Consider the following 57,671-nt stretch of genomic DNA (forward strand, 5'->3'; position numbering starts at 1 on the left):
ATGGGTACATGTTTTTGATCAAACTCTGTGTAGGTTCCATGTTTGGCTCCCATATTTTTTCCTCCGGCTAAAACCAAAGGACAGTTATTTGCATTGTGTGTAGAACTACAAGCACTACCATACAATACCATTGTATTGTCTAACAAAGGACCATATTCATCAGTAGTTGTTTTTAAACGCTCAATAAAATAAGCAAATTGTTTGGCCAACCATTGATCGTATTTTCCCCATTCTTCCCAATGACCAGCAGTTTTATCATGAGACATGCTGTGGTGTCCTGGCAATCCTAAAGTAAATTTTGGAAAACTATCTCCAAAGCCCATTCCATCTTCACGAGCCATCATATAGGTCATCACTCTAGTCGCATCTGTTTGCAAACCAATAACCATTAAATCTAAGGTTGCTTTTATATACGCTTCTGGATCTTGTGGACTTACATCTAGGTTTAAATGATCCGAATCAAACTTTTTTAAAGGAATGTCTAACCATTTTTCATTTCTAACCACTTGCTCTTCTACTCTATTTAAAGAGGTTAAATATTCATCCATCTTAGCTTTGTCGTGCGCACCCAATTTTCTGTTTAGACTCTTGCTGTCCTCTAAAATTAAATCCACCAACTTTTTTCCTTGCTGCAAAGATTTTCTTCTTTGAGCTGTAGTTCCTCCTCCGTTGGGAGAAAAATAACGTTCAAAAATTTCTCTTTGTCTGTGTTCTGATGGAATTGCTTTTCCTGAAGAATCAAAAGACAAGGTAGAAGCTCTAGATTTATATCCTACTCCACCATCTGTAGACAATACCAAAGAAGGAAAACGCGTATTCTTAGCCAAATGTCTTGCTGCCACCTGATCTACAGAAACACTGTTTTTATAAGCCCCCCTTAAATCTCCTCCCGTTAACCAAGTATCGCCTGCAATATGCCCTAAAACACTTCTACTAAAAGGATGACTCAATCCTCCTAAAATAGAAATATCTTTTCTATGAGGCTCTAATGAAGAAAGTGTGTTGGTAAACTTATAATTTGCTCCTTTCCCTGTAGGAAACCAATTCCATTTGTTAAAATATTCACTCTCTTTAGGAGGCATTGCCACTCCGTTAGGAACGTACAAATAACATAATCTTTTAGGAATATCTACTTTACTAGGAGCATCTAAAACAGATAAAGAACTCATTCCCATACATTCTAAGTATGGTAACATACATGCAACTCCCAAGCCTTTTACAAAGCTTCTTCTATCCATGTGCCAAGATTTTTTACTCATAACCTTAATTTTTTATGTTCTACATTTTTTTAGAAAAAGACGGACTTAAAACAATTTCTTTGATGATGGTTTGAAACTTATAATCGTCTTCTCTTACTTTTTTAACAATATTATCAATCTCCTTATCATCGGCAAAAGTGACATTCCTCCCCAAAGCATAGGCAAACAAATGCTTGACTACCGACCTTGTAAAATCTTCACTTTTTTGTGCAATGATGTATTTTTTAATTCCTCGAATTCCTTCAACCTCTGTACCGTCTGGCAATATAGATTTGGAATCAATCAGTTTGCCTTTGGCTTTACTCTGAAAACGACCTACTGCATCAAAATTCTCGAACACCACTCCATAAGGATCTATTTTTTGGTGACAACTTATACAAGATGGTTTGTTTCTATGCAATTCCAATTGCTCTTTTAACGTTAACTTGTCAAAACCTGGAGTATCCGGATCAATTTCTGGAACATTGGGTGGTGGTGGTGGTGCAGGATCGCCTAATATTTTTTCTTTTAACCAAACCGCTCTTTTTATAGGGTGAGCTTGTTCTCCATCGGAATGACCGTTTAAAAACGCTCCTTGAGACAACAATCCTCCTCGGTTTAAATCTTGAGCAACTGCCACAGGTCTAAACTCATTTCCTTTTACACCTTTTACTCCATAAAACTCTGCTAAATTCTGATTCAACATTGCAAAGTCTGAATCTATAAAGTTTAAGATACTTTTGTTTTCTTTTAAAATATAGTTTAAAAACTGGTATGTTTCATTACTCATATCCTCTTTTACAAAGCGTGTATAATCTGCATATTGCTGCACACTTGTATTCATTCCCTTATGTCTATCTATACGTAACCACTCAGAAGCAAATGAGCGAATCATTCTCATTACTTTTTTATCATTGACCATAGATGCTATAAGCTTTGGCAACTCTTTTCTAAATTTTCCACTAGCTACCGCAGCAACCAAAGCTTGGTCTGGAGGTGAATTCCATAAAAAATAGGAAAGCTTAGAAGCCAAATAATAATCAGATTTTTTTTGATCTATATTAGGATTGTTTTGATCTAATATGTACAAGAAATTAGGCGAACAAAGTACAGCTACCAAAGTTTCTTTTACTCCAGTTTCATAACGAGCATGATCCTTTTTTATAGATTGCCAAAAACTCATATAACGGTTTACTTCTTTCTCGTCTACAGATCGTCTAAAAGCTCTTTCCATAAATTTTGTAAGTACCTCTTTGGTATAACTCTCTTTGTTATCCTTGTTAGGAGAGTCAAAGAAAATAGCGGTGTGACTTTTAGGTGGCCAAACAGGATGATAGGGCATTTCTAACTCTATATTCTTTACCAACAATACAGGTCCTGTTTCTTGAGTATCTTTCACCAAATAGTCATTCCAAAAACCAATATGCATCATGTTAGAAAACTCTCCAGTATCATTAGGATTGTACACTGGTACTGGTAAATCTTCAAAATAGCCTTTAAACTCTAATTTTTGAGAACCTCCAAAAGGTGTTGTTACTTTTTTAGAAACATCATAGTTTAAATAATCTTGACCATCATCTGTTCTAGCTCCCGCAAATGTTCTAATAGATGGAAAATCATTTTTATACTTTTCCATATTCAGCTTAACCTTTCCTCTAATTCCTCTCAAAATAGGATCGCCTTCTTTAATAGGAGTTAGAATTACATTGTACATTCCCACAAAAAAAGATCTTTGTACAAGTCCTAAGTGTTTTCCTTTTTTTAGATATATCAAACCTATTGGAGTTACTGTAGTCTCTTTGTTTTCTTGCATTACACCTTCTTTAAACAAATAAGAAATTTTTTGTCCTCCTGTTCCTAGCAAACCTAAGCTAATAGACCTTTTTTCATCTTTATTTACATACGGATGTACCACATCTATCTGATAGTATCCTTCTTTTTTTACGTTGTATTTAAATTTTGCATTTACCCACTTAGTTATGTCTTTAGCCTGAATAAGGGTTTTGTCTTGATTAAGAATTAAATTTCTCCCCTTTTTAAGGTCTATATCTTTTGCTTGAATCACAATAGATTCTTCGGTTTTGGCTCTTGGTTTTTGATTTTTTAAAGGAAAAATCATTTCACTATGTTCATCAATATATCCTTTTGATGCTTCCATTCTAAAAACAAAACTTCCTTCTCCTCTAAAATAATTTTTTACGACCATTTTTACATTGGGTGATGGTCCTTGCCAAGATTTTGGAGGTAGTTCTTTGTGAGGTTTGGCAGAATGCATTAGCAGTCCTTCTTTTACTACACTATGCCTATCTGGATCCGATCCCCTAAAATCAAAACCTATTTTATTTTTAATGGTATCGTAGTTATTGGTGTTCTTATACCCTTCATCACCCACAGCAACCTCTACTAAAAAGTCTTTTTTATTCATTGCTACAGACTGAAATCCACCAAATTCTGCTCCAGGTTTTCCTGCTCCAATTCCTTTTCCAAAAGTGACTTTGTATTTGGTAGATTTTGGTTTATCACCTAATACAATTGCTTTGTTTAACGCTTCTCTTGCTATTTTTTGATAATAATCTATGTGTAAAGGAGATATTTGTAATACTTCTCCGTTGTTGCTAAATCCCATTTTAGATTTTCCATCATCTGGCAATACGTATCCAAAATTAATAGGCAATCCTAACAATTCATTTAACGTATAAGTGTATTGTTTTTTAGTTAACCTACGCATGACTCCATTATTTGCCACTTGTTTGGCATCCGATGCTTTGGCTAAAGAAGAGGTCATCCAATCTACAATAAGTTTACGTTCAAACTGATTGGGTTGTTTTTTCTTTTTAGGAGGCATTTCCCCTTTGTTAATTTCATCTAAGGCAGAGTTCCATTTTTCTGCATCGTGACCTTTGATCATGTCCCAATTTAAATTGTCCAAACGCATGTTTCCTTTTTGCCTTTTTTGATTGTGACATTGGTAACAGTATTTCTGAAAAATGGGCTGAATATTTTTTCTGTAATGTGCTTCTTCTTTAGACAACCTTTTTGTAGATGTGTTCTTTGCTAAAACTTTAACCTTTTTCTCTTTTTTAATTTTCTCCTTATTTTCTACAACAGTAGGTTGTTCTGTTTTTTCTTGTTTAAAGGAGTTCTGAATCCATTTGATAATTAGATTTCTTTGTACTTCTGTTAAAGGTTCTTTTTCTTCTGGAGGCATGTTCTGTTCGGTAACTTCGTACAAAATATCATCCCAAACTTTAGCTCCGTGCGGAGTGGTTATGTCCCAGTTTAAATTGTCTAATCGTAAATCTCCTTTTTGTTTATTGGCATTGTGGCACTCATAACATCTTTGATCTAGAATGGGTTGTATTTTTTCTACAAACTCTTTTATATTGGCCGGTACAGAGTCCTTTTTTTCTTCTACTACTTTTGTATATAAACTTTCTTTTTGGGTTTCTTTAATTCCTAAAACTGCTTTTAAATTGTTAGGCATATCTTTGGTTAAATAGCCATCACCATGTGTTAAAGAACCTCCAAAATGTCCTGCTACAGACAAAACAACCACATTGATTGCTAACAAAAATTTATAAACGTTTATAAACTTAGGCTTGTACGTATATAGCCAATAATGCAAAACTAACAACCAGACACACAAAACTGCTGTTACAAACCCCAACCACTTGTGGTAATTTAAAATAGTCTTGTTATAACCTCCTGTAGATGCTAACAAAAAACCTGCAACCACAGTTGGAATTACTGTAATTACCGAAAACCAAAGCAAAGGTTGTGCTAGGTTTTCTAAACTTAATTTTGGATTGATAACTTGAAAAACCTCTACCACAAATAAGGCCAACAAAGCACCTATGGGCAAGTGTAAAAACAACGGATGAAAATTACCGATAAAGGCTCCCCATTCTAGATTAGAATTTTCTGGAATAAAAATTAATGCCGATATACATATAGTAAAAATGATGGCAGCTATAAGTCTTAATTTCATTTTTTGTTGATTTCTATGATTTTAGTAAACTGTTGATTTTTTAAACCAATTCAAATTTAACCATCATATCATCAAAAAAAGAGGGGTATATTCCTTAAAAAAGGGGGAATACAGATTAATTACTTATAAAAACATAGATTACACTACTGTTCTCTAAGTTTATTCTTTTTAAACTGTAAAGGAGTTAGGCCGTTTTTCTTTTTAAACAAACCTCTAAAATACTTGCTATCATTATAGCCTAGGAGATACGTAATTTCATTAAAAGAGTAATCTGAATTTAACAAAAACTCTTCTGCTTTTTTAATTTTTACAGTCGTGATTAATTCATTTACCGACTGCCCTGTGTAGTCTAAAACTTTTTTATACAACACACTTTTAGACATATTCATTCTTTGAGTAAGTAATTCTATATCTAATTTTTTATCTATAAACTCCTCTTCTATCACCTCCATTATTTTATTGATAAATATTTTTTGAGGAGTCTCTTTGTTCTCTGCTTTTGGAGTTAGACTTATTTCTCTGTCAAATTTTTCTTTGGCCTGTTCTAACAGTTTTAAATGATTTTTAATTTTTAACAACAAACTATCAACATTTAATGGTTTAGAAATATAATCATTGGCTCCAATAGCCAAAGATTCTAATTCCATTCCACTAAAAGCCGTAATTACAATTACAGGAATGTGAGACGTTCTAAGATCTCCTTTTAAAACATCACACAATTCAGCACCATTCATATCAGGCATTTTTAAATCCGTAAGAATTAAATCAGGCTTTTTGTCTATGGCCATTTCTTGCCCAATTTTTCCGTTATTAGCTGTGTAAATCTTATAAAAAGGTTGCAGTTCGTACACAATATATTCTCTTAAATCATTGTCATCTTCTACCAGCAAAATAGAATGTTCTTTATCTTCTTTTACAACATTCTTCTCTTTGTTTTTTTCTTTCTGTTTTGCATTTTCTTCTTCTACAGGCAGTGCAATACAGATTTTGGTACCTTTGTTGTATTCGCTTTCTACATTTACACTACCATCATGAGCCTCTATGTATTCTTTTACAATAGACAAACCTATTCCCTGTCCAACATTTTTAGTATCTGTCTGATAGAATCGTTTAAAAATTCTATTTAGCTTGTCTTTTCTAATTCCAAAACCTGTATCTTCTACACAAATATCTACAATCTTAGTAGTGTCATCAAACACAACTCCTAAGGTAATGTTTCCGTTTTTAGGAGTATTTTTAAAGGCATTGGATAATAAATTATACAGTACTCTTTCTATTTTTTCCTTGTCAAAAAAGACAATTAATTCCTGTAACTCCGTTTTTAAAATTAAGTTGATTTGTTTCTGAGAAGTTTCAAAATTAAAACTATCAATAATGTTATTTAAAAAGGAAATGAGCTCTATTCTTTGAATATTTAAGGTTAAATCTCCACTTTGTATGGTACTAAAATTTAATACTTGATTGATCAAATTAATCAATCTATTGGTGTTTTTAGAAGCTGTTTCTAACAAATATTTCTTTTCTTCTTCGGATATTTCCTGACCCAACATTTTCTCGATAGGCCTACTAATCATTGTTAACGGAGTTTTTAAATCGTGAGAAACATCTGTAAAAAATTTTATTTTCTCTTGATCCGTTTCTCTCAACTTCTTTTCTATCCCTAACTGAATATCAAACTCTTTTTTCAATCGGAATCGTATCAATAAGAAACGAATGATTAAAACAACCAACAACACCAAAACAGAAACAAACCACCACGATTTCCAAAAAGGTGGAGTCATGTATATGTCGATTTTCTTAATCTCTGAATTCCAAACACCGTCCTCATTACTGCATTGCAACTGAAGAGAATGATTACCGTGAGAAATATTATCTATTGCAAAAGTTGAATGTCTTGCTGGACTCTCTGTCCATTTTTTATTATCTAACCTATAGCGGTATTTTACTCCATTTGGCGAATTGTAATTAGGAACAGAAACCGTAAGGATTATATAGTTTTCATAATGCTTTAAGTCTTTTAAATCTTTGATGCTTTTTCCGTTTACTCCGTTAATCTCTACATCTTCTACATACATAGAATAGGTGTACAAACTTTTATGAAGGTTCTTTGGATTGAACTTTATAAACCCTTTACTCACTCCAAAATACATCCTCTTATCTTGAGCGTACGTAGAATAACAATTCACAATTTTGTTGGCTGCATCACCAAATCCTTTGTAATAAGAGGTGATTTTTTGATTTTTAACATCCAATCTATTCAATCCTAAATTGGTACCAATCCACAAAAACCTATTGTTTTCTGCTAAAACGGTAGACACATAATTATGTGATAGTCCATCCTTGGTCGTATAATTCTTCTTAACAAAATACTCTTTTTTGTTTTTGTCATACCCTAACTTACTTAGTCCTCTAGAAGTTGCGGCCCATACATTGTTTTTACCCAAGTAGATGGATTGAACTGTATTACTCCCCAGTTTTTTAGAACGGTTGATGTTTTTTACATCTATCACTTGATGATTTTCATCTAAATTAAATTGAAAAATTCCTTTATTAATAGCACTTGCTAATATGGCATTGTGTTCCTCATCATATACCAGATAGTTTACATTACTCCATTTTAAAACAGGTAAAAATTCAGAGGTATTTTCTTGAATGTTAACTCTTGCAACTCCTTTATGATTTCCAATCCAAAACAAATTTTCTTTGGTTCTAATCCCCGTATTTAAATACCTAAGTCCAATTTGATCTTTAGAAACTATTTTAACAACATTAAAGTCTTTCTTTTGTTCATTGTATTTAAACTCATAACCTTCTCTTCTGGTAAACACATAAAATAGAGAGTCGTTATATTTCTGAACTGATTTTATATCTATTTTGGGCAAGTATTCTTTAACCTCTTTCGTTTCAAAATTCTTTCTAGTCAACCCACTCGTTCCTGCCAACCACTTGGCTCCTGTAAAATCCTGAAAAATAAACTTCTTTGATTTTTCGCTATAGACTTGCTTAAAGTTTAAGTTGTACGCATCATGATCTCCGTAATTTAACTTAATTAAATCATTGTTAGAAACCACCAACCATGCATTGTTCTGCTTGTCTATAAAAGTTTCTCTACCATTCTGAATGGTTTTATGTAATGGAATTCTGTCTAAAACTACCTTGTCTAAGTCTAAGTCAATTTCGTAAATATTGGTAAAAGAAGTAACCAATATTTTATTCCTCAACTCATCATATTCCATCCACTTAATTCCATTCACCAATGTTTTAATGGTAGTCCATTGATCTTTTTTTGTGTTGTAAACATAAATTTTTTTGGAATTGTCGCCTATCCAAACATTATTAGCAGCATCTACAGTAATGCTTGTTGCATTGGCAGGCACTTTTATTGTTCGTAAGAGTTTTTCTTTCTTAGCATCAAACATAATCATGTGGCTAGACATTACAAACCACACAAAATTCTTTCTATAATAACCTAATCTAGTATTTCTTACGTTACTTATTTTAATAGGTTTTATATCCTCTAAGTCTATGTTTTTTAAAGAAAAATAATGTGGTGTATTATGGCCAATAAAGAGCTTATCTTCGCACAAAGTCATGCTATTTACTTCAGAAAAAATCTTGTCTTTTTTAAAGTGAATTTCTTGTAATTCTTTTGTTTCAATGGTATAACAATACAGTCTATTATCTTTGGTGTCTAACCAAATTCTACCAAAATTATCAAACTCAAACTTTTTAATTCTTCTTAAAGGAAAATCAGGGTTTTGGTCTATAAAAGCATGATGCTCGTACTTATATCCATCAAAACGATACAAACCATCTTCGGATACAAACCAAATAAAACCTTGTTTATCTTGTCTTACTCTTGAAATATCTGTGGTAGGTAAATCGGTGGTTTCAAACAAAGAAATAGCCTCTATTTTTTGAGCACTAACCTCTACAACAGATAGCATCTCAAACAAACAGATGATTACCAAAGCAATCAAGTTACTTTTCTTCAATTTAGATTTTAGATTATTTTCAATAAATTTTATCACCTTGACAAATATAACATACTGTTGCTTAGTTTTGTTATACATTTCTCATCAAAAGATAAAATAAATTTAGATTTTGTAACAAATTATGACATACCCCCTAAATTTCGCACTACAATCACCCCATAAAAAAAGAGCTAGGAAAAAATCCTAGCTCCAAAAAATATAAACATCAATAAACTGTTACTTTTTAATTCCTTTGTTTCTTTTAATTTTCACCTTACTAGAATTTTTCTTTTGTTCAATTGTTAATGGCCATGTAAAGTTTTTAAACTTGTTTTTTTCTATTACCACATCTTCACAATAATCTAAAGAAATAGACGGTAGTTTACTTCCTATTGGATATTTATCATCACTTAACGTAATGCTGTTTCCTTTTAAATACAAACCTTTTACCGATTTTGCATGTACAAACAATCCGTTAAAACTTTTAAATGTATTATTAACAATACTAATATTTTGATGGTATTTTTTAGCTCCCAAACGTTGAGTGGGTAAAAACATTGGAGAAATATATAAAGGATATCCTTCTCCAGATCCATAACCAATGTTTTCAAAGGTATTGTTTTTAATAGTAATGTCTTTAACTGCACCAGACTCGTACCAAGCTTTATTATCTCCTTCAATTAAAATACCATGCATTTGCGAAGAAAAATAGTTGTTTTCTACCACTACTTTTCCTTTTGTTGTAATTAACGCTGCTCTAGCTCTGTTATTTCTGATTGTATTATTTGCTAAATACAAATCTGGATTCCACGTTAAATTCTCCACAGACAAAGGTCCAGAAGGTATGTTTTCAGGAACATTTGCAACAGTTAATAAAAATCTTTTTTCGTTTAAAATTTTTGTTTTGGTTACCACCGTTTCGTAAAAAGGTAAAACAGTTTCTCTAGACAACAAGGCTACTTTATCTCCTGGTTCAGAAAAAATAATCCCCGCTTGTTGTACATGACTAATCTCGCACAAGAAAGTGTTATTTCCCATGTATTTTTCAATTTTAACATAGGCACCATGTACATTAATTCCGTCATCCATCATATGCTCTAACAAAGAGTTTTCCATTTTAATAACTCCTTTACATCCTAAAAAGTGAGTTGCATCTGCTCTAGTTGCAAAATGTCTATCATCACGAGAAGTTACTGTAAATTTATGAACGGTTATATTTTCACATCTTTCCGCAATTAGAGCCATTCCTCCTGCTGCATATACAGTTACATTATCTATAAAACTATCTTTAGAATTAGCTAAATGTATAGCCTGTGCAAATCTATTCCCTCCTGGACTTGGTCCATAGGTTGCAAAAATAGTTCCTACAGGTGGTGTTACTTTTGTATAATTTGTAAACTTAGCTGTTTTGCTATTAAGTTTTTTAATTTGTGATTTATGAGTTGATTTTAAGAAATAATCTTTAGTACTCCAAATAGGTGATTTTGTTTTAGGATCAAAAGCTATATTTTGACCAATAACATCTTGCCAATCGTAATGATTGAAAAGAATTTCGTTGTCTTTTACCTCAAAACCAAACTTTCCGTTATTTACTTCTACAACAAACGAGTTTTCTTTGCTATTGTTTTCAATTACTTTTAGTTCGTTTACAAAAGAGTGCTCCCAATCTATTTTAAAATTCTTTAAAGTAGTATTCTTGCCTCCTTCTATAACTACAGGACATATTTTTCCATGAAAATTAAAAGTGGATCCATTACCGTCTATTGTAAAATCTTGAAATTCAAAAATTGGAAAAGCAATACGTTTTAAACTATTATCATGGTTAGTTACTGCTCTGTATTGTTCAAAAGCATTCTCTGGATAAAATTCGTATTTTCCTTTTGGAAAAAACAAAGTCACTCCTTTTTGTCCTTTTAAAGATGCTATTAATTCATTTACCTCCAACGCTACATCTTTCCCTGGTTTAATTCCATATTCTGAAACGTTTATAACTTGAGCATTTACATACGTTACAAACAACAAAAATAGGGAACAAACAATCTTTAATTTTTTCATCAACTATTCTATTATAATTATTTTCCACAAACCTACTTGAGAATCTTAAATCTTACGTCTCTGTAAGTACAACTAAGTTTCTTCTTCGTACATTTCTAGACTACAAAAAGCTAAATTTCTACTCTTATGAGTTTTTTTGGATCAATTTATTTACTTGTTCCTTTATTTTCTTGTTATCATCCTTAGCTAAATCCATATACTTATTTAAATCTTTGGCTAGCTTTACAATTACTTTTTCATATTTTTTATCATCTATAAAGTTGACCAACTCATCCGGGTCTGCTTCAATATCAAACAACCAAGGTTTTCCACTATACATTACACTTAATTTGTATCTGCTAGTAATAGCAGCATAGTATCCTAAACGAGAAAAAGTAACATCATCCCAATTAGCAGGTAGCTTGTTTTGAAATAACGGAGTAATATCTCTACCAGCAACTTTAGGGCAATCAATATCTAACAAACTTAAAAATGTTGGCATCCAGTCTGTATTGTTTGCTGCTAAATTAACTACTTTTTTTCTTGGAATTAAAGGGTTTTTATTGTTCTGTCCTTGTGCTAACACAAATGGAATTTTAGCAGATGCTTCGTGAATAGTTCCTTTGTTTACACGTCCGTGTTCTCCTAATAAATCTCCATGATCTGATGAGAACATTACAATTGTATTTTCAAAAATTCCTTCATCTTTTAATTTCTGAATGATGCGACCTACATTTTCATCTACAATTTTTACCATTCCCAAATATTGTTGAATACTCTTTTTTAACTTTTCTTCATCATTGGTTTTGTTATCTGGACTTTGCCATTTAGGTAATTTTGCTTTGTTTTCAAAAGCATATTTGTACGTTTTAGGTAATTCTACTTTTATATTATTGTATAAAGTATCATATGGAGTTCTTGCTATATCTGGTGTGTGTGGATCTGGAATACTTACCACATAAAAGAAAGGTTTATTTTTATTATCCGCTATAAACTCAACAGCTCTGTCTCCCAACCAATCTGTTGTAAATTTTACGTTTTTAGATTTTTTATCTTGATAGATAGGTTGACCATATTTGTCTTTACCTAATAATTTAGGATTTTTGGCTGCATAATAAGGATTTCCATTAGCATCCATTCCTTTAAACTTATCATGTCCTCCGTTAAACATAAATCTTTTGTCTTGGAATCCATAATTATCAGAAGGAACTCCTGTTGGATATGGAGACCACCATTCATCATGGTCTTTATTACCATCTGCAGACCTACTTTCTGCCAAATGCCATTTTCCAGAATACCCTGTCATATACCCTGCTCCTGTTAACACATCTGCAATAGTGGTTACATCAGGTTTTAAATATTTACCATCTCCTTTTTTATTAGAATTGTTAGGTATTCCTAAAGTCATAGGATACATTCCTGTAAACATAGAGGCTCTAGAAGCTGTACAAACCGCAGCACTACAGTACATTCTATTAAAAATAGTTCCATTTTCTGCCAAAGCATCAATATTGGGAGTTTTTATAACAGCATCTTTTCCCCACTGCAATGCTTGCTCAGGAGTTAATTGATCTCTGTAACAACTTAGAGTTCTAAAATTATGTTCGTCTGTAATAATCCAAATTACATTTGTTTTTTTTGTTTGCTGAGCATAACTCTTAACTCCTGTAAATCCAATCATCATACATAATTGAACTACATATAAAAGATTCCTTTTTATCATAATTGTTTTTCCTTTCATTAAAAAAGAGCTTCCCTGTACTAACCAAATACAAATGGGAAGCTCTTAACCTTTTAATAATAACTTATTATAAAAGTAAAAAGATGAAAAAGTTTTAATGTCGCAGAAAATTTTTATTAAGTCTTTCTGAGTACATATATCATGTTCTAATTAATTGATTAATATCTCATCAATAAGAACACCTTTATTCTCTATAGTTTCTAAAACAATTGTATTGGCTCCTCTTTCTAATTGAATAGGCAGTTTTACTTTGTTCCAAAAGTTACCTGTGTTGCGAGTGTTTCTTAAAAACAATTTGTTTTGAACTACTTTGCCATTAACAATTACTTTAATGTATGTTCCTGGAGCATTGTTGTATTTACCGCTGTAACGTATAAACAAATCAGCCTCTCCGGCTCCTCCATCATTTTCTTGATACCATTCTAAACTTGCTCCAACTACATTATCTAGTTTTACATAACCTTTACCTCTTACCAAAGTCTTTTTTTCTATAACTTTTCCTTTGATAATTTTGGCATCTTCGGCTTGTTCTCCTGCAATTACACGTTCTCCAGTATTTTTGTTCCAAGTAAATCCTAATTTCTTAGAAAACCTTTCTTCTAAAACCTGAACATTTTTTCCGTTTAAAACAATTAATGCTTTTACCGTGGTTTCTAAAGGAACTTCAAAACTGTTGGTATATAAGTTTGATTTTCTTGTAGGAGTTGTTCCATCCGTAGTATAATAAATTTGAATATCTGTTTTTGGTTTTTTACCTCTTAACACCAATACGTCCGTGTCTATACTTACTTTATTAGAGGTAATTTGTTTTTTTTCTCCCAAAATACAACTTGCTAACAAAGCTATATCTCCATTTGCATTGGTAGATTCTATAAAAGCTCTTGTTAATCCGTAAAAGGCTATTCTATTGTCTGGCCCCACATGTTGTTCTACATCTACAGGACTTCCGTTTCCTAAAGCTTTAATTTTTCCTGCTCCAATTACATTAAAATAGGTTCTATTTTCTCCGTAAGGATAAAATTCTCCTTTAGCATCTGTAGTAGTTACACGTACTTGTACAATGTCATTATTTTTATTTTCCAAAGATTCTCCATCTACCGATAATTTTATTTGACTAGGAACATCAGCAGTTCTAATAACTTTTTCTGTTATTTGTTTTCCATTTTTATATCCTACCGCTTTTAAAGTTCCTGGCTGCCACTTTACCATCCATTGGCATTGCATTTTTAACCATTCTTTATCTGGTTTTTGTTTTCCTAAAGATTTATCATTAAAAAACAATTCAACCTCATCGCAATTTGAGTATACCCATACTGGAATTTCAGTATCTAGAGCAACTTTAGGATGTGTCCAATGCGGTAAAATATGTACCATTGGTTTAGTTGTCCACTGACTTTGATACAAATAATACAAATCTTTTTCAAAATTTGATAAATCTATTGCTCCTCCCATAAAAGCTTTAAAAGGCCAACCTCCGTGTACATATCCAGCTTCTCCAATATAATCGTGACCTGTCCAACGGAAAGAACCGGCATATGCTGGAATATCTCTTATTTGAGCAATATTTAAACGAGATGATACTCGTACCATGGCATTATCATAACTAGAATTAAATATTTGCTTGTGATTGGTTCTGTTTAATTCATCTATCCAATCATGTGTAAACACTTCTTTTTCTGTTAAATCTGGTAATGCGTAAGGTTTTTGTTTTTTACTAGGATATCCATCTCTAAACCAAGTTTTGGTTCTGTAATACCCTCTTACTTGCCAAGTATGTGTGTTTTCTGTACCAATAAAAACTTTACCGTTTTGCTCTTCTTCTATATGATCAAAAAATCCTTTTTTCTCACTATGCCCATTCACTCCCAAAACATCCATATATTCTGAACCTGAATGTCCTGAAGTTACCGGACGAGTATTATCTAATTCATGACAAGTTTTTACTAGTTCTGCACCAATTTCTCCTTTGGTTTCGTTTCCAACACTATAAATAATAACCGATGGGTGATTTCTATCTCTTTTGACCCAATCTGTTAAATCTTGCTTCCACCATTTATCAAAAAATCTACCTCCATAATCTTCTGGAGCTTTTTCCATCCATCCATCAAAAATTTCATCCATTACCAACATTCCTAATTCATCACAGATATCGTAAAAAATTGGCGTTTGAGGATTGTGTGAAGTTCTAATAGCATTAACCCCCATATCTTTTAATTGCTGAATTCTATAACGAATAATTTTATCGGGAACTGCGGCTCCTAAAGGCCCTGCATCTTGATGATTACAAACTCCTTGTAATTTTACATTTTTTCCGTTGATCCAAATTCCAGACTCTGCTACCCATTTTACGTCTCTAACTCCAAACTTTGTTTTTACAATATCTACCACTTTTCCCTTTACCAATACTTCTGATACTAACGTATACAAATAAGGTGCTCCTGGATTCCATAGCTTAGGATTTTCAATTTTTAATTGATGATCGATAGTATTTTGAACTCCATTTACTGCTTTTAATTTTTCTGAAGTAGTTACAACTTTAACTCCTTGTGCGTTTACAATAGAAGTTCTTAAAGTAGCTCTTACTTTTTTAGAATCTCCTGTATTATTTATATCCGTAGTTACTAAAACTTTGTTTCCTTCGGTTCTTACAAAAACACCATCTCTAGCTATATTTACTTTGTTTTTTACATCAATCCAAGTATGAGAATAGATTCCACTCCCTGTATACCATCTTGCTGATGGTTGCTTGTCATTATCTACTCTTACCGCAAAAGTAATTTTATCAGATTTTTGAGCAATTTCACTAATATCATACGCAAAAGAAATCCATCCATAAGGTCTATTTCCCAGTTTAATTCCATTTGCCCAAACTGTACTATTCATAAAAACTCCTTCAAAAGCAATTTCTACTTGTTTTTCTTTCCATTCTTTAGGAACCGTAATGGTTTTTCTATACCAACCAAAACCTGCAGGTAAATATCCACATTTATCTCCCATAGGATTGCTTTCATCATATTCCCCCTCAATACTCCAATCGTGAGGTAAATTCAGTGTTTTCCAATCTGTATCCTTATAATTAATTTGCTCAGCACCTGTTACGTCTTGCTGTACAAATTTCCAATCTTTATCAAAATTGATATGCTGTTGGCTGTATACAGAAATAGCAAACAACAAAATAATTAACTTATAAAACTTCATCTGTTAGGTTGATTGTTAAAATTTAAAGATGCTACTTTCACTTCTAGCATCCATCATTATTTGTTGAATTTTAGCCACAACTTCTGGATGCTCTTTTGCTACATTTGTTGTTTCAAATTCATCCTTTTCTAAATTGTACAATTCTATTTTGGCCTTTGGATTGTTAATTGCTTTGTAAATCACCCCTTTCCATTTTCCTAAACGAACCGCTTTACGACCACCTTTAATATTAAATTCCCAATACAAATATTCATGTTCTTTTTGATTGTTTTGATTTAACAAAGTAGGTAAAAAAGAAATTCCATCACTCTGCTTTGGTGTTTCTACTCCAACAATATCTGCAAGCGTTGGCATTACATCCCAAAAAGCAGAAACATGATTGGTTACCACTCCTTCTTTAATTTTTCCAGGCCAAGAAGCTACAAAAGGTGCACGAATTCCACCTTCATACAAATCTCTTTTAATACCTCTTAAACCTGCTGTACTGTTAAAGTATGCTGGGTTGGCTCCACCGGCATCATGCGCACCATTGTCACTTGTAAACATAATAATGGTATTATCTTCTAATCCTAACTCTTTTACTTTTGCTACAATTTGCCCTACGTATACATCCATTCTATCTACCATAGATGCAAAAACAGCAAAAGGTATTTCTTGTGTACAATATTTATACTCTACAATGTTAGGTCCGTAATCCGATGAATAAGGATGATCCTTGTATGGAACCTCATCAAACTTGCCTATGTATTTTTGTAAAATAGAATCTTTGGGTGATATCAATTCGGCATGTGGCAATACAAAAGGGACATAAGCAAAGAATGGTTTTTCTTTGTTATCCTCTATAAATTCTAATGTTTTTTCCTGAATTTTATCTTGCGCATAAATCACTGTATTTGTCCAATCGTTTCCTTTTAAAGAATCAACTCCCTGATTATGATTTAAATAAGGTGGGTAATACCTGTGTGCTAATTTTTGATCGTTATAACCATAAAATTCATCAAACCCTTGTTTATTAGGATCTCCCTCTCCAAAACCTAAGCCCCATTTCCCAAACATTCCAGTAGTATATCCTACTTGTTTTAACATTTCGGCAATAGTAATAGAACTTGCTGGTAAAGGAATTTGACCTCCATGCGCAACATCTTCTTTGTTTCCTCTAATGGGTGTGTGGCCAGTGTGTTGACCTGTTATTAAAGAAGATCTTGACGGAGCACAAACAGCAGATCCGCTATAGTGTTGTGTAAATTTAATTCCATTTGTTGCCAAAGCATCAATATTGGGCGTTTTAAACCTTTTTTGACCATAAGTACTTAAATCTCCTATTCCTAAATCATCCGCTAAAATATAGATGATATTGGGCTTTTTATGAATTGTTGTTTCTGTTCTTGTTTTGGCTTTGCAAGCTCCTAGCAATAATACAATTGCAAAATATTTAAGTTTACTCATTATTAAATAAAATTATTTTATAAGGACGAAGTTCTAAAAATAGCATACCATAAATGTCACCTAGCGTTTATACTTTGTTCTTGTTAGTAACTAAAAGCACTATTTTTACACATGCAAGCACTTAGTAAATATAAACAAAGAAAAAACCCTGAGAACATCTCAGGGTTTTACAATCACTTATTTTGATAATCTCTATTAATTATGAATCACTAAAAAAAAAGATTAATATGTTATATCTATAAACTTTAAAGAACCGGCTAACACCTTTGTATTGACCTTTCCTTTAACAATACTTATCTTTTCTTTTGATAAAATATCGACTGCATTCTTTGGGAATTTTCCATTAAATGTAATTTCTACAGCTCTATCTTTAGGCTCTATATACCCTGGATCTACCAAAATTACACGAACGTGAGTATTATCAATTCTAACAGCACTCCAAGAAGCTCCTTTAACCACAATTGGTAACTTAGACTTTCCTTTTGTCACAATTTCTTTAAACTCATCCATATATGTTTTTGCAGCCACTAATTCTCCGTTAGAAACTCCTTTAGAACCATTACTAACGCTATAAGGAATTTTACTCTTCTTCAATTCTTTTGCATATTCTATTGGAGCAATTGGTACCATTCCATTTGGCATTACAGGCATGTAATTTAACCATCTATAATCTACCCCTAAAGCAATTTTAGAATAATCATGTTCTGGAATACTGGTTCCAGCCCAATGCATTTGCGTTACAGAAAACACATCTTTATCATCCGTTCTCTTGTACTGTTTCATTGAGTGATGATTATCTATTGTATGAATTAAATCTGCATCTACCTCTTTAATCAAATGCCAAGAACCAATAGACAAAATATCTTCTTTTTCTACCACGGGTAATACTCCAGACTTCATCAATCCAAATAAAATATTTAGTCCTGGCTCTTCCGTAAAACTATTATCTGCAACCACTCCATGTTTTGCTCCATAAGCAGCCATCATTACTCCTTGTCTTAAGTAAGGTGAAATAGATTTTTGCCCACCTGGACTTAAGGGTCTCCAACTTGTTGGGTTGTCATCAATCAAACGCATGGCAAAATCATCAACATAACCCGCTACAAACATACCTACTCTTCCCGCTAAATTTACATCTTGAGTTCTGTTACTTGTATCTTCTGATGCTGGAGCAAGAATGTCGTTGTATTTGTTAGAAAAAAACAACTCTTGCCATAGAGGCAACTTGTTGGTTAATCCCCAAAAAGTATTCTTATATCTAAAATAAAGCTTTGCTCTGTTTTTATTCTTTCGGATGGCTTTTGCCAATCTAGGAACATACGCTCTAACAAAGTGTTGTACTCTAGGATCGTTTACATTATCCATTTCTGCATATACAAACCCTCTACAAGTTGTAGGTGCTGCTTCTAAAATTTGCTCTAAAGTTTCTATCTGAATGTAAAAAGGATCGTTACCGTGACCCGCCCAAAAGGTGAAATATTGTCCCTTTTTTTCATATTCTTTGGCCATATTTACAATAGCCTCTCTAGAGTCTTTGTATTTTCCTCTTTTGTCTTTCTTTAAAGCTGTTTTTCCTATTTTAGCAACTAAAGGAGCTCTATCTGTACTTTCTTTTGGAGCTCTTTGAATAACAAATTCAACTTCATTTCCTTTTAACTTTTGAACCTTAGCATTTATTTTTTTTCCTGTAACCATTACCCATGGTTCTTGCGATTTTTCTTGATAACTAGGCATTTTAAAATTTAAAATTTGCTGATATAGCAAGTCTAAATTTTCTTTTACTTGTGCCATAGTCCCTGTTAAATGATGGCTGGTAGATAACCAAGAAGATTTTTTAAGATTAAATACATAAACTCCATTTCCACCATCTACCTCTCCTGCTGTAATTAGTTGTTTTGATTGCGGAGCTAACACAAAATCACTATATACAATTTCTTGTTCATTTGCGTATCTAGTTCCTACTTTTTCTATCAACTTTCCTGTAAGATCTAATCTGTGAGTAAATCCTCCAAATTGAAATGCTATTTCATCTTTTACTGGTAGCAAACAAGTTCCTTTTACATTTGCATATCTCTGTAATTCTTTTCTTGTTCCTTTGTAATTTACAATCTGTTTTAAGTTTGAATCTAAAACAATAAAAACCGGAATCCAACTTAGATCTCCAAAAAACAATACATCAGAAAAACCATCTTTGTTGATATCTGCAACTTCAATATCTGTAAGCATTGCTTTGTTTAATTCTCTGTATTTAGATTTTTTATAATTTAACTCTCTTACTTCTGTTTTTGTGCTTGCATCTAAAATCCCTAAATATTCCCATCTAAATTTATCATGTGCATAGGTCATTAAAAACAGATCTTGCTTATTTTTAGCTACAAAATTACCTGCTTCTATTTTTCTTACCACTCCTTTAATTTTAGTGGTACTTATTAATTTCCCTTGTGAATTTAGCTCGTATAGCTGATAATCGTTACCTCCAGCAAAAATTTGAACAGAACCATTATTTACCACTGCTATTTCTGAAAAACGAACTTTATGATCTGGTGTAAATTTCCATAACAATTTTCCTTTACTAGACCAGCAATAAATAGTTCCATTAGCAGATGCTGCTAATAAATCATCATTAGCGTCTCCATTTACATCCGCTGCTTCTATCTCAAAAATTACTGCCGGAATCTCTACTTTGGCATTCCACAGTTTTTTACCCTCTAATGTGTAACAACCAACCCCCTCACTTAAACTAGAAACATATAAAACCTCTTTATTATTTATTGTTCCTACTACTGCATTTCTAACGCTTGTTTCTTGGGTAGAAAAACTTGTTGTTTTTACCTGTGCATAAGCTACTTTAGTACACATTATTATTGCAATAATGCAACTCAAAAATCTTAAAGACTTTATTATTTGATTGTTTTTCATCTATTAAATTAGTTTATATTAATGTTGCTTTAAGACAGCTAATATTCCTTTTTGTTTAACTTGATTTGTGTTTAGGCATCCATAAAATGTCTTATTCAGTATTTTTTTACACTTTGCTATAAAAAACCAAAAGCACAGAAACCATAATGACCTCTGTGCTTTTTTTTGTGAATTGTACTTATTAATTTACTGTACTTACTCCTGTTTTTCTCAACTCAATATACTTTGCTTTCATTTCTGCAACTCTCTTTGCATATTTTGCATCGTTAATTAAATTTTTAGATTCATCTTCCGATAAATTATCCTTTAAGTTAAATAAAGCTACATTGGTTAAGTTTCCTACCTTGTTTGCTTTTTTCTTAACATCCGATTTTACAATTAATTTCCAATCTCCATCTCTTAAAGCAAAACTAGGTCCTCCTGCAGATTGATGCATTAAATAAGTATGTGCTTTTCCTTTGGCAATTCCTTTAAAATATGGCAATAGGTTTGCTGAATCTAACACTTTTGTTTTGTCTAATTCTTGATGAGACAAAGCTGCCAAAGTAGCCACTACATCTTGCCCCACAATAGGTTCGTTAGAAATTGTATTGGGTTTAATTTCCCCAGGCCATACGGCAATAAAAGGAACTCTGTGTCCTCCTTCGTTAATAGATCCTTTACTTCCTAACAATCCATTACTAGTATCGTGACCCGCTTTTTTCATTCCTTGATCAAAAGACAATCCTCCATTATCTGACGTAAAAATGAATAAGGTGTTTTCATAAGCTCCTGTTTTTTTTAAAGCTTCTACAATTAACCCTACTTGTAAATCCAATTCAAAAATCATATCTCCATGATCTCCTGGTGTGGTTCCTGCCACTTTAGTACCATCAAATCTAGCTGGTGGTTCGTGTGGAATGTGTACAGCTTGACTACAGTAATACATAAAAAACGGTTTACTTTTCTTTTGAGTATGAATATAATCGACTGCTTTGTGCGCTAAAATATTTCCTGCCGCTTTTGGATCCCAATTAGAATCTCCTAATCCGCCACGAGTTTTGTGTTTTTTTGCTGTTGCATACCCTGTTTGATTGGCATCTAACTCCTTTAAAACTGAGTTTGATTTTAACGGCAACCATTTTCTGTTTTCATAAAAAGCATAAGGTTCGTTCTGAATTCCTTCTGGTAATTCACAAGAATATTCAAAACCATAACTTAACGCTCCTCCGTTTAAATAAGCATGATCTATTTTTTTTCCTTGTTCTCTAACCCAAGAGCCTCCAAGTCCCCATTTTCCAAAAAAGGCAGTTGTATATCCTCCTTTTTGAGCTATACGAGCACTCGTTGTATATCCATTTTTATCTATCAAAGCATCTGCTTCTGGAGTCCACACTCCAAAAGGTCTAGAATTTCTATAAGAATAATTTCCCGTTAACATAGAAAAACGAGTAGGTGCACATAAAGATGCTGGTGAATGTGCATCGGTAAAACGCATTCCTTGGCTGATTAACTTATCAATATTAGGAGTTTCTACAGTTAATTTTTTAACACCTCTTTCTTTTTGATAAAAACTTAAATCTCCCAAACCAATATCATCAGCCATTAGCACCACAACATTGGGCATTTTATTTTGTGCAACCAAACCAGCTTGCAAACCCATACACACAAACGCGTAACTAATATATTTTTTTACTGTTTTCATTACTCTGTAATTAAATTAATTTTTGTGGTTTTTAATCCTTTAGAAGTAGCAGTTACTGTAATTTTTCCTGTTTCTCCTTTTTTAGATTTTACCACAACCAATGCCATTCCGTTAAACACTTTTCTTGTGGTAGCTTGAAAAGATTCGTGACTTGTAGCATCTCCATTTCCTACAGCAACAATTTCCCCTGGTCCGCTAATGGTATAACTTACAATATTGTGAGTTCTAGGAACCGTTTGTCCTTTTCTGTCTTTAATTTCAACCGTTATAAAAGATAAATCTTGTCCATCTGCTTTTATTTTAGTTCTATCTGCTGCTAAAGATACTTTATTAGCTATACCTGTAGTTTTTACTTTTTCTGTTGCCCATTTTTTTCCGTTTTTATAGGCAACAACTTTTAATTCACCTTTTTGATACACAACATCTTTCCAAATCAATCTATATTCGTATTGACCTTTCTTTTTTCTTCCTAAAGATTTACCGTTTAAAAACAATTCTGCCTCATCACCAGAAGTATACACCAAAACAGGAGTTACTTTTCCTACTCTTTCTGGCCAATTCCAATGTGGTAAAATATGTGCCATTGGTAATTCTGGTTTCCATTTAGATTGATACAAATAATATCTGTCTTTAGGGAAACCACATAAATCTACAATTCCAAAATAAGAACTACGTGGTGGAATTTGATTTCCCATTTTAGCCAATTCGGCTTTCATTCTTGCTTTTTCTTTAGGATCAGAAAAGTTTAACAAGTTGGTTTTGTCTTTGTTATAAGGTGTAGGCTCTCCAATATAATCAAAACCTGTCCATACAAACTGACCAAACAAACCAGGAAATTTATCTTCTGCTTCAAAATCTTTTTCAGGAATATCTGCCCAGTTTGGTGCAGAATAGTCGTAACTACTTACCTGAAAGAAACCACCGTTTCCTTGTTTTTTATCATCAAAGTTTACCGGAAAAAAGTATTCTCCTCTAGAGCTAATTGTAGAAGCGGTTTCACTTCCATACAATGGAGTATTAGGATTTGCTTTTATAAAATCCTGGTACATATGTGGCTTGTAGTTAAATCCAAAAACATCAGCTGTTTTTTCAAACCCATTACTTGCTGCTTCGGGTCTACTGTTTCCAAAAGTAGTAGGTCTAGTAGTATCTACAGAACGAATAATATCAGCCAATTTAGCTGCCAAAGGAGCATCGTTTGCTTCTCTTAATTCAATCAACTCATTCCCGGTACTCCACATTACTACAGACGGATGATTACGATCTCTTTTTACCATAGTGATTAAATCTTTTTTGTGCCAAGCACCAAATAAAGAAGCATAATCATTATCTACTTTTTTCTTTCCCCAAACATCAAAAGCCTCTACTTGTACCAAAACTCCCATTTTGTCACACAATTCTAAAAACTCTGGAGCAGGTGGGTTGTGAGCTGTACGAATGGCATTAACTCCAAAAGATTTTAAAATCTCTATTTGACGTTCCATTGCTCTTACATTTACTGCCGTTCCCAAAGGACCTAAATCGTGATGTTGACAAACACCATTCATTCTTACTTTTTTTCCATTTAAGAAAAAACCATTGGCATTGTACTCTATAGAACGAATTCCAAAAGTAGTTTTGTACACATCTAAAACTTTACCCTTTTTAGTTAAAGTAGTCTTTAAGGTATATAAATTTGGATTTTCTAAATCCCATAATTTTGGATTTGAAATAGTAATACTACTTGGTTGATAGTAGGGTATTTTTTGCTCAGCAACTTTTACTGCATTATTACCTGCCGTATAAATTTCATGCATTACCTCAACATCTTTTTTTACCCCTACAACTTCTGTTGTAATTTCTATAGTAGCTTCTTTGGTAGAAACATTAGGTGTGGTTACAAAAGTTCCCCAATGTGCTATGTGGGTTGGATTTGTTTTTACCAAATGTACATTTCTGTAAATTCCCCCTCCAGGATACCAACGAGAAGATGCTTCTTTGTTGTTTAATCTTACAGCAATGGTATTATTTCCTTGTTTTAAGTAGCGTGAAATTTCAAATCTAAAAGAAGAGTATCCATAAGCCCACTCTCCTACATAACCTCCGTTTACAAAAACAGATGTGTTAGACATGGAACCGTCAAACTCTACAAATACTTTTTTAGACAAATCTGATTTGGTAGCTGTAAATACTTTACGGTACCATCCTATTCCTGCCCAAGGTAACTTTCCTGTTTGGTTAGGTAAATCTGCTCTAAAAGGACCTTCTATTCCCCAATCGTGAGGCAGATTTAAAGTTCTCCAATTGGAGTCATCATAAGTTACCTCATCAATATCTTTTGGTTCTGTTTTGGTACTGCCATCGGGCATAGCTCCAAAACGAGCAAATTTCCAATTTTCATTAAAAGAGCTAGTTTCCCTTTGCGCAAAAATAGAGATACTTAGCATACAAATTACACCTAATATATATTTACTTATTTTCATCAGTTCTATGTAGTGTTTAGTATTGATTTTGTGTACTTAAATTTCAATACAAAACCTATGGAAATCCATAGGTTTTGTATTAAAATCATCAAAAGTTTATTTATTATATTAATCTTCAATGGCAGGCATTCTTTCACCTGTTTTATAATTTAATCTTTTTCCATAATACTGGTAATGATCAAAAACTTCTCCATTCCCTAACGTTCTAGGGTCTCCTTGTGCGATCAATTCTTTTTCCATTTGAGCACGTAATTCTTTGCATGTGTTTCTATAAGCAGGAAGCGTAGCTAAGTTCACCATGCAATGAGGGTCTTTCTGAATATTATACAATTCTTCTTCGGGTCTTTTGGCAAAACTCATTTCAAAAAAACGATAATCTTTGTCGTATGGATCTATATTCATTAAAAACGTTTTTGTTGGCGAACCATCTACATTTCTAAAACCATACTCAGGATTCCCCACTGGCCATCTTTCTGGTTGAATGTTATGAGCATATAAATATGTTTTGGTTCTAATAGCTCTTACAGGGTACGACAAGTCTGTTCCATCTTCGTTAGAACGACCAATATCGTGTCTTTCTTTTCCTAAAAGGGTATGATCTCTAGTAGCATCTATTTGTCCTGATTTTTTTGAAAATAAAATATCTACAAAACTCTTACCTGTCATTTGCTCATCAGGTTTAAAACCTGCTATCTCCATAAATGTTGGAGCAATATCTGGAAAGCTTACAAAATCTTCCACTCTTCTACCTTTGATGATTTTTCCTTTCCAATAAGCAATTAATGGTACGTGAAAACCTTCTTCGTAAATTTGTCCTTTTACTCTAGGGAACGGCATTCCATGATCTGAACTAATCACCACTAATGTGTTTTCTAACAATCCTCTTTTTTCTAAAGATTTGATGGCTTTTCCTACATGAGAGTCAAACCACTCAACTTCTACAGCATAATCTAAAATATCTCCTCTTACCGTTACGTTGTCTGGATAAAAAGGTGGTACTTTAGCATCTGTTAATTTCTTTCCTTCTTTTTTCCATGAATCTAATTCGTAAAAACGATGTGGTTCTTTGGTTCCTAACCAAAAACAAAAAGCTTCATTTTTTTTCTTCTCTGATAAAAAAGCTTCAAAATTTGCAGCATAATCAACATTACTAATCCCTTTGTGGGGTGGTTTTAGTTTGTGTTTATTGTACTCTGGTCCTGCAGGATTGTATTTAGTAGCATAACTCCCTGGTCCCCATCCTTTTCCTGTAAAACCAACTTTGTAACCTTTTTCCATTAACAAATGTGGATAAAACTTAAACTCTGATGGAAACATTGGCCAATGATTGGTAGCAGCTTTTAATTGCCAACTATACTTACCTGTAACAATACAGGCTCTTGCAGGTGCACATTTAGGATTGCAATTGTATGCGTTTTCAAAAGTCAATCCTCCTTTTGCCAACTTATCTATAGCAGGTGTGTTTATAAACGAATCTCCATATGTACCAAAACTTTTTGCCGAAGCATCATCTGCAATACAAAATAAAATATTGGGTTTTATAGGATTTTTTTTGGCTGCTTGTGTATAATAGCTACACAATGCAACTCCTCCTAAGAACATTATTTTTTTTAATTGATTTTTTAAATACATTTAATTTTTAATTATTGGTTTGTTACTCTAAATTTTAAGATAGTCTTTTTTCACTTTAGTTTAATAAGAACACTAAACACTATAGATATAGTGGTTCTAAAGGTTTAAATAGTGCTGTTTTATTTTTTATAAAAATCTGATAATATATTTTTAGGTCCTTTTTCATAATCCCATAAATATTCTCCAGTTTTTGCTATACATTTTTTTCCAAAGTGATGTGGTAAAACAGATACTAACGGATAGCCTTTTTTGCTTTTATACATTTCTAAATGTTCTAAAAACTTTTTTTCGGTAATAGCTCCGGTATCATTTCCTCCTATGTGATCTAGATTTACTCCTCTTCCTGGTGACGATTTGTAACAAATTTCATAATGTGTTTTTACACGTCCTTGCCAATTGTAATTATCCTTTAACCATACATCATTGGTTCTTACAACATCGGCATATTTGGCAAAAAAGATATCTGGTACATGAAACTCCATTTCTATATTTTGATCTATCAACTTAGCCGCTTTATACAACGCTTTATGAATGTCTAACATGTCTGATTTTGTATTGTAAGACATGTCTATTTTAAATTTCATGACTCCCATACTATGAAATCTAGAAATAACTTCTGTAGCATAATCAAAAATATCCGATTTTCCGTTTAACCACTGAATATCATCTTTTCTACCTGCTTTGGACCCTTGTTTAAAGTTTCCTAACAACTCTGGATATTGTTGGGCTGCCAAACTATTTTTATGAATTTTAGGAAATCCAATCCACAATCCAGGAGTAAATCCTTTTTCGTTAATCATATCCATTGTTTTTCTAAAGTTTGGAAACTTTTCTGGGTTTGGAATCCAAGAACCAAAACCTGAATTGACACTTCCATCAGGAAACATTCCCCAACCGTGATCTAAAGTCATTTTTCCTTTTGGATACCCAAATTCTATAATTTTATCTAGATAATTTTTCACAAAATCATGTGTTAGCAAATGAAAGTGTTCGTGTCTTTTAGTTGATAAATATTTTTGTTCTGACCAAGTACAATATTCTACATCTTCCCAAAACTTAGGGGTTTGTGTGTAAGGGTTAATATTTAACCTTTTCATCATCATAGTATTGTACTCTTTCCAAGCTTCATCACCACTACCAGATTCATCTACAAATACTTCTTGCCCCTCTGGAATGTTTATTGTTAAGGTTTCTTTACCATCAAAACTATACGTAGAGCTTTCAAAACCATGCATGGTCATAAATCCTACAAATTTTCCTTTAGCATCTTTAATTACAGGAGAACCAGACATACCAGATGCTTCTAATGTAAATGGGTTGTGTGTAAAAGGAGTACTTAAATAATAATACGAGTTTCCGCCTTTTTCTGCAGGGGTACTTAAACTATGATACGGACAAAACAAAGGAGCAGTAACTTTTATTTTTAGTTGCTTTCCATCTCCCTTAATAATGTTATCATGAAACAATAAACTTCCATCAATAGCAGTAAGTTTTCCCATTGCGTTTGCAGACATACCTGCTACTGCCACTGTTCCTAATCCTACTTTTTTTAAAAAATCTCTTCTATTATTCATTTCTGCATAACTTTATTTATTCAACTCTGTTAGAATATTTTTCATTTTAGCTACCATCTTAGGATTTTGCAAAGCTATGTTTTTGGTTTCTCCTATATCTTTTGACAAATCATACAATTCAAAAGGAGCTGTATGCTCTTTGTGCTTTTTAGATTTGTTATAATGAATGGATATTCCTTTGTAGTTTCCTATTCTAACAGCTTCTTTAGTCGCTTCCCAATTGGTGAATTTCCAATACAAATAATCAGCTATCTTTTGATCCTTCTTTTTTCCTAACAACGTTGGTAAAAAAGAAACTCCATCTGCTTGTTTAGGAATTGGCTGATTGGTAATAGCTGCCATGGTTGGCATTACATCCCAAAAAGAACTTGGCAAAGCTGTGGTAGTACCTCCCTTTATTTTTGAGGGCCAATAAGCAATCATTGGAGCTCTAATTCCTCCTTCGTACACATCTCTTTTCCCTCCTTTAAAATCTCCATTAGAATTCCAAAAAGCAGGATCGTGTCCTCCTTCGTGATGTGCTCCATTATCACTCGTAAAAATGATTAAGGTGTTTTTGTCTACTTTGTATTTTTTTAGAATCTTAACAATTTCACCTACCTGACTGTCTAAGTGCTGAACCATGGCAGGAAACGCTGCTACAGGATTAATAACATCTGGTGTAGGTTCTGGATCTGCATAGTACTCTCCTATCACGTTTTCAAACTGAGGTAGTTTTTTTCTCCATTTATTATGTAATTTTTTAGGAGCATGCATGGCTGCGTGTGGAATGGCTGTGGGAATGTAACAAAAGAAAGGCTGTTTGTTTTTTGCATTTTCTTTGATAAAACTAAACGCATGATCCATAATTATATCATGTACATAGGTTCCCTTTTTAATAGCTACTTCTTTACCATTGTGAACCATTTTTGTTGGATAATAAGTATGAGCTGTCACTTGTGTTTTCCATCCGTAAAACTCATCAAAACCTTGGTTTAATGGATTTCTATTGTCTTTAGAAGTTGTATCTCCTAATCCCCATTTTCCGTAAGCTCCTGTTTTATAGCCAGCATTTTTAAAAAGTTCTGGCAAATTGATCATTTCCATATCCATTCCTGGCTCTGCCTTAGAGTTCCCTGTAATAAATACATGTGCTGGGTTTTGACCTGTCATTAACACAGCTCTTGAGGGACTACAAACTGCATTACCTGAATAATGATCTGTAAATTTCATTCCCTTTTTTGCCAACTTATCTAAATTCGGAGTTTTAAACTTGGTTTGTCCATAACAACTTAAATCTCCATACCCTAAATCATCAGCTAAAATGTAAATTACATTTGGTTTTTCTTGAGCAGTAACATTTAATACTAACATTAAAAAAGCCACCAAACTTAACGTATTGAATACTATTCTATTTTTTCTCATTTTATATTAATCTACTAAGGTTTTTAATTCCTCTCTAAAGTTTTTTAGAACTTGTTTGTTTTTTGAATCTTTAGCGATATTGTTCCATTCCATTGGATCTTTTCTATGATCGTATAATTCTTCAAAACCATCTTGATATACAATGTATCTGTAGTCTTCATTTCTTAACGTGTAATTTCCTTTTCCTTTGGTAGTTAATGCAGAATGTTTCCATTCTCCTTTTGGATTTTTAATTAAATGCTCAAAACTGTTTCCATCCAAATCTGTTTTCTTTGGCAAACCACATAAGTCTATTAACGTTGGATAAACATCTATTAGAGAAACGGTTCTTAGGCTAATTCCTTGTTTTCCTTTGCTTGGATCAAAAATAATTAAAGGGGTTCTTGCAGATTCTTCCCAAAGTGTTTGTTTAGACCAATGCTCTTTTTCTCCTAAATGCCATCCATGATCTCCCATTAGCACAATAATGGTATTTTCTTTGTATTTACTCTTTTCTAAATTATCTAACAAGTGACCAACACAAGCATCAGCAAAAGCTAAACTTGCTAAATACCCTTTCACAGCAGATTTCCATTTGTTATTTCTTAAAATTTCGGCATGTAATTTTGATCCTGCCCAGTTTTGACCAATTCTTCCCGTATCTTCTAAATCCTTTTGTAAAACTTTGGGTAGTTGAATTTTATTTTCATCAAACATGTCAAAGTACTTTTTAGGAGCGTACAATGGCAAGTGAGGTCTAAAAATTCCACATGCTAAAAAGAAAGGTTTGTCGTGTTCTTTTTGTAAAAACTGAGAAGCATATTCTGCCGTTTTCCAATCATTTGTTTTTTCATCTGCAATCTCTACAGGTCCCCAATCAAAAGACCTTGTTTTACTTCCTTTTACACCTGCTCTTTTAAAGTTTATACCATGTGTAAAACGAATGTCTGGGTAAGGAGTTCCTAAACCTACTTTGTTCTCTATTTGAAAAGAACCTGGATCGCTTCCCTCTTTTGGTACTTTTGCGGTTCCTCTAGGGCTGTGAAATATTTTTCCAGAAGCAGCTGTTTTGTATCCATTTTGCGCAAAATATTGAGGTAATGTTACTGTGTTTTCAAACCCTTTCATTTTTCTAAACACTTCTACATTTCCGTAAACACCGGTTTTAAAAGGTTGGTAACCTGTTAACATACTTGTTCTAGAAGGATTACACAAGGCTGCAGAACAATACGCTTTTTGAAACACCGTTGCCTTTTTTGCCAACTTATCTATATTTGGGGTAATTGCCTGTGGATGTCCTCCAAAGGCACCTACCCAATCATTCATGTCATCTACCGTAATTAACAATACATTCGGTTTTGATTGTTGACTGTATCCTGAAATAGCAACAAGTAAAATAAGGACTTTTATTAATTTTTTATATGTTTTCATAATTTTAGTATTTCTCTAAAACGAAGAAAATAAAATATGAGTAATAAAATATATCTGTGAGTTAAATAGATGTCGCTGTAAGTACTATTTACAACAAATCCAGCTAAATATATAGCTGGATTGAGAATATTGGATTCTTAAAGTGTTTGTTTAAAACTTACTTTATTAATTGTAGCAACTCCTTTGCCATCGCTGTTCCAAGTCTTTTTTGTCCTTCGGTATTGTAATGTAAATTATCCGAATGTTTTGGATAATCACTCCAAGAAGGATCTCTAGATGTTTTTACAACCCCTGTATTTTTATCTTGATTAGCCACTTCTTCCATTGCTTTTCTTACCAAGTCTGGACCTTCTTTATATTTTCTAGACAACGGATTAACCTCACCAATAACAAAAGGCATTTGTGGTATTTCTAAAGATGTTCTGTATCCTTTTATTAAAGCTGTCAGATTTTTTTTATAACTTTTTGCTGTTATTTCTTTATTTGTATCACCTTCACCTTGCATCCAAACCATTCCAAGAACTTTGTATGGTCTTCCTTCAGCATTCAATCTTTTTAAATCGTTTTGAACATGTGTTAAATGAGCCTCATACAATTTCATGGCTTTTCGCTCGGCTCCTCTTTCTGCCAAATTTGCTTTTTCTTGACTCCAATTAGGATTCCAAGCTCCGTACAACGAAGTTCCCCCAACAGCTGTTTTAATCAATAAAAACTCTTGATTAGGAAACTTTTCTGCTAGTGTTAAACCCATCATTATTTCTGGTCCAAAATGTTTTGTAAACTTATATTTTTCAGGTTGATTGGTAGACACAAAATAAGACAACGGACGTGCTGCTACATTTGAATTGTTAGATGTGCTTAACAAAACCCTATTGGCAATTTTTTCTATTCTTTGTTGAACAGAAGCCTCTAACGCTTCATAATTTCCATGTCCTTGCATATTAGATTGTCCTGCTAACAAGACCACTTGTACTTCTTTTTTTTGAGCAAAACAAAGTGCGCAAAACAAAGAACAAATCAGAATAATTTTATTTTTATACATCTTTTAATTTTGTAGTGATATAATTTCTTTAGCAAAAGCAGTTCCTAAACGTTTTTGTCCTTCTGCGTTGTAATGTACATTGTCTGGGTTTTTAGGATAATCGCTCCACGAGGTATCTGTTGATGTTTTTATAATTCCAACATAATCATCTTCACTAGCAACGGTTTCCATGGCTGCTCTAACTCTAGCAGCTCCGTTTTTAACACCATATCTCGAGTTAATCTGTCCTATCACAAAAGGCATATTTTTAACATCAAATTCCTTTCTGTATTTCGCTATCAACTTTTTTAAAGTGATTGCATAGGTATCAGCAGAAACATCTAAAACAGCATCGTTTTCTCCTTGCATCCATGCCATTCCAATAATCTTGTAAGTTTGATCACTAGCCTCCAATGCTTTTAAATTTTTATGAATAGCTGTGATGTGCATTTTATTTAGATCTAACTTTTGCTTAAATCCTTTTTCTATTTGTTGTGCTTTTTCTGCAGACCATTCAGGATTCCATGCTCCATACAAAGCCGTTCCTCCTTGTGCTTTTTTAATCAACAAAAATTGTTGATCCGGATATGCTTCTGCCAAAGTCAATCCAATAAATAATTCTGGACCAAAACTTTTGGTATAAGGATATTTTTCACTTGGTTTAATGGTGTTGTAAGAAAGTGGCTTTGCTGCTTTTCCGTGATTGCTATACAATACTCTATCTTTAATTTTATCTATTCTTGCACGAACATCTTCATCTAATTCTTCATAATTCCCATTCCCTACCATGTTAGATTGTCCTGCAAGTAAAACTACCTGTACTTCTTTTTTTTGTGCATGACCTAAACCAAAGATTCCTAATACACAAATCACTAAAATTTTAATTCCTATTTTTTTCATGAAAATTAATTTATAGTTCAAATCTACCTATCTATTAAAATGAAAATGTAGCTATGTATACAAAAAATGTATGTATGCTTATTTTTATCATAAAAAAACCGATAAACATAGCTGCTCATCGGTTTTTATATCTTTGATTTCTAGATTATTTACTAGCATCTACAACCTCTACAAAAAACACTTCATTTGGCTTTAGTATTGGTGTATTAGTTACATTAATTCCTTTTAGTAAATCTTTGCAAACGGTTCCTTTTTTAGCTCCTTTTAAAGATATTTCTAGGTTTGCATTACTTTTACCCACATTTACGATAGATAAAATATGTTTTCCCTCTTTATTTTCAATCACTTTCCAAAGACATCCTTTTTGACCTGTAGTATTTTGTTCTTTTACTTTAACAGGAGATAATAAGTTTTTTTGAACTAATAACTCCATTGCTTGATGTTCCATTTCTTCTAAAGAATTTACCAAAATCAATGTTCCTTTACTTGCTTTTAATGTTGATTTTAAAGGTTGTCCATATTCATTTTTCTTAAAACTAACCTTATCTATAAAAACAGTTCCTCCTTTGTTTAAATAAGATTGAACAGCATCTAATTCTTCTTGTGTTACAAACTGAGTATTAGCTACCAGTACTACATCCCAATTTGTGTTTTCTTGTTTGTTAATGATGTTTTTAGTTACAAAACCAATAGATGTTCCATTAAACTCTAAATCCTCATACAACTCAAAAACATCATCCATGTGCTTGGCTTTATTAATTGCCGAAGTTTTGGAATAGAACAAACGCAATGACTTTCTTTGACGTTGCATAGCCATAATTTCTTCTGAAAAACTATTCAAATCAATCATAGTCATCGCAACTTCATTCGTTACCCTTGGTTGCTGATTGTTAGAACCTGCATATCCCTTATCATTTTGAGCTTTCTTAGAAATAGCACCATTTGCCTCTCTTGGCCAATACCATATTTGACTTGCCGTCATTCCATAAGTATGTGCCAACCAAAAACTAGCTCTTGCATAGGCAGGATCTAAATATAAATCTCTAGATCTTACCGTAGATAAATAATGTAATTCTGAATTGAAATTAATTTTGTTTGGGCTTACAGATTTCATAAAATCAAACCCCATACACAACTCTCTCCATTCAAACTTATAATCCTTTTCCCATTCTAAGTCTTTTCCCCATAATTTAGAGTGTGCTGCTCCAGAATCGTTCCCAATAATTCCACTTAAATCTGTAAGAGCTTCTAAATCTATTCCGTGAATTCTTTGGTTATCTGTCCATAAATTAGGCATAATTTTTATATGCACCTTTGCATTTGCATCATACTTTTGAGTAGTGTTTTTTATAAAAGTGTACCACTCCGTAACACGTTCCATATTAAAAAATGCCCAATCATACCATCTTGGAGTTCCTTTTAAACTAATATCAATTGGAACTTGAATTTCAACAGTTTTAAAACTCTTAAAATTTGTTTTCCAAACTGTATTTAATTCTGCTATTGTTTTATGTTTTTCTGCCAACCAAACTCTAAACTTTTCTATGGTATATTCTGAAACCCCTCCAGAAGCCCAAGGTTTTTTATTTTTAGTTTTATCTGTTTGAGTAAAAAAATGAGGTTCGTTACACATCATATATCCTAGTTCAGAAAACTTTTTACCCGCCATATAAGGCACCATTCCTCCAATTAATTTTTCTTGAACATCACGAGCTCCAGGATTGTCTATATCATAAGCCGTATAAGTATCTTCTCTCATTTTTAAACCTGGACCAAATTTTTCTTCAGCCCATTTTGGAACACTTTTATGATTCATAAAAATAAACCCTAAAGAACCATTAGGTTTGCTTTTTAATTCTTCTAATTTTCTAGAATTGATAGTACCATCTTCTTTAACTACATAAGACGGAGTTATAAAAAAACCATCTTGATTTCCATGATACTCTGTCAATTCTTTGGTTTCTGGCTTCCAAGTATAATCTGCTAAAAAAACAGGTCTATTCTTATAAGTTAATTGGTCTCCCTCTACTTCTACTTGTTCCCAATTTACTTTTGGACTAGGAGTTCTTTTTATTTTTCCTTGAGACACCAATGTTATTTCCTCAATAGCTTTATCAAGCATTTTTACTACGTCTGCTCTTTCAAAATCAGGTAAATCCTGAGCTAATTTTACTGCATTTTTTTTATAAATAGGCACCAATTCAAAAGCTTTTTTGTTTGCTTCTATATTCTGATCATCCCAATTGGCAAATTCTAAAAAAACTTCTGCAGTTCTAATTGTTGTTTTTTCTTTTAAAACATCAATTCCTTTTTTGTCTGCTTTTTTAATCAGTTTTTCTAAAGTTTTTATTTTTGCTTTTGCTTCACTTTCTAAGTTTTGAGCTTGAAACTGAAAACAAAACAACATAAAAGCTCCTAGTAGTATTTTTTTCATTTTATGTATAATTAATTGTCAATACCCAAAAATAGCATCAATTACAGTTTTGTTACAAATATCATTAATAAGTATACACCGTAAAGCACTACATATAAACAAAGAAGCACAACTTTGGTTAGTTGTGCTTCTATATATTTCTAAAATCGGATTTTTATTTAGAATACTTAAACCCTTTGTTTCTTTTTACCTTTAATGTTTTTTGAGTGGTCGCATCTACCTCAAAAGATTTAGTTACGTTTCCATTGTACTTATTTTTAGTAATTAAAACATCTTTACTGTTCTTAAGATAAAAAATAGGTTGATTTGGATACTGTGGCTTTTCTGTTGTAGTTTGTTTAATGGTATTTCCTCTTACAATTAACCCTTCTACTCTATCTGCCCAAATAATACAATTGTCAAAAGTTTCAATAGTATTGTTTTCAAAAACAATGTTTCTATCATACAATGCTGTTTGATTAAAAGTTTTTCCTAGTCTAGGAGAAATTTTTAACACTGCGTGGTCTGATGCTCCACCATAAGCACAATGTACAAAACGATTGTTTCTAATTAACACGTCTTCTACACCTCCCGATTCATACCAAAAATAGCTTTCTCCTCTTAACATGATAGAAGACATCATAGATGATAAATCGTTATTTTCTATCACAATTTTTAATGGAGTTTTAATAATAATGTTTCTTGCTCTATGATCACGAATGGTACATCCTCTCATTGTAAACACAGGATTCCATGTTTTATTTTCTAAAATGTCACCCGTTTTTAAATTGGCAGGCAATTCGTTTTTAAATGTGATGTCTGAATAATATTCGTTTACATATTTCACATCAGTTACTACATCTACTTCTCCTCTATCTGGATTTGGCGATTTGATAAACCAAACCTCATCTCCTTTGTCAGCAAACTCAAAACCAGTTTGCTCAAAATGTTTTAGTTCTACTCTAACGGTATTTTTATTGATGATTTTATTGATTTCTACATACGTTCCATGTACGTTTGTTCCGTCATCTAACATTCCTTCTAAACGGCAGTTTTCTATTAAAATATCTCCTTTACAATTGGCAAAGTGAGTCGCATCTGCAATGGTAGAAATGGCTCTATCTGAACCTTCTTTGATATAAATTCCTGAGTTTAAAATTTTAACTCCATCAACTCTTTCAAACAAAAACCCCATTCCTAAAGCATGATGAATTGTAACTCCATCAAAAACTGCATTGCTAGAGTTTTTGGTTTGAAACGCAGGAGCATATCTATTTTGCTCGTGTGGTCCTTTAGAGTGAAACACAGAACCTACTCTTGGAAAATGTTTGATGTTTTCATCGTATATACGTAAAATTCCATTGGCTTTTTTCTCTACTTTATTAGCTCTTAATGACATGTCAAAAGCACCATAAGCAACCTGTTTTGTGTCTTTATCAAAAGCTAAAGTACTCCCTAATTCAAAAAAGTGAAATCCATCAATATTAGGAAATGTAATTTTTCCTCTTGATAATTTCCAAGAATATCCTTTGGTGTAAGGTTTCATTTCAAACCAGTGTTCTTTTGCATTAACAGCCGTAACATCACCCTGAAAACTAAAAGGAATATCCCAATCAATAGTAATGTTTTTAACCGAAATATTATTACAGTTAATAAACTGAAATGGAGCTGTATGTCCATGGAAAATAAACTCGGCACCGTTCCCTTCTATTTCTACTGAATTTAAATCTTGAAACAAGAAAATTATTTTCTTTAACCCATTTCCGTGATTGGTTACAAAAGAAAATTGTTCTTTGGCATAATCTGGTAAAAATTTGTACACTCCTTTTTCAAAAACAAGCTTAATATCTTTGTCATTTGCATTTTCAATGGCATTTCTCACTACCGTTGTCATGTCTTTTTCTGTATTCTTTATATTTATGATTTGTTTTGCAAACGCAGTTGAAAACATTGATATACATAAGAATGTAAACACCATTATTTTTAGATAACCTAACTTCATATCTTTCTATTTTATAATCTCTCTTTGTATTTTTTATGAAACGACTTTAATTTTCTTTTTTCTTTTTTTGTATTTTCTTGATTGCTTAAAAACCAATAGGCTCTTCTGGCAATTAAAAAGTTTTCTGATTTTAAAAGCTGTATTAATTCCTGTTTTAATACTGATGAGCTGTAATTATTTTGCTGAGCAATGGATAAAAACATTTCTACTTCTTGGTAATTAAACGTACTTATTTGAGTACTTAGTTGCGTAAAAAAATTAGTAGATCCCTCTCTCCCTAAAGAAGAAACAGAGTTTAAACAGGCTACTCTTTTTTGATAGTCTCCTTTATCAAAAACACGACTAATCATTTGGTAATACTTAGTATTGTCTGTAGTATTTTCTATATAATCTAAACCCGTTCTTAGTAAATTATAATCACCTTTTTTTAATTCTTCTACAACAGCATTTACGGTAATAGAATCGTAGACTCTTCTTTTTGATAAATATTCCAAAGCAAATTCTTTAGCTTTTAAAGTATCTGACTTTAAATAAACAGCTATCATTTTTTGATTGGAAATTCCTTTTGCATTAATATTTCTTATACTAGAAACCAACTCTCCATTTGCCCAGTGCCATAAGGTAAAACAAGTCCAAACAGCTCCTACAACTGTTTCAGATTCATTTACAGTAGAGGTAGCTCCAGAAATAGCATCCACATCTTCAGAACCATGTTCTATTACATCTCCTATTACCAGTTCTTCTTTAAAAACATCTTTTAGTTGAGATTTTTTGTTCCTTAAAATCTCTTCTAGTTTTTGATAATCTTTTTTGGTAAAACGTTTTCCTTCTGCCTTTTCTAATTCATCTCCTTCTTTAAATTCAATTCGTTGGTATTGTCCAAATTCATCCCAAAACATTCGTAAAATAATCACTTCACAGATGTCTTCTCCACAAACCACAGAATCTACATCAGAATAAAAATATTTTTTATGAATAGAATCTGCAGGAACTTCTACTACAATACATTCAATGGGCTTTTTTTTATCTATAGCAGGATGAATAATGGCTACTTTGTGCTGAATTCCATTAGTAACAGGCACAAAAGAAAACAACATCCACACCAGTACTGGCAAAACAAAAAACAATACAGAAACAGAGCTAATGGTCACATTAACTTTATTTTTTGTTTTAAAAATGTTTCTAATTTTTAGCATGTGTTGTTTTATACTTCGTAAGCGCGTACTTCAAACAATTTAACCGTTGAATGTCCATACGTTTCTTTTAAATTAATTCTGATAGCCGTAGTTTTTACTTGATCGAAATTGAACTTAATTAAACGTGCTATATTTCTATCTTTTTCACCCACTTTAACCCAAGAACCATTAATTCTAACTTCTAGATCTAAAACTTTTAATAACTCTGGCGGAACCGTAGTTATAAAACTCTTTTTTAAAAACTCTGAAAGAGGCTGCTTACGCATGGTGATATTTTTATGCAAATTTGTATCGCACTTAATTTCTACCTTAGATAATTTAATAGGATTATTCCATTCCATTTGAAAAGTAGCTGGAACACTTTCAGATTGCCAGTGATTAATTTCACCATCAATATCTCTAGAAATTCCATTAATCACATTTTTAGCATCTCCTGATTTTGTTGAAGAGCCAAAAATTGCACTTGCTTTTTTAGCTAAATCTTTTGAATCTTTAGCTACTACTTTTGGAATGTAAACATCATCTCGCATTAACATTTCTTGTAATTGCTTAATATGTTTGTTCTTTACCTCTCTAGGAGTAATTCCTTTATTTACACAAATAGTTGCTGCAGTTCCAACAGCTTGTCCCATTAACGCACAAGTACCCTGAATTCTTGTTGATGATAATGCAATGTGTGTTAAACTTGCATTACGTCCTGCAAACATTAAATTGCTTATATTTTTAGAATACAAAGAGCTGAAAGGTACTTGATATACGGTTTTAAATTTCTCGTGAAAAAAACTTGGTCTTTCTTTAATATCTAAAATCCCTCCCGGATTATGTTCATCTAAAGACCAACCTCCGTAACCTATCGCATCTTCAAAATGCCTGTGTTTTGTTAAATCCGTTTCAGACAAGATATGATCACCTATAAAACGACGAGACTCTCTACGTCCTGGAAGTGACCCAACCCAATCCAAGGCATAATTTTCTGATTCTGGAAATTTACCTGAGTTTTTAATATAATCCCAAACTCCATGTAAATATCCCATTAAATCATGTCTATTATCTTCTTGAACATCAATAATATCATGATTACTACCCAACTCTACCCACCAATAACCATCTAAAAAGTTATTAATTTTTCTTTCGTGATGAGCATTATCTCCATCGTATTTTATTGCAAAAGTAGGAGGTGTGTATGGCATTGGTTTTCCGTAATCTCTACCTTGTAATAAAATAGAAGCTCCCATTTGCCAACCATCTGCTTTATCTGGAGCATAGCTTTCATTAAATTCTGCTTTTCCCTCACGTCCAGTTCTGTACAATGCACCTGCTTTAGCAGCCATTAATCCATCACCTGAACAATCTATAAATACATCTGCTTTAAGCGTAAATTCAGTTTCGGTTGTTAATTGCCAACAACGAGTTGAAACAATTTTAGTTCCATCCATTTCTGCACCTATAGCCTGTGTATTTAACATTACCGTTAAATTAGGCTCTCTAACCACATAATCATACACAATATGATCCCAAACAGGATAAGACTCCTGTGGATTGTACAATCTGTTTTCCAACAACATTTCTTCTACAATACCTGTTTCACGTTCTGCTAATCCTGTAGACAAACGGTTAACTCCATTTAATGTTACACGAATTTCGCTTGAAGCATTTCCTCCTAAAACAGGACGGTCATTAACCAAAACTGTTTTGGCTCCATTTCTAGCAGAAGCCACCGCAGCAGAAATACCAGCAATACCAGCTCCAACAACAACCACGTCATAGGTTACTGTTTTTTTTCTATTTGGGTTCGGAACTTTTTTACCTGTTCCTAGTTGATGCCATTGCTCATCATCTCCGTTTCCTTTGTTAATTTCTTCTGCTACCCCATCTAATGACTTACATGAAGCCGCTAAAGGTAGTATACTTGATGCAACAGCCACACCTGCAACATTTCTAATAAAATTTCTTCTTTTCATGTCTAATAATATTATAAATCTACACCTGTCCCTTGTAATGAATTATCGTGATCCCACATAATTAACCAAGGATCCCTAGTATCTAACTGAAACTTTTTCAACTTGGATTTCATGTGTTTTAATATGTCTTGATATTCTTTTTTATCTGCTAAATTGTGTACTTCTCCTGGATCTTTCTCCAAATCAAACAATTCAAATTCTGCATGTCTTAAATATTCCTCTACGGTTTTATTTCCGTACATTTTTGCTTTATTTCTGTACACACTTTGCCAAGTAGATGATGCCCATAAGTCTGAAGCAAATGGATAATCTAATTGCCAAGCAATGTTCCATATTAATTTATAGTTCTTTTCTATAGCAACCTTCATTGGGTAGTACATGGTAATTTCATGAAAAGTATGCGATGCATATACATCATCCCAGCCTTTTGGGTTTTCTTGCTCTATAACTGCATCAAAAGATTTTCCGTGAAATTCTTTTGCATCATAAGAAACATTAGCCATATCTAAAATAGTAGGAGTTAAATCTACCCAAGAAATTTTGGCATTGTTTACCCCTCCTTTATTTCCTTTTTTAGTAGGATCTTTAATAATACAAGGTAACTGAATTCCTGGTTCATAAACCGTTGTTTTTGCTCCTGGAAAAGCCATACCGTTGTCTGATATATACAAAACAATTGTATTGTCTATCTTTCCTGCTTCTTTTAAATGCTTCATTAATCTACCAAAACCTTGATCTATTCTAGAAATACTTTGGTAGTACTGTGCAATTTCTTCTCTAGATTCTTTTGTGTCAGGTAAAAAATCTGGCACAACTACATCTTTAGGATCATAAACCATTTGAATTTCTCCCGGATAAGGTTCTTTTTTATTTCCAAACGTATTGGGTAAATTCCAAGGTTCTGAAACAAATGGATGCCCTCTATGTGGATCGTCTGTACAGAAATACAAGAAAAATGGTTTTTCTGATTTGATCACATCTACACAAGCATCTGCCATTTCTAAAGTACTTCTTGGATCTGCTTCTAACACCGTGTTAAAATGATATACAGATTCTGGAGCTACGTGATATTTACCAATTCTTGCAGTTTCGTAACCACCTGCTTCTAACAAAACAGGTAATGATTTTACATTGTCGTAAGTACTAAAGTGATGATAATCGTGCACATGACCATAAGATCCTGTAGCATGCCCAAATTTACCTGTTAAAATTACCGATCTACTAGCTGCACAACTAGCACTTGTACAATAAGCATTGTTAAAACGAACCCCTTCCGATGCCATTCTATCTAAATTTGGAGTTTGAATTACCGAATTTCCATAGCATCCTAAAGCATCTTTTCCATGATCATCGGCCACAAACAAAACAATGTTTGGTTTGCTGCTTTTAACCACTGCTGTTTCCTTTTTTGATGTACATGAACTAACCAACAAAGTTATGGTACACAATAATAGTCCTAAATTGAATTTTATTTTCATATAACTGATTGTAATAATACTGTAAAACTAAAGCTATCTTGTTTTTTTTGTGTTCATGTCCGTTTACATAAAGTCTCTATGAGTACATCTATGAACAAACGAGTACATTCTTAACTTTATTTAATGATTAATTGACGATTAACTGTTTGATAACAGTACTATTAATTTGTAAAATTTTAAGATAATAAATACCTTTTGCTAGATTAGAAATAGTTTCTCTATGTTGTAAAGCATCTATTTTAATGGTTTTTATTTTTCTTCCAATTGCATTGTAAACTTCTACTTTACTATTCTTAGGCAGGTTAAATTCTATAAAGTTTGATGCAGGATTAGGAGTAAACAACACCTCTGTTTCTGTTGATGGTTGTTCTGTACTTAAATCCCCTTCATTTTTCACAATTTTAAAATCATCTATATAAAACGCTCCTTTTCCTCCTCCTAATTCCGGTTGATTGTTTACCAAAAACCTAAACTCAGAATTAACAGCATTGGTACTCAAAACCATTTCTTGCGATAAGGTGACCCACTCTTTTTTTGCAACAGATGAAATATCCCATTTTAGAGAAACCCAAGGATTTAATACCTGTGTATAAAAATTAGAAATGGTTGTATTTTCATCAACCCAAACCTGCAAGCTAACATTATAAACACCCTTATCTGTAGTTAAATTTTCACTTTCTATGGTAGATATTTGACTTAGAAAAGGAAGACTTATTGCTTCCTCTGGAGCATCAACCAACAATTGCAAATTATCTAAATACATAGTTCCAGTTCCATAACTAGATTGCATTAACACTCTAATATTGGTGTTTACAAAATTATGAGGTGTTGTAAATTGTGTTACCACTTCTACCCATTGGTTTTTAGCTATCGTAGACAAATCAAACTCGGTATTTACTTCATTTTCGCCATCTGTTCTAAAATTAATTTTAACAGCTGTTATGTTAGATTCTGTTTCTAACCAAACCATAGTTTTTAGCGTATAAGTACCCGCTTCTACATCAATTAACATGTCATCAATAGTAGTACTTCCAAAAGCTTTTTTTGAACCTGAAAAAGTAGTGTTATTTGTATACTTTAAACTATGTATTGAACTATTAGCTCCTTTATTTGTACTTATAGAAAAGTTTTCAGGTTGTTGCATCCACCAACCATCATCACCCGATGTTACCTCAAAGCCATAATAATCTGTATTTAAAATATTTACTTTTTCTTGTGCTGTACTTGTTATTGTTGACATTGTAACCATCAACAAAACAACTAATTTTAATTTCTGTTTCATGATAGAATTAATTTAAAGGGGAACTTAATTGAATGTCTATAAAACGGAAACCTCCACAAGGGATTTCTACGGTTACAGCATCTTTATTTGCCAAATTATAACTAGTATGATCTAAAATATCTTGCATAGAAGTAGGGTTCGCTTTTTGAAACTTTACCACTGCAGTTCTATCCTTTGGATTTAAATAACCTCCATCAATAATTGTTAATCTTAAATTGGTTGGTGAGGTTTGTGCCACAGTCCATGCAACATCTCCAGAAACCGTTAATGGCAACTCTTTTGCACCTTCTTTTATTTCGTTTTCTATAGTTGTATAATATTCATCAGCATTAAATGTTTGAGTTCCATCTGCTGAATAGTAATACCTTCCATCTGTATAATATTCCTTTAAAACATCTTTATAAATTGGGTGTAAATTATTTTTTAACAATCCTCTAGAAGCGCTTACATCTGTATGAGCACCTGCTTGCGGAGGAGTAATTAACACCAATCCGTTAGGGTAATTTGGCAAATAATTTTGTCTTCTATCCTTTACATTTCCTGCATAGGTAGAAAAATCCCAAGGAGTATTTTTTGCTGCCATCCAATTGGCATTTTGTCTGCTAAACACAAAAGGATTGTTGTTAATAAAAGCTTCATCATAATGAGTTGCCCATTTTAAACTACTTCCTTCTACCAAAAAGTCTTCATCTGGCTCCAACATACTAATATGTACTGGCGAAACACTTAGTAATTCATTTGGCTTAGGTACAAACAAAGCTCCTTTAGCTACTAGTTCCCAAACAATACTCATATAATCTGGATCTACAGCAAAATTATTAATGTACGTTGCTCCATTAGACATGTGATAAATTAAATGACGTAAAAAATGATTCGGCAATCTTTGATGACAAAATTGTCTAGATCTATCGTAACTAGGATTGTCTGGAACTGTTCTTGTTCCCCAATTGTTTACCGCTCCACTTGCCCAAATACCAACTCTACTGGCTACACTAATATCCATAGCCTTATCCGTAGTTTCTTCCATAGAAGGCACAAAAACATCGGCATATGCTCCGGATAACAAACCACTCCACATTGGCAAATACACATTGGCTTGCCAAAAATTGTGTTTGGTTCTTACAAAAATATTTGCGTTTTTAGTTTTTGCATAATCGGCTAAAGGATAAAACAAATCATTCATTACCCATTCAAAATCTGCAGAATGATCTTCTAATTCAGGATAAATTAATACTGTTTTTTTACCATTTGCATAATCTAATATTTGCTTAGTAGTTTCTAACTGAAACATGTAAGGATCATTTCCGTGACCTCCCCAATACGCAATTCCTTTATCTCCATTTGGAGTTTCATCATACCAAGCTGTAATATGATCTATAGCTCCTTGTTGGGTTAAGGTATAATCTCTACGACTATCTCTTTTGTTCATGTACTTGGTATTCCCCATACTAGAACGATCCCAGTTTTCTGCTTGCCCCATATGACTACCTCCTAAAAACACAGGCGATTCATAATTGTTTCTAATATTATTGGCCGTAGTTTTAGCAATACCTTCGCTTGTATTTTCTGTCATTAACAATACTTCTCTGGCTTCTCTTTGTGTAGATGGTTTTGTATAAGATGCCAAGTTGGTTCTAATAGCAGCCGTATTGTCTAATATTTGTTTAATTTTTCCTGTAGGAATTAATTCTTGATAGGCAGTTTTCCAATCTGGATTACCTGTATCCATAATATGAATTTGACTACCTCCACTCTGAGAACTCGCAAAAATTATTTGATTGGAGTTTGGCTTTTTCCACATATCGTAATACGAATACTTAGTTTCTAACTTTTCTTCGCTTGTAGCCTCTAAATCTTTATTTACCAATACAATTTTATTTCCCACTAAAAAGAAATACTTTTCAGTAGCCACATCCGTAATTAATTCTGGTTGTACCACAGAGTATCCAAAACCTAATTTGGTTAATTTGTATTGATCTGTAGTATCATCTATTAAATTTAAACGAGATACATTGGCACTATTTTGATGATTAGATGCTCCTAATAAAATTTCAGAATTCCCATCGTTATCAAAATCTGAGAATCTTAATTCTCCTATAGGGCTTGTAGCTTCTGTTTCTACTCTTTTAATAGGATTATCTTCTAAAACATCAAACACATAAATTGCACCTCTATCTTGTGATGGATTGTTACTTGCATGCATGATTAAATAATCATTAGTAGCATCTTTTTTTAGAGGTCTTAAAAAGTTTGCATAATGTACATTATCTTTTGCAGTGGTGGTTCCCCAAGTTTTTTCTTGCGAATAATCTGCAGATTTTAATTCTTTAACCAATGCACCTGTGCTTGATAGGTAATAACAATTTAAATCTAAGCTACCACAAACAACATAAGAAACTCCGTTTTTTTGAACCACAGCAACAGAATACATAGGCACTTCATTTTTTTGATAATGCCACAACTCTATTCCATTTGCATCTATACAATAAATAGTTCCATCTGCATTGGCTACCAAAACTTCGTCATTCCCATCACCTGTAAGGTCTGCACACCACATGTCGTGCACCATAAATCCTGATAGTAGATTTTTCCAAAGAATGACTCCATCAAAACCAACAGCCATTACAATTCCTTCGTATGAACTTGCTATAATTGTAGTTCCATTTTGGTAGGTAGCTGTTCTAACTTTATGAATGGTATGATTGGTTTCTATACTATAAATAGCTCCTAGCTCATTTGCAATAGCATTATTAGGGACACTATATTTTAAAGACTCTAAACCTTGAGCAGATTTGCTTGAAGTAAAACTCCATAAATTGGTTTCGCTTGTTTTCCAACTAGCAGATTGTTCTTCAAAATTGTATGTTTTTTGAGAAAACATAAGAGTATTACTTGCAAACAGCAATACTATTAAAAAGTAGTTTTTTAAATCCATAAAAAAATGTTGTTACTAATTATTCAGCATCTAAAGATACCTGCTAACTAGCAACAACATGATTTTGTACGTATATATAATGTGCTTTTTAGTACAAAAAACACTTATCTAACTTATTCTTATTTAAGTGGTTTGCTCAACTCAACATCAATAAATCTAAATCCTCCTAAAGGAATTTCTATTTGACTCGCTGAATTTGAAACCTTAAATTTTTCTAAACTTAACACATCTGTAAGCCCAACTGGTTTTATAGTATTAAACTGTACTACGGCTGTACTCTTTTTAGGGTTAATATAACCATTGTCTATTAACGTTAACCTTAAATGCGTTGGTGAAGTTTGAGCTACTACCCAAGCCACATCTCCAGAGACGGTAATTGGAATTTTTTTAGCTCCTTCTTTAATAGCTGTTTCTACTACTTTGTAATATTCATCTGCCTTATAAGTTTGTTTTCCATCAGCAGAATAATAATTACGACCATCGGTAATAAACTCTTTTAAAATATTTTTATAAACAGGATGTAAATTGTCTTTTAACAAACCTCTTGGAGCATCTGTGTTAGCAAACACACCTTGTTGAGGCGGAGTAATTAATACTAAACCATTATGATAAGGAGCTAAAAAGTTTACTCGTCTTTCTTTTACCCCTGCTGCATATCTAGAAAAATCCCAATTGGTAACTTGTGCTCCTGGCCAAGAACCATTCATTCTACTAAACACAAAAGGATTTTTTTTCTCAAACTCTTCATCGTAAAAAGTGGTCCATTTCACATTAGCTCCATCGTTTAAAAAGTGATGATCTGGTTTTTTCATACTAACATGAACTGGCGATAAACTTAAAATTTGATTACGCTTAGGCACATACAAAGCTCCTTTAGCTATTAACTCCCAATAGATACTCATATAATCTTGATCTATTGAAAAGTTGTTAATAAACTGAGCTCCGTTAGAAGTATGGAAAATTAACATTCTTAAAAAATGACTTGGCAGTCTTTGGTAACCTAACTGACGAGCTCTGTCTATAGAAACATTGTCTGGAACAGCACGAGTTCCCCAACCGTTTACAACACCACTTGTCCACATTCCCATTCTACCTGCCAAACTAAACTCCATAGTTTTATCGGTAGTTTCTTCCATAGAAGGAACAAATACATCGGCAAATTCTCCAGACATTAATCTAGACCACTCACTTAAATAATTAGATCCTAACCAAAACACATTTTTATTTCTTAAAAACACGTTAGTATTTTTACCTTTTGCATAAGTAGCTAAGGGATACATTAAATGATTGGTTAAAAAACTTAAATTTTCTGGATTATGATCTTCTACTTCCGGATAAATTAACACTGTCTTTTTTCCATCTGCTTTGTCTATTACTTTTTTTGTAGTTTCTAAACTAAACATAAAAGGATCGTTACCATGTCCCGCCCAATAAGCAACTCCAGGCTCTCCATTGTATTCTTTTGTTATAGTTTCTACGGCTTGTTGCTGTGTTAACGTATATTTTTTTCTTCTATCTCTTGCTTTTTTATACTTCGCGTTTTCAAAACTAGATCTATCAAATTTTTCTACATTTCTTAAAAATATAGAGTTTAAAAAGATTGGGTTTTGATACTTTTTATCAATCTTATTTTTTAGACTTACTAAATTATCTGGTACACCTTCTGTCATTAAAAACACAGATTCTGATTGGTTTTGCCATGTTGGTTTCTCAAAATCTTTTAAGTTTTTAGCCACTAAAGCTCTTTCTTCAATAATACTTTCAATTTTTCCTTTTGGACGTAAAGTAGTAAACTTCTTTTTCCAATCTTTTTGATGAACATCTATTACATGAATACAACTACCTCCACTTTGAGCACTAGCTAATAATATTTTATCGGCATTAACGTCTTTCCATAAATCATTGTAAGCATACGTTCCTTCTAGTTTTTCTTCTTTTGTAAGATTATTAGCAGTATACAGTCGTATTTGACTTCCTGCTCTACTTAAAAAAGTGTCATCATTAATTAATACTGTATGTACAATATCGTATCCAAATTTTACTTTATTGATTTGTTTAAACTGAAACATATCATTTTGTAAATCATAAGTAGACACCAACAAATCGTTTACATGTGCCGAAGCTCCCAGAATTACATCTTGATTACCATCGTTATTAACATCTGTAATTTCTACATGTCCAATAGGCCTGATTCTGATTTTTTTCTTTAAATCTTTAGTGGCTTGGATGGTTGTTTTTTTGAAAGGAATACTCTCTAAGGGATTAAAGAAATACATGGTTCCAGGCACATTCATATGATTGTTACTTCCTAAAACCAACAACACCTCTGTACCATCTGATTTTTTAATAGGTCTTATAAAATTGGCAGCACACTCATTGCTTTTAGGCATTTCCTTTTTGTACTTACTCCATGGTTTTTCTATAGAAAAAGTAGAAGAGTGAATGGTTTTTAACAATGCTCCTTTAGGAGATAAATAATAAATATTTTTATCAAAACCACCAGCAACCACATAAGATTCCTTTCCGTCTTTAAGAACCGTAACAGCATACATAGGAGCATCGTTCTTTTTAAAACTCCACAGTAATTTTCCTTTATAATCTAAACAATAAACAGAACCATCTGCATTGGCAACTACAATTTCATCTTTACCATCATTGTCTAAATCTCTACACCACAAATCGTGATTCATAAAACCAGACAACTTGTTTTCCCATAACTTTTTACCACTGTAAGAAACTCCAATTACAGTACCTTCAAAACTACTACCTACAATGTATGATTCTTGTTTATTTAAGGCTGTTCTTACCTTGGTAATTGTATAATCAGTTTCTATGCTATACAAAGCTGATTTTGTATCTACCTTTTGGGCTTTTGTTGTATACGATAGCAACAACAAAGCTATACAGAATGGAATAAAGACTCTAAATGATCTCATTTTATAAATTTTATATTGAGTTCCAAAGAAATTCATTTTTAACATATATAATGTCTTCTTTAATATATGATTTGTACTTATTTATACAAAAAACCCTTTGAGATATCTCAAAGGGTTTTTATTCTAATTTTTATTTTAGTTACTGTGCAGACACAATAGATAAATCATCTATATAAACAGCTCCAGAACCTGATTTTGGAAGGGCAAAAAAGCTAATTGACAACCAGTTCCCTTTTGAATCTTCATCAACATTTATAGTTGTTGTTAATGTGTGCCATTTGTTAACCTCTAATCCATCAAGCTTTTGAAACTCTGCAACCACCTTTGGCTTACCTGATAAAGAAATACTTAAATACCTTGGTACTTCCCCTTCTATATATACTTTTACAGATACCGTATAAGTTCCCTTTGCAATGTTAAATTTACCTGGAGATACATTTTTACCTCTAAAAGATTGCAACTTTGGTCCATTTCCCTTAACACTAGCATAATCTGGAAAATCCGCTTTCATACTCTTTTTTCCACTTGCTACTTGCTCTGTACTACTAGAGAAACCTCTTACTTGTGTCCAATTTTCTGGAGATCCGTTTTCAAAATCAAAAGAAGCTTTGTTGTAGTTTGTTTGTGCGGTTACCAATCCTGTAATTAAGATTGTAAATAGAGTTGCTAATTGTTTTTTCATTTTTAAAAATTTTGATTAGTATTTCTGCTAAACTATAAACATTAGTAAACTAACCTGTGTTTACTAATAAAAAACATGTGTTTCTGTGTTCTTTAAAAGAAAAAAAAGCCACTGAATAAACAGTGGCTTTTTAGATAAAAAAAACTATCTAAGATTACAAAACAACTTTAATAGCATCTTGTTTTCCATTTTTTGATATTTTAACAATATACACTCCACTAGCTAAACCAGAAGTAGCTACTTGCTGACCCGTGATAGAATACACTGCATCTAAATTTGCTCCTGTAACATTAATAGAACCGTTTTCTGCTTTTACAGAAGCTCCATCTATTTTAGACAAAGAAGTTGATAAAGTAGTTGTTTGAACTACTGAGACATCATCAAGATATATTTTAGCATTAATTGTTGGTAAAGTCGCAAAATTAACAGAACACCAATAATCAGCACCATCTCCTTCAGTAAAATCAAAACTTTTACTAAAAAGAGTCCAAGTACCTGGTGTAACAGAATTTAAGTTAATAGTTGCTTGCTCAAATTGACCACCATTTTTTTGAATATTTATTTTAAAAGTTCCGTCAGTTACAACATCAACATAAACATACCCCATAATAGTATAATTAACATCAGAACCTGCATCACTATCAAAGTTAAAATTTCCTTCTTTATTTGTATTTGATCTCCATGTTTGTAATTTTGGTGTAGCAACTGGAATTGTAGTTGAAAAATCTGCCAACATACTGTAAGTACCTGTACGGGCTTGTCCATTTGATTGTTCAAAACCATCTACTTGTGTCCAAGCATCTACAATATTTCCTGGAGATGAAGCTCCATTGTGAGTTCCATTACTAGTCCATTCAACACTAATAGGTTCAAAACTAAATGCATTTGCGTTAAAATTTGTTATTTGAGCTTTTGCTCCAAAAGCAAATAAAAGTACAGCTGAAATTTTAAGTAATTGTTTTTTCATAATATTTAATATATGTTAGTTAATAGTAATTCCAAAATTATTAGTTTACACAAAAAGCTATGTACTTGTCCGTAAACCATTTGTGACTGTGCGTTAAAAAACAAAAACCACTGCGTAAACAATGGCTTTATAAACAAATAATAAACTAAAAAACAAGATTACATAACTACTTTTACAGCATCTTGTTTTCCATTTTTTGATATTTTAACAATGTACACTCCACTTGCCAAACCAGATGTAGTTACTTGTTGACCTGTAATAGAATATACTGCATCTAAGTTTGCTCCTGTAACATTAATAAAACCGTTTTCTGCTTTTACAGAAGCTCCTTCTATTTTAGATAAAGAAGTTGATAAAGCCGAATCAAAAGCAACAACTACATCATCAATATATACTTGTCCGCTTGCAGGAATAGGTCCAAAACTTACAGTACTCCAGTAATCAGTACTTACATCTGTTCCTACAATAGGAAATACATACTCTAACAAAGTCCAATCTGCAGTTGTTATTTCTGTAGATAAATCCCAAACAGCAGTTTGTGTTGTTAAATCTTTTTTCTGAGAAGTAAATTTTAAAGATCCTGAAGGAGTACCTACAAATTTTACATATAAAGAAACTTTATAATTTCCCTCTCCTGTATAATCCCAGTTTCCCTCATTATTTTTATTAGACCTCCAGGTTTGTAATTTTGGTGTAACTGTTAATACATCAAAATCGGCTTTCATACTGTACACACCTGTTCTAACTTCTGTTGAACTTTGAGAAAAAGCCTCACCTCCTGCTAATGTTTGTGTCCAAGCTGTTACAATGTTACTTGGCGAAACTGCTCCAGTTCCTCCTGTGGAATTATTACCACTAGTCCATTCAGTATCTGTTGGTTCAAAACCCCATGCACTTGTGTTAAAATTTGCTACTTGAGCATTTGCACTAAAAGCTATTAAAAAAATAGTAGATACTTTAAGTAATTTTTTTTTCATAATATTTGAATGTTATTTAATTTAAAACAACAAAGTAACATCCAATAACAAACAGGCTTGTCTGTAGTAATAAACAATATGTGTGCATCAATAATAACATAGAACACCTTATGTTAACAAGTTATTAAACATCATTTATCTTTTTACTTAGTCAATAAAAAAAGCCTTAAACATATAATATGCTTAAGGCTTTTACTTTTTGTAATTTAAAAATTACTGTATGCGTTGTACCCCTTTACGTGTGGGAGCAACTGGAATAATTTCTCCCTTCTCATTAAAAAATAACCTATCCACACAAATAGATCTTTTAAACCCATTTCCAGACAAATCTTGTGTATGATAAAACACATACCACTTTCCTTTATATTCTATCACAGATCCATGTGAAGTTCCTGAACTAACAGATTTCATTACTTTTCCTTGATATACAAAAGGCCCCATTGGATTTTGAGACGTTGCATATACCATAGTTGCATCTTTAGACCATCCGTTAGAGTACAGATAGTAATACAATCCATTACGTTTAAACATCCAAGGTCCTTCTCCATACACTCCATCTCCTCCATGATTGATTTGTAAATTAGGCTCTGTTTTTTTCTTCTCCTTCCACAACAATCGCTTTCCTTGCTTGTCTAAAATAATTACTTCATGTAAAGGACCATCTAACTCTATCATATTGTCTTTTAACTTAACTACTCTGGCTTCTCTACAACCAAAGTACATATAAGCCTGTCCATCGTCATCTAGCAAAATTGCAGGATCTATAGGTTCTGCTCCTGCAAAAGACTCTGCAACTCCATCTACCAATGGCTTTCCTACAACATCTTTAAATGGACCTGTAGCTGTATTGGCAACGGCTACTCCAATTTTTTTTCGTTCTACAGGATAATAAAAATAATATTTTCCATTACGCTTAACAGCATCGGGTGCCCAAGCCCATTTGTCTGCCCATTTAATATCTTTTAAAGAAAAAATAGCTCCGTGGTCTGTCCAATCTACCATGTTGGTTGTAGAAAAACAGGCCCAATCTAACATGTCAAAATATTTTGCATCATCTCTATCATGAGAAGTGTACACATACAAACGACCATCAAAAACTCTAGCTGATGGATCGGCTGTAAATTTATGTTTGATAAAAGGGTTTTGTGAATATGAAATAGCTGTGATTGCTAAAATCATTAATAAAGAAAATCTTTTTTTCATGACTAGGTACTTTTATAGATGAATACAAATTAATAAAGTAATCTTCTAAAAAGACAATACAAATAACTTTTTTAAGAACACATAAAGTTATTTTAACCAAAAACATTAGATTAGGTAATGGTTTAAAATAAAAAAAGCCTTAAATCAAAGATTTAAGACTTTTTTGTTGTCCCACAAGGACTCGAACCTTGAACGACGGTACCAAAAACCGCTGTGTTACCATTACACCATGGGACAGTGCGTTTGCGGGTGCAAATATACAGCACATCTAGAGTTCTACAAAATTTTTTAGCAAAAAATTTCACTTTTTTTTTATCTTTTTATTGTAATCTCTGAATATCAATATTTTAATTCAAAAATAAAATTCAAATATTTTAATTCGTCAGAACATTTTTAGTCAATATCTCTATCAGCATTAATATTTAATTAAATTTGTGACTAAAATTTTAGTTCGGAGACTCCAAATGAAAGAAAATACATATCAAAAATGGAATACAATCCTTGGATGGATTGTTTTTATCATATCATTAGCAACTTATACATTAACTCTTGAACCCACTGTCAGTTTTTGGGATTGTGGCGAGTATATATCAACAGCTGTAAAACTAGAAGTAGGTCACCCACCTGGTGCTCCATTATTCCAAATGTTAGGTGCGTTTTTTGCTATGTTTAGCGGTACCGCTAGTAATGTTGCTTATATGGTTAACTTTATGTCTGGTTTGGCAAGTGCCTTTACCATTCTATTTATGTTTTGGTCTTTAACTAACCTTATCAAAAGAGTAGCTATTAAAAACTCAGAACTAACAACTAACAAAGGAATTGCTGTTTTAGGTGCTGCTCTTGTAGGAAGTTTAACCTACACTTTTTCTGATAGTTTTTGGTTTAGTGCTGTAGAAGCCGAAGTTTATGCCATGTCTTCTTTCTTAATGGCTTTGTTATTCTGGTTAGGATTAAAGTGGGAAAAGTCTTTTCATCAACCTAGAGGAAACAAGTGGTTAATTCTAATTTGTTTTGTTATTGGATTATCTTTTGGAGTGCATATTTTATCATTACTGGTAATTCCATCATTGGTATTTATTTACTTAAACCATTACTACAAAAAATATACGATTAAAAACTTTATTGTTGCCAATGCTATTGCCATTGGAGCCTTAATTTTTATTTTTAAATTCTTATTTCCTTTTACGCTTAAGTTCTTTAGTGCTTCCGAATTGTTTTTTGTAAACAATTTAAATATGCCTTTCCACACAGGAACAGTAATTGCTGCTATTCTTATTATTACTGGTTTTTACTTTGGACTGAATTACACTCGTAAAAACAAAAAGTATTTAGCAAACATTACACTACTATCTGTTTTGTTTGTAATGATTGGATTTTCTTGTTGGTTAATGTTACCTATTAGAGCTAATGCAAATACTACTATTAACGAGAACAATCCATCATCTGCAAGGGAGCTATTAGCGTACTACAACCGTGAGCAATATGGAGACTCTAATATATTTTATGACACGTATTATTCATCAAAATACGATAGAGAGGCTGCTTTAGATGCCAATGGAGAACCCATTATGATAGATGTAAAGCCTAAATACGAAATGGATGAAAAAAGCGGTAAGTACATTATTGTAAATGATTACAAAAACGCTCAAGAAAAAACATCGGATAGACACAAAGGTTTTATTCCTAGAATGGTAAATCCTGCTTTGGAGCAAAATTATAAATCCATTGTAGGAATCCCACAGAAAAGCCAAGCAAGACCCACTTTTTCAGAGAATATAGAATTCATGGTTAAATATCAATTTGGCTACATGTATTTTAGATATTTGTTTTGGAACTTTATAGGAAAACAAAACGATGTACAAGGAAGAATGGATCCTTTAAACGGAAACTGGATGTCTGGTATAAACATTATTGACCGCTATTTTGTAGGTACCCAAGAAAACTTACCTAGTGAATATTTAAATAACGAAGGACGAAATTTTTACTACGGAATTCCATTTTTGCTAGGAATTATTGGATTGCTTTATCAAGTAAAAAATGACCCTCGTAATTTTTACAACTTGTTACTTTTCTTTGCATTTACGGGATTTGCTATTATATTTTACACCAACCCAAAACCCTTTGAGCCAAGAGAAAGAGATTATGCTATTGTAGGATCTTTTTACATTTTTGCTATGTGGGTAGGTTTTGGAGTATATGCCCTTTTTGACAAAGTGAACAACTACAAATCGTCCAAAGCTATTGCTATTGCAATTCCAGCCTTGTGTTTATTAGTTTCTCCTATTGTTATGGCTTCTCAAAACTGGGACGATCATGATAGATCAAACAAATACACTGCTTATTTTAATGCCAAAGCTTATTTAGATTCTTGTGATAAAAATGCCATTTTATTTACTATTGGAGATAATGATACATTCCCATTATGGTATATGCAAGAAGTAGAAGGTTACAGAACCGATGTAAAAGTAGTAAACACAAGTTTACTAGCTACAGATTGGTACATAGACCAAATGAAACGCAAAACATACGATGCCCCTCCTATTCCATCACAACTGGTACACAAACAGTACAGACATGGAACTTTAGATGTGGCTTATCACACGGGGCAGGTAAAAGAAAGATGGGATATTGATGATTTTATGAAATGGATTAGCTCATCAGACAAACGTACTTATATAGAAGTGAGCAATGGTAAATTTGAAAAATTTTATCCAACCAATAAATTACGACTACCAGTAGACAAACAAAAAGTTTTAGAAAACGGAATTGTAAATAAAAAAGATGCTGATTCTATTGTAGCTTACATGGATTTAGATGTTGATGATCGTGGTTTAACCAAAAACAGAACATTAATGCTAGATATTTTAGCCAACAATAATTGGGAAAGACCAATTTATTTTACGGGTGGTTCTAATGCCGATGAAGAATATTTATGGTTAAAAGATTATTTACAATTAGACGGAATGGCTTTTCAATTAGTTCCAATTAAAACCAAAAACGAATATGGGATTTTGGGAATGGGAAGAATTGATACTGAGAAAATGTACAACATGGTAAAATCTTGGGATTTTGGAAACCGTGGAAAAGATTTTTACATAGATGTAGAATCTAGAAAAAACTCTATTTCGTACAGAAATAATATTTCTAGACTGGTTGAAGCCTTAATGAACGAAGGTGAAGTAGAAAAAGCCGAAGAAGTATTAGATCTAAGCTTTAATAAAATGCCTATTGAAAAATATCATCAATACGGAGTGTGTTTGGCATTTCCCGAGCAATACTATCTATTAAACAAACCTGTAAAAGCAAGAAAAGCAGCAGACATTCTTATTAGAGTGTTTCAAGAAAAATTGTTATACTATTCTCAGTTTAGCACAGCAGACTTAGAATATTTATTTGCAGAAGTAGAAACAGAGTTTAAAATGTACCAGACTATTGCTGCAGACGTAAACAAATACGACAAAGACATAGATTACAAAAAACAAGTAGAAACAGAATTTATTGGACACATTAAATTGTTTGAAGATATTTTTCAACAATAATGAGATTCTATCCTGTAAAAACATTACTAATCACCAAATCCATTTTTAACAAATGGATTTGGTCTTTTAAAACCAAATCTAAAGAAGTCTATCTTACCTTTGATGACGGACCTATTCCTGAAATTACTCCTTGGGTTTTAAATCAACTAGATCTCCACAATGCAAAAGCTACTTTTTTTTGCATAGGAGATAACATAAGAAAACATCCAGATGTTTTTCATCAACTTATAGAAAAAGGACATAGAGTAGGAAACCATACTTTTAACCACTTAAAAGGATGGAAAACTAAAAAAGAAGTCTACCTGCAAAATACATCAAAAGCAGAAGCGTACTTAAAAAACCAGAATCAACCTAAACTTTTTAGACCTCCTTATGGTAGCATAACTCATCAACAATCTAAACATCTTAGAATGTTAGGGTATAAAATAATTATGTGGGATGTGTTAAGTGCAGATTTTGACCAAAGTTTAACAGCCAAACAATGCACAAATAACGTATTAAAAAACGTTAAAAAAGGGAGCATCATCGTTTTTCACGACAGCAAAAAAGCATTCCCAAGACTAAAAGAAACACTTCCTAAAGTCTTAGAAGAACTACATAAAAAAGGATTTCAATTTAAGGTAATTCCTTAAACGTATTGTTGAACCAAACTAATTAACGTGTTTGCATCCTGTTCTCCAGACTGTCTCCATTTCATAATTCCATTTTTATAAATCACAAAGGTTGGATTTGCCTTTACTTTTAAAGCAGAAGCTAAAATTTCATTCTTTTGAATGTCAATTTTGATCACCTTTGCTTTGTCTCCAAGAGCAGCAACTACGTCTTTTAAAATCATTCCTGTTGGTTCTTCTTCTTCATCACTCCATTGAGCATAAAAATCAATCAATACAGGAATTTCAACATTAATTAAATCACCAAATTTAGTCATATCTAAATGTATAAAGTTTGTAAATTATATGTCATTTATCTGACAAACAGACACAAATCACAATGCAATGTAACTTTTTTTCGAATTAAACAAAAAAAACAAGTTAATTTTTAACGCATTTCAGCTAAAATTTAACAATTAACACCCATATCTACCCAGTTAAGCACAAAAACAGACCTATATGACTACTCAAATTAGTTGTTTTTAATTACATTTACGACTCTCAAAACAATACTTATGGCTGGTCAGAAAAGACTTTTTTTACTAGATGCTTTTGCATTAATATTTAGAGGTTACTACGCACTAATTAAGAACCCTAGGATTAATTCTAAAGGAATGGATACCTCTGCTATTTTAGGATTCACCAACTCTTTGTTAGATGTAATTCGTAAAGAAAAACCTGAACTATTAGCCGTTGCTTTTGATAAAGGAGGATCTGTAACTAGATCTGAAGCTTTTGAAGCTTATAAAGCCAACAGATTAGAAACTCCAGAAGCTATTAAAATTGCCATTCCTTATATTCATGAAATCTTAAAAGCCATGAATA

32 protein-coding genes and 1 tRNA gene (2 of these 33 cut by a window edge) are annotated in these 57,671 nt (G+C 32.5%); 3 read left to right on the forward strand and 30 right to left on the reverse strand.

Annotation, left to right across the window (positions count from 1 at the left end; translation table 11 throughout):
* The 29 genes from GGR97_RS11615 to GGR97_RS11755 form a co-directional block, all read right to left on the reverse strand.
* Nucleotides 1-1,259, reverse strand: the 5' portion of a protein-coding gene (locus tag GGR97_RS11615; protein ID WP_167898693.1) for a DUF1552 domain-containing protein. 94 nt of this gene lie to the left of the window's left edge; only the first 1,259 of its 1,353 coding nucleotides appear in the window; it begins with the start codon at nt 1,257-1,259; the stop codon falls past the left edge of the window.
* A 19-nt stretch (nt 1,260-1,278) separates the two neighbouring features.
* Nucleotides 1,279-5,226, reverse strand: coding sequence for a DUF1592 domain-containing protein (locus GGR97_RS11620; protein WP_167898694.1), 3,948 nt, complete (start codon nt 5,224-5,226; stop codon nt 1,279-1,281).
* Between the two features lie 143 nt (nt 5,227-5,369).
* On the reverse strand, nt 5,370-9,221 hold the full coding sequence (locus tag GGR97_RS11625; protein ID WP_167898695.1) for a hybrid sensor histidine kinase/response regulator transcription factor: 3,852 nt from the start codon (nt 9,219-9,221) through the stop codon (nt 5,370-5,372).
* Nucleotides 9,222-9,437: 216 nt separating this feature from the next.
* The gene (locus tag GGR97_RS11630; protein ID WP_167898696.1) at nt 9,438-11,255 is read right to left on the reverse strand and encodes an alpha-1,3-galactosidase-related protein; all 1,818 of its coding nucleotides are present in this window, start codon (nt 11,253-11,255) and stop codon (nt 9,438-9,440) included.
* Nucleotides 11,256-11,379: 124 nt separating this feature from the next.
* On the reverse strand, nt 11,380-12,957 hold the full coding sequence (locus GGR97_RS11635) for a sulfatase family protein (RefSeq protein ID WP_167898697.1): 1,578 nt from the start codon (nt 12,955-12,957) through the stop codon (nt 11,380-11,382).
* Between the two features lie 168 nt (nt 12,958-13,125).
* Complete coding sequence (locus GGR97_RS11640) at nt 13,126-16,173, reverse strand: glycoside hydrolase family 2 TIM barrel-domain containing protein (RefSeq protein ID WP_167898698.1); 3,048 nt, start codon at nt 16,171-16,173, stop codon at nt 13,126-13,128.
* A 15-nt stretch (nt 16,174-16,188) separates the two neighbouring features.
* Nucleotides 16,189-17,619: an arylsulfatase gene (locus GGR97_RS11645; RefSeq protein ID WP_167898699.1), complete on the reverse strand. Its 1,431-nt coding sequence runs from the start codon at nt 17,617-17,619 to the stop codon at nt 16,189-16,191.
* A gap of 222 nt (nt 17,620-17,841) precedes the next feature.
* On the reverse strand, nt 17,842-20,478 hold the full coding sequence (locus GGR97_RS11650; protein ID WP_167898700.1) for a hypothetical protein: 2,637 nt from the start codon (nt 20,476-20,478) through the stop codon (nt 17,842-17,844).
* Between the two features lie 241 nt (nt 20,479-20,719).
* Entirely contained in the window at nt 20,720-22,222 is a 1,503-nt protein-coding gene (locus tag GGR97_RS11655; protein ID WP_167898701.1) for a sulfatase family protein, read from the reverse strand.
* A complete protein-coding gene (galB, locus tag GGR97_RS11660) occupies nt 22,222-24,684 on the reverse strand; it encodes a beta-galactosidase GalB (protein WP_167898702.1) in 2,463 nt (820 codons plus the stop codon). Before galB ends, GGR97_RS11655 begins: the two co-directional genes overlap by 1 nt.
* Before the next feature lie 108 nt (nt 24,685-24,792).
* Entirely contained in the window at nt 24,793-26,316 is a 1,524-nt protein-coding gene (locus GGR97_RS11665) for a sulfatase family protein (protein WP_209272373.1), read from the reverse strand.
* Between the two features lie 119 nt (nt 26,317-26,435).
* Nucleotides 26,436-27,890: an alpha-galactosidase gene (locus GGR97_RS11670; RefSeq protein WP_167898732.1), complete on the reverse strand. Its 1,455-nt coding sequence runs from the start codon at nt 27,888-27,890 to the stop codon at nt 26,436-26,438.
* A 12-nt stretch (nt 27,891-27,902) separates the two neighbouring features.
* Nucleotides 27,903-29,294 carry an arylsulfatase gene (locus GGR97_RS11675; protein WP_167898703.1) on the reverse strand — a complete coding sequence of 464 codons (1,392 nt, stop codon included), beginning with the start codon at nt 29,292-29,294 and terminating at the stop codon, nt 27,903-27,905.
* A 6-nt stretch (nt 29,295-29,300) separates the two neighbouring features.
* On the reverse strand, nt 29,301-30,704 hold the full coding sequence (locus GGR97_RS11680; protein ID WP_167898704.1) for a sulfatase: 1,404 nt from the start codon (nt 30,702-30,704) through the stop codon (nt 29,301-29,303).
* A gap of 157 nt (nt 30,705-30,861) precedes the next feature.
* Entirely contained in the window at nt 30,862-31,746 is an 885-nt protein-coding gene (locus GGR97_RS11685) for a sialate O-acetylesterase (protein WP_167898705.1), read from the reverse strand.
* Nucleotides 31,747-31,749: 3 nt separating this feature from the next.
* Nucleotides 31,750-32,625 (reverse strand): sialate O-acetylesterase, encoded by an 876-nt coding sequence (locus GGR97_RS11690; RefSeq protein ID WP_167898706.1) that lies wholly within the window; start codon nt 32,623-32,625, stop codon nt 31,750-31,752.
* Between the two features lie 145 nt (nt 32,626-32,770).
* Nucleotides 32,771-35,059 carry an alpha-amylase family protein gene (locus GGR97_RS11695; protein ID WP_167898707.1) on the reverse strand — a complete coding sequence of 763 codons (2,289 nt, stop codon included), beginning with the start codon at nt 35,057-35,059 and terminating at the stop codon, nt 32,771-32,773.
* 154 nt (nt 35,060-35,213) lie between these two features.
* The gene (locus tag GGR97_RS11700) at nt 35,214-37,040 is read right to left on the reverse strand and encodes a right-handed parallel beta-helix repeat-containing protein (protein ID WP_167898708.1); all 1,827 of its coding nucleotides are present in this window, start codon (nt 37,038-37,040) and stop codon (nt 35,214-35,216) included.
* A gap of 11 nt (nt 37,041-37,051) precedes the next feature.
* Nucleotides 37,052-38,236 carry a hypothetical protein gene (locus GGR97_RS11705; protein ID WP_167898709.1) on the reverse strand — a complete coding sequence of 395 codons (1,185 nt, stop codon included), beginning with the start codon at nt 38,234-38,236 and terminating at the stop codon, nt 37,052-37,054.
* 8 nt (nt 38,237-38,244) lie between these two features.
* The gene (locus tag GGR97_RS11710; protein ID WP_167898710.1) at nt 38,245-40,197 is read right to left on the reverse strand and encodes an FAD-dependent oxidoreductase; all 1,953 of its coding nucleotides are present in this window, start codon (nt 40,195-40,197) and stop codon (nt 38,245-38,247) included.
* Between the two features lie 11 nt (nt 40,198-40,208).
* Nucleotides 40,209-41,675, reverse strand: a complete 1,467-nt coding sequence (locus GGR97_RS11715) for a sulfatase family protein (protein ID WP_167898711.1) — start codon at nt 41,673-41,675, stop codon at nt 40,209-40,211.
* 127 nt (nt 41,676-41,802) lie between these two features.
* Nucleotides 41,803-42,957 carry a T9SS type A sorting domain-containing protein gene (locus GGR97_RS11720; protein WP_167898712.1) on the reverse strand — a complete coding sequence of 385 codons (1,155 nt, stop codon included), beginning with the start codon at nt 42,955-42,957 and terminating at the stop codon, nt 41,803-41,805.
* Between the two features lie 7 nt (nt 42,958-42,964).
* A complete protein-coding gene (locus tag GGR97_RS11725) occupies nt 42,965-45,892 on the reverse strand; it encodes an outer membrane protein assembly factor BamB family protein (RefSeq protein ID WP_167898713.1) in 2,928 nt (975 codons plus the stop codon).
* Between the two features lie 119 nt (nt 45,893-46,011).
* Nucleotides 46,012-48,828, reverse strand: a complete 2,817-nt coding sequence (locus tag GGR97_RS11730; protein ID WP_167898714.1) for a PQQ-binding-like beta-propeller repeat protein — start codon at nt 48,826-48,828, stop codon at nt 46,012-46,014.
* Nucleotides 48,829-48,967: 139 nt separating this feature from the next.
* The gene (locus tag GGR97_RS11735) at nt 48,968-49,510 is read right to left on the reverse strand and encodes a carbohydrate binding domain-containing protein (protein WP_167898715.1); all 543 of its coding nucleotides are present in this window, start codon (nt 49,508-49,510) and stop codon (nt 48,968-48,970) included.
* 154 nt (nt 49,511-49,664) lie between these two features.
* Nucleotides 49,665-50,477 carry a T9SS type A sorting domain-containing protein gene (locus GGR97_RS11740; protein WP_167898716.1) on the reverse strand — a complete coding sequence of 271 codons (813 nt, stop codon included), beginning with the start codon at nt 50,475-50,477 and terminating at the stop codon, nt 49,665-49,667.
* Nucleotides 50,478-50,635: 158 nt separating this feature from the next.
* A complete protein-coding gene (locus tag GGR97_RS11745; RefSeq protein WP_167898717.1) occupies nt 50,636-51,454 on the reverse strand; it encodes a T9SS type A sorting domain-containing protein in 819 nt (272 codons plus the stop codon).
* A gap of 213 nt (nt 51,455-51,667) precedes the next feature.
* Complete coding sequence (locus tag GGR97_RS11750; RefSeq protein WP_167898718.1) at nt 51,668-52,657, reverse strand: family 43 glycosylhydrolase; 990 nt, start codon at nt 52,655-52,657, stop codon at nt 51,668-51,670.
* A 166-nt stretch (nt 52,658-52,823) separates the two neighbouring features.
* Nucleotides 52,824-52,894: transfer RNA gene (locus GGR97_RS11755), tRNA-Gln, on the reverse strand.
* Between the two features lie 227 nt (nt 52,895-53,121).
* Between GGR97_RS11755 and GGR97_RS11760 the strand changes: the two genes are divergently transcribed.
* Both GGR97_RS11760 and GGR97_RS11765 read left to right on the forward strand, forming a co-directional pair.
* Nucleotides 53,122-56,196 carry a glycosyltransferase family 117 protein gene (locus tag GGR97_RS11760; RefSeq protein ID WP_167898719.1) on the forward strand — a complete coding sequence of 1,025 codons (3,075 nt, stop codon included), beginning with the start codon at nt 53,122-53,124 and terminating at the stop codon, nt 56,194-56,196.
* The gene (locus GGR97_RS11765; protein ID WP_167898720.1) at nt 56,196-56,828 is read left to right on the forward strand and encodes a polysaccharide deacetylase family protein; all 633 of its coding nucleotides are present in this window, start codon (nt 56,196-56,198) and stop codon (nt 56,826-56,828) included. The genes GGR97_RS11760 and GGR97_RS11765 overlap by 1 nt, the downstream gene beginning before the upstream one ends.
* Here GGR97_RS11765 and GGR97_RS11770 read toward each other — a convergent pair.
* Nucleotides 56,825-57,124, reverse strand: a complete 300-nt coding sequence (locus GGR97_RS11770; protein WP_167898721.1) for a thioredoxin family protein — start codon at nt 57,122-57,124, stop codon at nt 56,825-56,827. The genes GGR97_RS11765 and GGR97_RS11770 overlap by 4 nt on opposite strands.
* 237 nt (nt 57,125-57,361) lie before the next feature.
* Between GGR97_RS11770 and polA the strand changes: the two genes are divergently transcribed.
* Nucleotides 57,362-57,671 carry the start of a DNA polymerase I gene (polA, locus tag GGR97_RS11775; protein ID WP_167898722.1) on the forward strand. It continues 2,498 nt past the right edge of the window, so only the first 310 of its 2,808 coding nucleotides appear in the window; its start codon is at nt 57,362-57,364; its stop codon lies beyond the right edge, outside the window.

It is taken from the genome of Wenyingzhuangia aestuarii, from assembly GCF_011927765.1.
Taxonomy (GTDB): domain Bacteria; phylum Bacteroidota; class Bacteroidia; order Flavobacteriales; family Flavobacteriaceae; genus Wenyingzhuangia; species Wenyingzhuangia aestuarii.

Bases quoted from the DNA above. Each gene is read 5' to 3' on its own strand.
- GGR97_RS11740 (WP_167898716.1), bottom strand. From the start codon at position 50,477: ATGAAAAAACAATTACTTAAAATTTCAGCTGTACTTTTATTTGCTTTT.
- GGR97_RS11680 (WP_167898704.1), bottom strand. From the start codon at position 30,704: ATGAAAACATATAAAAAATTAATAAAAGTCCTTATTTTACTTGTTGCT.
- GGR97_RS11730 (WP_167898714.1), bottom strand. From the start codon at position 48,828: ATGAGATCATTTAGAGTCTTTATTCCATTCTGTATAGCTTTGTTGTTG.
- GGR97_RS11765 (WP_167898720.1), top strand. From the start codon at position 56,196: ATGAGATTCTATCCTGTAAAAACATTACTAATCACCAAATCCATTTTT.
- GGR97_RS11700 (WP_167898708.1), bottom strand. From the start codon at position 37,040: ATGAAGTTAGGTTATCTAAAAATAATGGTGTTTACATTCTTATGTATA.
- GGR97_RS11735 (WP_167898715.1), bottom strand. From the start codon at position 49,510: ATGAAAAAACAATTAGCAACTCTATTTACAATCTTAATTACAGGATTG.
- GGR97_RS11750 (WP_167898718.1), bottom strand. From the start codon at position 52,657: ATGAAAAAAAGATTTTCTTTATTAATGATTTTAGCAATCACAGCTATT.
- GGR97_RS11665 (WP_209272373.1), bottom strand. From the start codon at position 26,316: ATGTATTTAAAAAATCAATTAAAAAAAATAATGTTCTTAGGAGGAGTT.
- GGR97_RS11650 (WP_167898700.1), bottom strand. From the start codon at position 20,478: ATGTGTACTAAAGTAGCTTATGCACAGGTAAAAACAACAAGTTTTTCT.
- GGR97_RS11635 (WP_167898697.1), bottom strand. From the start codon at position 12,957: ATGATAAAAAGGAATCTTTTATATGTAGTTCAATTATGTATGATGATT.
- GGR97_RS11640 (WP_167898698.1), bottom strand. From the start codon at position 16,173: ATGAAGTTTTATAAGTTAATTATTTTGTTGTTTGCTATTTCTGTATAC.
- GGR97_RS11695 (WP_167898707.1), bottom strand. From the start codon at position 35,059: ATGAAAAAAATACTACTAGGAGCTTTTATGTTGTTTTGTTTTCAGTTT.
- GGR97_RS11745 (WP_167898717.1), bottom strand. From the start codon at position 51,454: ATGAAAAAAAAATTACTTAAAGTATCTACTATTTTTTTAATAGCTTTT.
- GGR97_RS11720 (WP_167898712.1), bottom strand. From the start codon at position 42,957: ATGAAACAGAAATTAAAATTAGTTGTTTTGTTGATGGTTACAATGTCA.
- GGR97_RS11675 (WP_167898703.1), bottom strand. From the start codon at position 29,294: ATGAGAAAAAATAGAATAGTATTCAATACGTTAAGTTTGGTGGCTTTT.
- GGR97_RS11705 (WP_167898709.1), bottom strand. From the start codon at position 38,236: ATGCTAAAAATTAGAAACATTTTTAAAACAAAAAATAAAGTTAATGTG.
- galB (WP_167898702.1), bottom strand. From the start codon at position 24,684: ATGAAAATAAGTAAATATATATTAGGTGTAATTTGTATGCTAAGTATC.
- GGR97_RS11770 (WP_167898721.1), bottom strand. From the start codon at position 57,124: ATGACTAAATTTGGTGATTTAATTAATGTTGAAATTCCTGTATTGATT.
- GGR97_RS11630 (WP_167898696.1), bottom strand. From the start codon at position 11,255: ATGAAAAAATTAAAGATTGTTTGTTCCCTATTTTTGTTGTTTGTAACG.
- GGR97_RS11690 (WP_167898706.1), bottom strand. From the start codon at position 32,625: ATGAAAAAAATAGGAATTAAAATTTTAGTGATTTGTGTATTAGGAATC.
- GGR97_RS11715 (WP_167898711.1), bottom strand. From the start codon at position 41,675: ATGAAAATAAAATTCAATTTAGGACTATTATTGTGTACCATAACTTTG.
- GGR97_RS11645 (WP_167898699.1), bottom strand. From the start codon at position 17,619: ATGAGTAAACTTAAATATTTTGCAATTGTATTATTGCTAGGAGCTTGC.
- GGR97_RS11725 (WP_167898713.1), bottom strand. From the start codon at position 45,892: ATGGATTTAAAAAACTACTTTTTAATAGTATTGCTGTTTGCAAGTAAT.
- GGR97_RS11655 (WP_167898701.1), bottom strand. From the start codon at position 22,222: ATGAAAACAGTAAAAAAATATATTAGTTACGCGTTTGTGTGTATGGGT.
- GGR97_RS11685 (WP_167898705.1), bottom strand. From the start codon at position 31,746: ATGTATAAAAATAAAATTATTCTGATTTGTTCTTTGTTTTGCGCACTT.
- GGR97_RS11670 (WP_167898732.1), bottom strand. From the start codon at position 27,890: ATGAATAATAGAAGAGATTTTTTAAAAAAAGTAGGATTAGGAACAGTG.
- GGR97_RS11710 (WP_167898710.1), bottom strand. From the start codon at position 40,197: ATGAAAAGAAGAAATTTTATTAGAAATGTTGCAGGTGTGGCTGTTGCA.
- GGR97_RS11620 (WP_167898694.1), bottom strand. From the start codon at position 5,226: ATGAAATTAAGACTTATAGCTGCCATCATTTTTACTATATGTATATCG.
- GGR97_RS11760 (WP_167898719.1), top strand. From the start codon at position 53,122: ATGAAAGAAAATACATATCAAAAATGGAATACAATCCTTGGATGGATT.